This window comes from Bradyrhizobium sp. 62, assembly GCF_023073035.1.
Classification (GTDB): domain Bacteria; phylum Pseudomonadota; class Alphaproteobacteria; order Rhizobiales; family Xanthobacteraceae; genus Bradyrhizobium.
The window spans coordinates 923,297-973,709 of record NZ_JADPIT010000032.1 but is presented as its reverse complement, the minus strand read 5'-3'; the positions used below and the strand labels follow the sequence as shown (position 1 = coordinate 973,709).

Genomic DNA, 50,413 nt, shown 5'->3' with positions numbered 1-50,413 from the left:
CGGAACCAGCCGCCCATCTGGGTGCCGGTGTTGCCGCAGGGGAAGCCCATCACGTTCGACTTCTTGAAGAACTCGTTGGCGAGCTCGTTGCCGCCGCCCTGGTAGAGCCAGGAATTCTGCTGGCGTGCGTTCAGGCCGAAAGGCACCGACGCGAAGATCGCGAAGGTCGGGTCTTTGCCGACGTAGTAATACGACACCGTGTGGCACATCTCGACGGTGCCTTTCTGGGTCGCATCCAGCGCCTGCAGGCCGGGGACGATTTCACCCGCCTGGAAGACCTGGATCTGAAACTTGTTGTCGGTCATCTCGGCGACATACTTCGCCATCTGCTCGGCACCGCCGTAGATGGTGTCGAGCGACTTCGGGAAGCTCGACGTCAGGCGCCACTTGATCTCGGGCGAGGACTGCGCGATCGCCGGCGAGGCCACCGCTGCGGTCGCCGCCGCACCGGCTGCCGACACTTTCAGGAAATCACGACGCTTCATCTTCAGTCTCTCCTTGTTGGGGCGTTTCCCCTAACTTCCTCTTTGCTGCCGCTCATTCCGGCGACGCGTTCTTTGGCCGCGTCGAACCGAAGGGGCTTGACTGCCGTGGGCCTTTAACACGGAAGCCTCGCTTTCGAAACGCGACATTGGCATGACAGGGCTCTACGAAAGTCGCATGTCCCCGGGGTATTGGTTTGAAGGGATTGCTTGGATCCGCTCAGGCCGCGGCGATGACGCCCTTGAGCTGGTCCCGCACCTGTCCCGCGATGGCGCGGTAGATCGCCGCATGGGGCCCGTCCGGCTCGCTGTCGACCACGGGCGTGCCGGCGTCCGAGGTGGCGCGAATCGCCATGTGCAGGGGGACCTCGCCCAGGAACGGTACCCCGAGCTTCTCGGCCTCGTGGCGCGCGCCGCCATGGCCGAAAATGTCGGATTTCGTGCCGCATTGCGGGCACTGGAAATAGCTCATGTTCTCGACGATGCCGAGCACGGGCACGTTGACCTTCTTGAACATCGCAAGCCCCCGTCTTGCGTCGATCAGGGACAGGTCCTGCGGGGTCGAGACGATCACGGCGCCCTTCAAGGGGACGTTCTGCGCCAGCGTGAGCTGGGCATCGCCAGTCCCCGGCGGCATGTCAACGACGAGGACGTCGAGCTGGCCCCATGCGACGTCGCGCAGCATCTGCGTCACCGCCGACATCACCATCGGCCCGCGCCAGATCATCGCGGTCTCTTCCTCAACCAGGAAGCCGATCGACATGATGGCCAGGCCAAAGCGCCTGAGCGGAATCATCTTGCGCTCGCCATCCAGCTCCGGCTTCTCATGCAGGCCCGTCAGGCGCGGCACCGAGGGGCCGTAAATGTCGGCATCGAGCAGCCCGACCTTGAGGCCGAGATCGCGCAGGCCCAGCGCAAGATTGAGCGCGGTGGTGGACTTGCCGACGCCGCCCTTGCCCGAGGCGACCGCGATCACGGCCGCGACGCCCGGAATCTCGGACTGCCGCGCCATCGGCGATTGGGCGCCGCCCTGCGGCGGCGGCTTGTGGGCGTGGACCGGCTGCACGCCCGGCGTGCCGCGACTGGGCGTTGGCGGCGGCGGTGGTGCCGCGCCCGCCTTCCGCTCGGCCGTGAGCGCCACCATGACGGTGGTGACGCCGGGAATGGCGCGCACCGCGGCCTCGGCCTCGGCCCGGACGGATTCCCAGGCGCGCGCCTCGGCGGCATCGACATTGATCGAGAAGAACACCTTGCCATCGGCCGCGCTGATCGCGCTCAGCACATTGGCATTGGTGAGCGCGACCCCGCGGGGCGACTTGATCCTGGCGAGGCTGTCGAGAACCTGTTGCTGCGTCACGCTCAAAGCGCATCTCCTAGAATTCAAGATGCCCCATTAGAGCGGAAACGCCCAAAAGGCTACTGCCTGCCGATGTCGTCGGCCATCTCGGCGGGCGCCGCGCCCTGCTCCAGGGCAGCCTCGTAATTCAGCTCGATCATGACCCCGTTGGGGTCATGGACGAAGATCTGCCAGAGTTCGCCGCCGGGCACCTGGCGGGAGTCGAACTTCATCCCCTTCGAGGCCAGCCGTTGTCTCATGCCGTCAAACCCGCGGCTGGCGAAGGCGACGTGGTGGACAACGCCGGAATCCGGCTTTTGTGGCTCGGCAGTCGGAGAAATATCGACGAGGTGCACCACCGGCTTACCCTCGCTGTACATCCAGGCGCCGGGGAAGGCGAAATTCGGCCGGGCGCCCTTTTCCAGGCCCAGCACGTCCTCGTAGAAGCGGACGGTCTCGGCCAGATTCCGGGTCCGGATGTTGAAATGATCGAGCACGCCCACGCTTACGCCGCCCATGCCTTCGCTCCCTTTTTTTGAAGTCCTTAGGTCCGCCATCCTAGCACAAGCGGGGGCCAAACGAACCCGTTGCCCTCCGGCCTCAAGGGTTTATGGTGCGGCCGATCTGCCGCAATGGCGGAACCGGGCGGCCCTCGCCCGGCAAGAACCGTAAAACCCAAACTACGGACAAGGTACCACAGATGGCTAAAGTCGCTTTCCTCGGTCTCGGCGTGATGGGCTTCCCCATGGCCGGACACCTCGTGAAAAAAGGGGGCCATGAGGTCACCGTCTATAACCGCACCGCGGCCAAAGCGAAGGAGTGGGCGGACAAGTTCGGCGGCAAGACCGCGGCGACCCCGAAGGCTGCAGCCGAGGGCCAGGACTTCGTGATGTGCTGCGTCGGCAACGACAACGATCTGCGCGCGGTCACGATCGGTGCCGACGGCGCGTTTGCCGGCATGAAGAAGGGTGCGACCTTCGTCGACCACACCACCGCGTCCGCCGAGGTCGCGCGTGAGCTCGATGCTGCCGCCACCAAGGCCGGCTTCAAATTCATCGACGCACCCGTGTCCGGCGGGCAGGCCGGCGCAGAGAACGGCGTGCTGACGGTGATGTGCGGCGGCGCACAGGACGCCTATGCGGGTGCCGAGCCGATCATCACAGGCGCCTATGCGCGGATGTGCAAATTGCTGGGGCCGGCCGGCTCCGGCCAGCTGACCAAAATGGTCAACCAGATCTGCATCGCCGGCCTCGTCCAGGGCCTCTCCGAGGGTGTTCACTTCGCCAAGAAGAGTGGCCTCGATGTCGCCGCCGTGATCGAAACCATCTCAAAGGGCGCCGCGCAGTCCTGGCAGATGGAAAACCGCTACAAGACCATGAACGAGGACAAATACGATTTCGGCTTCGCGGTCGAATGGATGCGCAAGGATCTCTCGATCTCGCTGGCCGAAGCCCGCCGCAATGGCGCCAATTTGCCGGTGACCGCGCTGGTCGACCAGTTCTACGCGGAGGTCGAGAAGATGGGCGGCAAGCGCTGGGATACGTCGAGCCTGCTCGCGCGCCTTAATCGCTGACCTCTGACGAAGTGATTCTGCCTTGCTGATCGCACTCGCCGCAATCTTCGTCCTCGCCTATGCGGCGATCGCGCTTGAGCATCCGATCGGGGTGAACAAGAGCGCGTCTGCGCTACTCGGCGCCGGCGTGCTCTGGACAATCTATGCGCTCGCGACCGGTGACCACACGGTGGTCGGCCGTCAGCTAGATGAGTCCGTCGCCTCCACCGCGCAGATCGTGTTCTTCCTGATTGGCGCGATGACGATCGTCGAGGTCATCGACGCCCATGATGGTTTCGAAGTCATCACCTCCCGCATCAGCACGACCAGCCAGGTCCGTCTGATATGGCTGATCGGTTTCGTGACCTTCTTCCTCAGCGCGATTCTCGACAATCTGACCACCACCATCGTCATGATCTCGCTGATCCAGCGGCTGATCGCCAAGCGCGACGACCGGCTGCTGTTCGCCTCTCTCATCGTCATCGCCGCAAATGCCGGTGGTGCATGGACCGTGATCGGCGACGTCACCACGACCATGCTGTGGATCGGCGGACAGATTTCGCCCCTGAAAATCATGGGCGCGGTGTTCCTGCCCTCCCTGCTGAACCTGCTGGTGCCGCTCGCATTCATCAGCTTTTCGCTCAAGGGCAAGACCATCGCACCGCCGCCGAAAGAGGACGGATTGCAGAGCGTCGATCCGTTCGAGCGGAACGTGATGTTCTATCTCGGACTCGGCGTACTGATCGCGGTGCCCGCCTTCAAGACGGTCACGCACCTGCCGCCCTTCATGGGTGTCCTGCTCGGGCTTGGCGTCGTGTGGCTGGTGGGCGAGATCGTTCATCGCGACAAGGATGAGCATGTCCGTGGTCCGCTCACGCTGGCGAATGCGCTGACGCGGATCGACATGGGCTCGATCGTGTTCTTCCTCGGAATCTTGCTCGCGGTCGCCTGCCTCGAACATGCCGGCTTGCTCTCCATGCTGGCCAAATGGCTGGACACCGCGATCGGCCGACAGGACATCATCGTGATCGTGCTCGGGCTGCTTAGCGCCGTCATCGACAACGTGCCGCTGGTCGCCGCGACCATGGGCATGTACGACCTGGCGCATTATCCACCCGACAGCTTCCTCTGGGAGTTCATCGCCTATTGCGCCGGCACCGGCGGTTCGATCCTGATCATCGGCTCGGCCGCGGGCGTCGCCGCCATGGGGCTCGAGCGCATCGAGTTCCTCTGGTACGCCCGTCGCATCGCCCTCCCGGCGCTCGCCGGCTATCTGGCGGGAGCCGTGGTGTACATCGCGCAGCACGCGGCGCTGCATTGAGCGGCTCACGTCGGATCCAAAATTAACGCCGGGTTAACGTAATTCTTTAGCTCCTTAAGTCACCTCTTAAGGATTTCTTGCCAGAGATAGACAATGCAGAAGGCCCGTCCCGCGCGGGCAGGAATTGTTGTTGTGCGATGAGTAAACCCGCTGAAAAGCCCGAGGTTGTGCAGCTTCCGGCCGAGCCGGTGAGCGTGCCGTCGGCGAGCCATCGCCGGGCTGCGGCACAGCGGGTGCGCGAGGCGCGCGACAAGTTAACGTCGACCAGTGGAACCCGGCCGGCTTTCGACGCCGAGATGCTGCGCCATTACGCCCAGACCCGGCTGTCGGCCTCCTATGTCGTGATGCTGCTTGTGGTCGCGACGGGCGTGTTATTTGGGCTGTGGATGCAGCCGATCCCGGCGGCGGCCTGGACCGCCGGTATGCTGTGCATCCATGCCGCGATGATCCGCAGCTGCCACCGCTTCCTGGCCGAGCCCGCCTCGCCCGCAGCAACGCGCGCATGGCAGACGCGTTTCGTCGTGCTCGACCTGCTCTATGGCCTTTGCTGGATGGCGATCCTGATCCATCCCGTGCTCGACATGATCACGGAATCGCTGATGATGTTCCTGATGCTGCTGGTGATCGCAGTATCGAGCATGCTCGCCGCCAATTTGCCGATCGCCGCCCTCGCCGCCACTGCACCGGTCGCGGTCGCGATGGCGCTGAGCTTCGTGATGACGGGCTCGCTGGACAATTACATCCTGGCCGCGCTCGCCCTCGCCGCCGAAGGCTATTTCGTGCTGCTGGCCCACCGCCTGCACTCTTCGACCTTCGCCACGCTCGAGGCGCGCGCCGAGAAGGACGCGCTGATCGGCGAGCTCGAACAGGCCAAGGCGATCTCGGACGAAGCGCGCCACCGCGCCGAATCCGCCAATGTCGCCAAGTCGCGCTTTCTGGCGCAGATGAGCCACGAACTGCGGACGCCGCTCAATGCGATCCTCGGCTTTTCCGAGGTGATGAAGAGCGAGATTTTCGGCGCGCATGCCGTGCCGGTCTACAAGGAGTACTCGGCGGACATCCACAATTCCGGCGTCCACCTGCTCAACCTCATCAACGAGATCCTCGATCTGTCGCGGATCGAGGCCGGCCGCTACGAGCTCAATGAGGAAGCGGTCTCGCTGGTCGGCATCGTCGCCGACTGCCATCATCTGATGAAGCTGCGCGCCTCGAGCCGCGGTATCACCATCCACGAGGTGTTCGAGCAGGCAATGCCGCGGCTCTGGGCCGACGAGCGCGCGATCCGCCAGGTCGTGCTCAATCTGCTCTCCAACTCGATCAAGTTCACTCCGCAGGGCGGCGAGATCTGGCTCAAGGCCGGCTGGACGGCCTCAGGCGGACAATATCTCTCGGTGAAGGATACCGGCTCCGGAATCCCCGAGGACGAGATCCCGGTCGTGCTGGCCTCGTTCGGCCAAGGCTCCAACTCGATCAAGTCGGCCGAACAGGGCGCCGGTCTCGGCCTGCCGATCGCCAAGAATCTGGTCGACCTGCATGGCGGTACGTTCACGCTGAAATCGAAGCTGCGCATCGGCACCGAAGTGATCGTCACCTTCCCGCCCGAGCGCGTGATGAGCGCGCTGGCGCCGATGTCGGATGATTCTCCGCCGCTCCAGCCCGAGAGTTCCGCGGTAGCGGACGAGAAGCGCCGGCCCCGTCGCAAGCCGATCATGAGCGCAGGTACGGGCTCGTAACGAGATGCTTGCAGACATGCCAGACCATCCCTCACTATGTCCGAATGAGCAAAGAAACGCCCTGCGTGGCCGTCTGCATGATCGATCCCAAGACCAGGCTGTGCTTCGGCTGCGGACGCACGTTGCCGGAGATCGCGCGCTGGCACGCCATGGAGAGCGCGGAACGGCTCGCGGTCATGGCGCTGTTGCCGGTGCGAATGAATCAGGCTGGACTTGCGCGCATCGCGCCGGAACGCACCTGACCGGTCGGCGCGCATCTGGAGATGCGCAATGACCCGCTTTCTGCTCGTTCTCGTCATGCTCGCCTGCACGGCCGGTGCCGTCGTCGCCTATGGCGATTCCGACCAGATCGCGCGCGCGAGCAGCAAGGTCTCGCATATCTTTCGCACGCAGACCGCAGTGCCCGCCCCCGCCGTGCAGATTCCGCGCGGCCAGGGCGGCGAATTCGCGCTGCGCGCGAAGATCAACGGCGTGGCCGCACCGATGGTCATCGACACGGGCGCGACTTCGGTGGTGCTGACTTGGGAAACCGCGAAAGCGATCGGGCTGCCGCTCGAGATGCTCGAATACGACGTCGATCTCGAAACCGCGGGCGGTCACACCAAGGCAGCCCGCCTCACGATCGACCGCCTCTCCGTCGGTCACCTCGTCGAGAAATCGGTGCCGGCCCTCGTCGTGCAGCGCGGTCAGATGAAGACCAACCTGCTCGGCATGAGCTTCCTGGACCGCCTGGAGAGCTGGGGCGTGCGCGCCGACAAGCTGATGCTCACCGGTTATCCGGAGCTCCAGACCAGTCAACGCCGCTCGCGCCTGGCAGTCGACTAGACTTTTGCAATCCGGCTCGCCATGTGCCTCGGCTAGGCTGCCGCCTCCGCCGGCGCGCGGGCACCGACACGCGCAATCGCATCGCGCAGCACCTCGAGGCCGGCGCCCGGCTTCACCCCCTGCTCGGCAAGATGGCGGCGGAAGGCGCGCGCGCCGGGCACGGCATGGAATGCGCCGACGAAATGCCTCGTCATGGAGTGCAGCCGCGTGCCGCGCGCGAGCTGTCGTTCGATGTAGGGCATCATCGCTTCGAGCGCATCCTGCATCGAGGCATGCGGCGCCGCCTCGCCGAAAATGTCGGTATCGACCGAGAGCAGCCGCCACGGCTCCTGATAGGCGGCTCGTCCAAGCATCGCGCCGTCAACGTGATCGAGATGTGCTCTTGCCTCGTCGATGCCGGGGATGCCGCCGTTGATGATGACAGGCATATCGGCCATTGCTCGCTTGAGGCGATAGACGCGATCATAGTCGAGCGGCGGGATGTCGCGATTTTCCTTCGGTGACAAACCACTGAGCCATGCTTTCCGGGCATGCACGATCAGCGCATCGCAGCCGGAGGCGACGACCGCGCGCGCAAGGTTGTCGAGCGCGACCTCCGGATCCTGGTCGTCGATGCCGATGCGGCACTTCACGGTGACGGGCACGGTAGCCGCACCCTTCATCGCCTCGACGCACCTCGCCACGAGATCAGGCTCCGCCATGAGGCAAGCGCCGAAACGGCCGTCCTTCACGCGGTCGGAGGGGCAGCCGACGTTGAGGTTGATCTCGTCATAACCGAACTCCTCGCCGATCCGCGCCGCCAGCACCAGCTCGCGCGGATCCGACCCGCCGAGCTGAAGCGCGACCGGGTGCTCCACCAGGTCGAACCCAAGCAACCGCTCCCGGTCACCATGAATGATGGCACCAGTGGTCAGCATCTCCGTATAGAGCAGCGCCCGCCGCGTCAGGTGACGGTGGAACACCCGGCAATGCCGGTCGGTCCAGTCCATCATGGGCGCCACAGAAAAGCGATAGTCTTGATGTTCCAAGTAGTTATCCTATCCTTACAATGGACTAGAGCAGGAACAAGTGCACACGTGTGCACTCCAAGTTAGCCCAAATTGCACACGTTTGTACGGCGTTTGATCTCCCGGTGCACACGTAGCGCATACGAAATCGGGGTGGAGTGCACACGCAATGCCGACCTTTACGAAGGTCAAGTCGGGCAGCTGGCGCGTTCAAGTCAGGAGGAAGAACGAGTACGTCGCAAACACCTTCGTCCGGCGGCGTGATGCGGAAGAGTGGGCACTGGATGTTCGAGCGTTCAATCGACCGCGGCACCCCAATTCGACGCTCCCAGCCTTTTGAGCAGCCTCGAATATTTTCCGATTTGATCGCGCTGCACCTCGACGATCTTGCGCAGGCCATGCGCCAAGCCGAGATCTGCCGGATCGAATGGTCCGATGTCGGTATGACGAAGCGAACTGTCACCATTCGCGACCGCAAAGATCCGAGGTGCAAGGACGGAAACCATCAAATCGTCCCTCTCCTAAATTCGACAGACTATGCTGCGTGGCAGATCATGCTGGAGCAACGCATTCTGACGCGCGGTCTGGGGCGCGTATTTCCTTACCACTCGAAGTCCGTCGGGGCCGGCTTCCGCAGGTCTTGCAACGCGATCGATATCGATGATCTCTGCTTTCACGATGTGCGCCACGAAGGGACAAGCAGACTCTTCGAAGCGGGTTTCTCAATACAGCAGGTCGCTATGGTGACGGGCCATAAGGATTGGCGAATGTTGCAACACTATACAAACCTCAAGCCCGAGGATCTGCACAAGATGCAGACAGCCGCTCAGCCGTCGCTGGAGCAGTTCCTGGCAACGCTGGCAGCAAACTAGGGTGACTACCCCCTGCTCGCTCGCGGGCCCGACTATCTGTCTTCGCCGCTCCGCCGACGGAAGGGATCGGCGACATCGTCGTGGCCGCTGCGGCTGCTGAAGAACATCAGGGCCATCAGCCCGCAGCCGATAACCAGCGAGAAGAAAGCTCCGAGCCCAAGCGCGATCCAGCCATGCTTGCCCATTTCGACCCCACTGCTGGCTCCCCAGATCGAGACAGCCCAAACGCCGGTCAGGATCAACATGGCTCCCAGAGCAACCAACAGCGCGATCTGGCCGGCACTGATGTTCTTCATGGCTGTTTCCACTGTGTGTCTAACGAGGGTCAACGGCGAAGAGCGAGGAGGCGTTCCTGAACAACGCCAAACCCTGAGTGGCTCGTCTGAGTTCGGTGCCGGAACGTGCCGGGCGCTGATTCGCGAAGCTTACGGCGAGTGACTTGCTGCACGGCAGCAACCTCCGTCGCAGGCAATCCGGTCCATCGAATCCAATCAAAAAACACGCCCACATCCGGGCGCGACGCCTCGGGACGGCGCGCCCACATCGCAGAGGCGGCGATGTTCGATCTTACTAAACGCGAGGGCTTATTCGGACACAGCGAGAACGGTCAGGCCCCTGGTGCGCCTGTGGGGCGTCTCGAAGTCGATCCGCTGCCCCGGCGATAGGCCGATCAAGGCCGCTCCAACAGGCGTCAGGACCGAGATCTGATTGAGCTCGATGTTTGCCTCATGCGGATAGACCAGCACGACCTCTCGGCTCGCACCCGTCTCGTCGTCGCGATAAGTCACTTTCGACCCCATCCTGATCACGCCTCGCAAGTTGTTCTCGTCCGTCACCGTGGCACGTTCCATCTCTCGAGCCAGAAAATGGGCCACTCGCGGAAACAGATCCATGCTCGAATTGGCCAAGGAACTGAGGCGCCGTGATTCGTCCTCAGTGATCTTGATCGGTGGCAACGCCGGCTGTTCTCGCCGGCTCTCAGCTTCGAAATTGCGCATTGGTCGCTCCTATGCTGCAGTTGGTCCGGGGTCGTCGTCGAAAGGGTTGCCTGACCGCCTCGTCCCTTTCCGGAAGAGTGGGACGACCTTTGAATCCGATGGGGTCAGGCTTTGGACCCTGACGACATTCAGGCATCCGGCGACGAAGTACGGCATCTGGTCGCCGACCTGCAGTCCGATCAAAGCTGTACCCAGTGGGGTCAACACCGAAATGCAGGCGGGATCCGACCAGCACTCCTCGGGCCAGACCAGTTGCACGGTGCGACGCGGAACGCCCCAATTCGTGCAATGGGTGACCCATGATCCGATCGTCACGAAAGGACGGACGTTGTCCGCTTCGTCGGGACGATATCGGCGCGGTTGATTTCGCCCATGAGGAACATTCCGTCCAAATCTCCTTTTTGGACGGCGAGGCGGGCGAGCTGTTCGAGCCGCGGATAGTCTGATGAGGTCAGTGCGATTTTTGGAAGAGGCAGCACGGCGCACTCCTTCTGCTTCAAGACGACCTCTCGAGTGGAGGTCACGAAAGCTGGAAAAGAGCCCGGACGGCGCGAACACCGTCCGGCTAACCGCCTGCTTGGAGGCGGCCGGCGTGAAGAGCAAAACGCGCGGTGCGCGCATCAATGTCGATGACATAAGCCATGATGCTCTAACTATAGTGGTTCATTTCCCTGGAAACATTGCGACGAAACCGCACAGCACCTGTGCACACGAAATATCGAGAGGGGACAAAGGAGCGTCATTGAAGTGAGAGGGGCGGACAATCACGCGGGTCTACCCAGCTGCGCAAGAACGTGTGTCGAAGTTTGCACCGCGTGGGATGGCCAAGCTGTCGTTGCTGCAGGCGATCGCTCTTGTCGCACCGGTAGGCCTGGGCGGCGGTTTGACATGAATGTGAGCCGTACTTCTGCCGAACCATTATCATAGTCGGCATCGATCGCTTGCACCTGGCGATGGAACACTGAACGGGCGCCATGACATGCGATACCGCTCCGAGGTCAGCCCAGCTGAGGACACCGCGCCGGTCGAGATGAGTGGCTGGCGGGTATCGGGGTCTGCGGATTCTACGCGTTGCTCGGCGCTCTCGCGGCCCTCGTTGCCGCCGCGACTGGCACCCTTCCACACTGGATCTGAACAGCTCGATTGCGGAGCCAGTGTCCGCCAGAATGGCGGTTTCCGGGCCACACCATCACAACGGCGCTAAATCTAGCAGTGGAGATATCGATCCGCCTCGGCTAAGCAATTGAGGATCAGCGAAAGCATCTCTCCACCTCGCAGCCTGGGGCAATGAACGCAAATGTTCCTGCTTGCCGTTCTCGTCCTTCCTTTCGCAGGAAGCTTTATTGCGGCACTCTTGCGGGTCAATGCACGCAACGCTGAGGCATGGCTCGCTGGAGCGGTCGCACTTACAGCTTTTTGCCTCATCGGCGCGGCTTATCCGAACGTGACGAATGGCGGCGTTGTCGGATGGCGAACGGACTGGGTCGCTGAACTTGGACTCGCGTTTGTGCTGAGGCTTGACGGGTTCGCATGGGCCTTCGCCATGCTGATCACCGGCATCGGCTTTCTGGTGGTGCTGTATGCCCGGTACTACATGTCACCCAGTGATCCCGTTCCGCGGTTCTTCTCCCTGCTGCTCGCCTTCATGGGAGCAATGCTGGGAATCGTGCTCTCCGGCAACCTGCTCCAACTGGTTTTTTTCTGGGAGCTGACCAGTCTCTTTTCATTCCTGCTGATCAGTTACTGGCACCACAACGCGGCGGCGAGAGACGGCGCGCGGATGGCGCTGGTGATCACGTCGACGGGTGGGCTTTGCCTCTTCGCCGGCGTGCTGCTGATCGGACACATCGTCGGCAGCTATGACCTGGAGCAGGTGCTGGCTTCCGGAAACGCGATCCGTTCGCACGCGCTTTATGTCCCCGCACTCGTTCTGATCCTTCTCGGCGCTCTCACAAAAAGCGCCCAATTCCCGTTTCATTTCTGGCTGCCGCACGCGATGGCCGCTCCAACTCCCGTTTCCGCTTATCTCCATTCGGCAACAATGGTGAAGGCCGGAGTGTTCCTTCTGGTGCGGCTCTGGCCGGCAATGGGTGGAACGAATGAATGGCTGTGGCTGGTGGGCTCGATCGGCCTGATCACGTTTTTTCTGGGCGCGTTTCTCGCCGTGTTCCAGCAGGATCTGAAAGGGCTACTGGCCTACTCGACGATCAGCCATCTCGGACTGATCACGCTTTTGACCGGACTTGACACCCCATTCGGGCAGATCGCGGCGATTTTCCATATCATGAACCACGCGACCTTTAAGGCATCGCTGTTCATGGCGGCCGGCATCATCGATCACGAAACCGGCACGCGCGACATCCGCCGCCTTAGCGGGCTATGGGCCTTCATGCCGATTACGGCGACGCTGGCCATGGTGGCTGCCGCGGCAATGGCGGGAGTGCCGTTGCTGAACGGTTTTCTGTCGAAGGAAATGTTTTTTGCCGAGACGATCGAGGTCCATGACAATTCCCTCGTCGATCAGGCGCTGCCGTACATCGTCACTCTCGCCAGCACGTTCACGGTTGCCTATTCGCTGCGCTTCATTCGCGACGTGTTCTTCGGCCCGGCTCCAACCGGCTTGCCACGCGTTCCACATGAGCCGCCACTGTTGATGCGACTTCCGGCCGAACTGCTCGTGCTGGCATGCCTCATCGTCGGCGTCGCGCCGGCTCTCACTGTGGCGCCGATCCTCGATACGGCTGCCCGGGCGGTTCTCGGCTCCGCGATGCCGGAGTACAGCCTTCGTCTCTGGCACGGAATTACGCCTGAACTTTTGATGAGCATCGTAGCGATGGCTGGCGGTTTGGGCGTCTACGTCATGCTGCGGTCCTACCTGCTCTCGCATGAGGGACCGCCCTTGCTCGGTCGCATCAATGGCAAGCGGGTATTTGACTGGGTGTTGGTGACATTGTCCTGGCGGCTTGCACGATGGCTCGCCACAAATCTCGGCACGAGGCGTCTCCAACCACAATTGAGACTGTTGGCTGGCGTGGCGTTCGTCGCTGCCCTGCTGCCCCTCTACGCCCGCGGCCTCTCGCTGACGGGACCGTCAGAGAGGGAATTCGACCTCGTCTTTGGATTACTCTGGGTGGTCGGCGTTGGTTGCGCGGTGGGAACCGCGGTCCAGGCCAAATTTCATCGGGTGGTGGCGCTGATACTGCTCGGGACCGCGGGTCTCGTCACCTGCGTCAGCTTCGTCTGGTTGTCCGCTCCCGACGTCGCGCTGACGCAGATCGTCGTTGAGACGGTTACGACGGTTCTCCTGTTGCTCGGCTTGCGGTGGCTGCCGAAACGCATTGCGCGACCACGCCCGGCCGAGGCGCCCGACAGCATTCGGTGGCACCGCGTTCGCGACGTCTCCATCGCGCTCCTCGCCGGGCTCGGTTTGGCCACCCTTGCGCTGGCAGCCATGCAGCTCCCGGACAATCACAGCATTTCGCGATACTTCGTGGAAAACGCATACACGAAGGGGGGCGGAACCAACGTGGTCAACGTCATCCTGGTGGATTTTCGCGGGTTCGATACGCTCGGCGAGATCACGGTGCTTGCGGTCGTCGCGCTGACCGTCTTTGCGCTTTTGCGCCGTTTCCGCCCGGCCCCCGAAAGCATTCCCGTTCCCGAACAGCAGCATGTCCAGGATGCCCACGACGAGGCTCATCCCAATCGACAGAAGGGCGACACTGCCAAGGACACGCTGGCTACTGCGGCATTGATGATGGGCTTGCTGTTTCCCGTGATCGGCGTCGTGGCCATCTTCCTTCTCTTGCGCGGGCACGACCTTCCAGGCGGCGGCTTCGTCGCCGGCATCGCAATGGCAACGGCGTTCATCCTGCAGTATATGGCTCGCGGCACGGTGTGGGTGGAAGCTCGTCTTCACGTCATGCCGGTGCGTTGGATGGGCTTCGGCCTCTTGCTGGCAGGATTTGCGGGAGCTGCCGCCTGCGTTTTCGGACACCCCTTCCTGACCTCGTACTTTGCATATGCCGAACTGCCTCTGCTCGGTCGCGTCCCGACGGCCAGCGCTCTTCTTTTCGATATCGGTGTGTTCTCGCTCGTCGTCGGCGCCACGGTCTTGATGCTCATCGCAATCGCGCATCAATCGCTGCGTCGCTATGGCGTGCCGCTACAGGCGGGGCAACGCGCGCCCGATGAGCGAGCGAAAGAGGAGTTGGTGTAATGGAGCTTAGCCTGGCCATCGGCATAGGTGCGCTTACGGCGTCCGGAGTGTGGCTGATCCTCAGGCCGCGCACGTTTCAAGTCATCATCGGGCTTTCGTTGCTCTCTTACGCCGTCAATCTCTTCATCGTGGCCATGGGACGGGTGCGGACGGGAGCGCCGGTGCTGATCGCAAAGGAGATCGGGGATGCAACGAAATATGCTGACCCGCTACCACAGGCGCTCGTACTGACTGCAATCGTCATCAGTTTTGCGACGACCGCGTTGTTCCTTGTCGTTCTCCTCGCGTCGCGCGGCCTGGCTCGCACCGATCACGTCGACGGTCAGGAGCCCGAGGCGTGAGCGGAATTGCAAATCTGGTCGTTGCGCCCATCGTCCTGCCCCTGCTTGCCGGCGCAGGCATGCTGCTCTTAAATGGAGAGCGGCACCGCAACATCGTGGCTGCGGTCAACGTCGCCACAACGGTTGCACTCGTTTGTGTCGCGGTGATCTTGCTCGGAATGTCTAATTCGGGTCACCCCGAAATCAGGGAAGTCTATCGCCTGGGCGATTGGCCTGCTCCGTTCGGAATTGTCCTCGTTCTCGATCGGCTCTCCGCGCTCATGCTGCTCCTGACCAGCATCCTGGCGCTGGCGTCGCTCGTGTTCTCTCTTGCCCGTTGGCACCGGACAGGCGCGCATTTTCATCCGCTCTTTCAATTTCTGTTGATGGGCCTCAATGGTGCCTTCCTGACCGGCGATCTCTTCAACCTGTTTGTCTTCTTCGAGTTGTTGCTGGCCGCTTCGTACGGACTTCTGCTGCATGGCTCCGGTCTCGCACGGGTGAAGGCTGGATTGCACTACATCGTCGTGAATCTGGTCGCGTCGCTCTTGTTCCTGATCGGGGTTAGCCTGATCTATGGCGTCACCGGGACGCTCAATATGGCGGACCTCTCGGCGCGGATACCTGCAATCGCCGCGGAGAGCCGCGGTTTGCTCGAAGCAGGCGCCGGCATGTTGGCGGTGGCCTTCCTGCTCAAGGCCGGCATGTGGCCCCTGTGTTTCTGGCTGCCGACGGCCTACGCAGCCGCGAGTCCACCGGTGGCGTCGATCTTTGCGATCATGACCAAGGTCGGCGTGTATATCATCCTGCGTCTATCGCTGTTGCTTTTTGGTGAGGGCAGTGGCGCGTCAGCGGGCTTCGGCAGTGACTGGCTGTTATGGGGTGGGTTGGCGACGATCGCCTTCGGAGCAATCGGCACATTGGCATCCCAGGACACCGCCCGTCTCGGCGGCTATTCGGTGCTCGTATCCTCCGGAACCGTGTTGGCGGCCACGGGGACCGGGCAAGTCAGTGTCACCGGTGGAGCGCTGTTTTACCTGGTCAGCTCGACCCTCGGCATCAGCGCGTTCTTCCTTCTGGCCGAACTCATCGAGCGCGGCCGCGAACCCGGAGCTGACGTGATCGCCGTCACGCGAGAAGCTTACGGAGAAGACGACGATGCGGACCATACCGAAGAGGAAGTCGGCACGGCCATTGTGGCCACGATGGGATTGCTTGGCGTCGCCTTTATCGGGTGCGCACTGGTCATCGCCGGGCTGCCGCCGCTGTCGGGTTTCATAGCCAAATTCGCGCTGCTGACGGCGGCGCTTCATCCTTCAGGCATGCATCGGGGCGCTGCCGTTCCTGGCAGTGGGTGGGCGCTCTTGTTGGCGCTCCTCGTGTCCAGTTTCGCGGCGTTGGTCGCGCTGACCCGAGCAGGTATACGCTCCTTGTGGGCGTCGCCAGATCGCACCGTGCCGCGTGTGCGCCTGATCGAGATGGCGCCCATCATGTTCCTGTTGATCATTTGCGCGGCCCAGACAGTGCTCGCCGGTCCGGTGATGCGCTTCATGCAGGCAACGGCGCAATCGCTGCACGCGCCGGCGGGCTACATCAGCGACGTCCTGGAGATCAGCGCCCAAGGCAGCCGAAAGGCGGGCGGCAAATGACGCGATTCCTGCCCTTTCCGCGGATGAGCTTCTGTCTGCTCGCATTGTGGCTACTGCTCAATCAGGCAGTCACGATCGGACACGTCCTCCTCGGTTGTGTGATCGCGCTCGTCGGCGGGCGGCTTCTCACCGTGCTGGAGTTACCAAGCACGCGCGTCAGGCGACCCGGCGTCCTTCTACGCCTGTTGGGATTGGTGGCGATCGATATCATCCGCTCCAACTTGGCGGTTGGCCGGATCATTCTCGGTTTTGGGCGCCGACAGCGAAAATCCGGGTTCGTGAACATTCCGCTCGATATGCGCAATCCCTACGGACTGGCGTTGCTGGCTTGCATCATTACCTCGAGCCCCGGAACGCTGTGGGTGAATTTCGATGCACAGAAGGGCTTGTTGATGATCCATGTTCTCGACCTGGTCGATGAAGCCGAGTGGATCCGCACGATCAAGCAGCGCTATGAACGCCATCTGCTGGAGATATTCGAATGAGCCAGCTCTTGCTGATCTACGCGCTGGTTGCCGCGCAGGTACTTCTGGTGCTGGCTATCGGCTGTGGCGCGGTTCGCATCTTTCGGGGGCCGCGAGCACAGGATCGCGTTCTGGGTTTCGACACGCTGTCCGTGAACGCGATGTTGTTGCTTCTGACGTTCGGGATGCGATCCGGCGAAACGCTCTATTTCGAGGCGGCTCTGGCCATGGCCCTCTTCGGTTTTGTCGGTACGGTTGCGCTGGCGAAGTTTCTGCTGCGCGGCGAGGTGATGGAATGAACGGCATCGAACACCTGCCGCCCTGGGCTGCGGCTCTCACGGCACTTCTCCTTCTTGTTGGCGCCGCCGTCACACTGGTCGGTTCGCTGGGCCTTTTGCGGTTCGGCACATTCTACGAGCGGGTCCACGCGCCGACGCTCGGGACGACGCTGGGCACCGTATTCATTGCAGCTGCTTCAATCGTTTGCTTTTCGGTACTTCAGAGCGGGCCCGTGCTGCACGAAATCCTGATCATCGGGCTTGGCTTGGTAACCACGCCTATTGCTCTGACCGTATTGGTGGGCGCAGCGCGATTTCGCGATACCGCCGAAAAGAGTGCGCAGGTTCGCGGACCAGAGGGCAATTAGCGCGAGACGCGCGAATTCTTGCGGCAGGTTCCTTGACCGGCGAGTCGGTCAATCCAGGCCAAATGTCGCATTGGATTCCTGCATCGCATGCCCACTTCTAAGTACATGATGCGTGATGCTGAGTACTAGGCGAGTTCGCCGAAGTCTTTGCATGTTGGCCGCCTGATCATAGGCAATCAGCCCCGAACTCAGTCCATGCCGCGTTCGCACCACCCGTGCGAGGGAGACGTCACCGTGAGGCTAGAAGGACAGTATCGAAAGATCAAATCGGAGCTTCCTCGCGGATACGACGTCCTGGCGCAGACAGAAATCACTCGCGCGCGGCCCGTATTGCCCTTGACCAGCGATGTCGACGCAGTCTCGGCTCCAAACCCAAACAGATCGAGCGCAAATTCCGCCATGCTCCCTTTCGAGAGCCCTTTGCGCGATTCAGATCGAGGTCGCTCAAATGGCGACTTCGGACTTTCCAGGATTTTCCCAGTGCACGCATCGTGCACACGTCGCTCTCTAACCAATTGGAAAATCTAAACTCTCGCTCCAATCCATGCTGGTCCCTACAGCAACCGAGGCCCAACCAGATCCAATCAGAGACGGTGTCTCCAACTAAGGACAGCAACTGCATTTGAGGCTCACGTCAAGGACGTCGCCTTATGGCGGGCGGCCGGCCAACCTTGTCCGAATTGAGCGGTTAGTTTTGCCGCATGCGAAGGCTGGATATGAACATGTGACCGGTATGATCTTCGGACTTGAGACGGCCATCGCCCCCGCGCACGAGCGGCACAGTTGAGCAGCAACGTGTTGAGCCCGATCAGATCAGGCTCGACCTGCCGCGGCTGAGAATGTCGCCTGCGCCTTTGTCGCCGACGATCCTGCCGTGCTCGTACACCACCCGGCCACGGGCGATCGTCGTTACCGGCCATCCCGTGACGTCGAACCCTTCCCATGGCGTGTAGTCCGAGCCGTGATGCAGATCGGCCTGCCGAATAGGTTTCTTCAATTTGGGGTCCCACAACACGATATCCGCATCGAAGCCGACGCCGATCGAGCCCTTGCGCGGATAGAGGCCGTAGATGCGTGCATGGTTGGTCGCGGTCAGCTCGACGAATTTTTGCAGGCTGATCCGTCCCTTCGACACGCCTTCCGAGAACAGGATCGGCAGCCGCGTCTCGACTCCGGGAATGCCGTTCGGTACCCAACGGAACGAGGTGCGGCCGTTCGGCGTCAGCTTTCCCTTGGGATCGTCGTAGCGGAACGGGCAGTGATCGGACGAGAAGGTCTGGAACACGCCTGACGTGATGCCCTCCCAGATCGCCTGCTGGCTTTCGGCATCGCGCGGCGGCGGCGAGCAGACATATTTCGCGCCCGTGATGTCCATGTTGAGGCCCTTCATGTCGTCGGCCGTCAGCGTGATGTATTGCGGGCAGGTCTCGGCATGCACGGGCAATCCGCGCTGCTGGGCCCAGCGCACCTGCTCCATCGCCTCGCGCCCGGAGACGTGCACGATCATGATGGGAACGCCGATCACCTCGGCGTGACTGATGGCGCGATGCGTGGCTTCGCGCTCGACCGCCTGTGGCCGCGACACGCCGTGATAATACGGCGCGATATGGCCCTCGCGTTCCAGCCTGTTGGTCAGGAAGCGGATGGCGTCGTAACCTTCGCAATGAACCATCACCAGCGCTTCCTCGCGGCGCGCGACCTCAAAGACCTCAAGCAGCTGCTTGTCGCTGAGCACGAGGTCGTCATAGGTCATGAACACCTTGAACGAGGTGTAGCCGTCCTTGACCAGCGCCGGTAGTTCCTGCCCGAGCACGACCGCGGTCGGATCGGAGATGATGAGATGGAACGCCGTGTCGATATAGCACTCGCCTTCGGCAAGCTTGCGGTAGTTCTCGACGCAGGTCCGCAGCGACGTGCCTTTCTCCTGAAGCGCAAACGGGAGGACCATGGTGTTGCCGCCGGCGGCTGCCGAACGGGTCGCTGAGGCGAAGTCGTCGGCCATCACCACGTCGGGGCCGGAGGCCTGAGAGATGTGGACGTGGCTGTCGATCCCGCCGGGCAGCGCCAGCAGACCTGTTGCGTCGATCTCGCGGGCAGCACCCTCGAGATGATCAGCAATACTGACGATGCGGCCGTCGCGAATGCCGATATCGGCGCGAAACTCGTCGCTAGCCGTCACGATGGTGCCGCCGCGAATGGCGAGATCGAACTGCGTCACGGGAGTCTCCATCACTTGATAACCGCCGATGTCTGGAAGATCCGGCCCCAATCGACAAGAGCCCCGATGTCGCCACCCGCGAGCTCCAGGGTTCGCCATAGCGTAACCGCTACCGAATCGAGCACCGCGACTTTCAATTCCCGTTCGAGCGAGTCCGCCAGCGCGGCGCCGTCGAGGTTGGTGCAGAGGATGACGACAGCATCGGCGCCGTCAGCCGCCACAGCGCGGATCATGCCAGCAATCGTCGCAGGCGCGACCTCGCCGAACGAGAAATTGTCGCGCAGGCCGAGGTGCCGCTCCGTGTGCGGGCCGATCCCCTCCTCGGCCCAGACGTCACCGATCCGCCGCTGCACGTCATCGGTATAGGGCGATACGAGACCGACGCGCTTGGCGCCGAGCGCACGGGCGGCATCGATGCAGGCAAGCGTCGACGTCGTCGCGGGCACGCCGGTGCGCGCCGTGATTGCCTCGCAAAGGCTCCGGTCTCGGCCGATGCCGAGCCAGCTTGCGGACGTTCCGTTCCAGGCGATGGCATCGACCTTGGCATCGGCCAGCAGGTCCGCCGCCGGAAGCATCACCGAGGCGTCGAACTGGCTCAGCGCCGCAGCATCGAGCGCGATCTCGGTGACCCGGAAGCGTGAAAAATGGGCGGTGACGCCATCAACATCGGCGAGCATCGCCGCGGTAACGGGCTCGAGCACCGAGTTGGAGGACGGCGTGATCATGCCGAGGCGCTTGCGCAGAACTAACATCGATCGCGTCCGCTCCATTTTCGGCGAAGCGCGGTTGCGCTCCTCGGCAGGATCATCCGCATCCCGCGTACCCGCGCAACCCGCAATCTGCATACTGCATGCAATTTGTTCGAAATGCTTTTATTTTGAGCTACATACGTCTTCTATTTGAGCACGGAGTTTGACAGCGATTGACTAGGATTGCGCGCAAGCAGCGAGGCTTGCGTGCAGCAGAAATCCGAACCGATTCCGGGCCGAAAGTCGCCCAAACTCAAGCGGATGGGCCTGCACGAGCGCGCCGCCGCACGGATGCGAACGATGATCATTCGCGGCGAGCTGCCGCCGGGATCGCAGACCCAGGAGACCAGGTTGTCGAAGGAGCTGGGCGTATCGCGCACGCCCTTGCGCGAGGCGATGAAGGTGCTGGCGGCCGAGGGATTGATCGAACTGCGCCCCAACCGCAGCCCGCGCATCGCCGACATCGCCGTCGACGGCATCTCGGAATTGTTCGAGGCGCTGGCCGGCATCGAGCGGCTGGCCGCGGAGCTCGCCGCGGAGCGCGCCACGGAGCGCGATCTCGCCCGCCTGCGCACGCTCCAGACCCGCATGGAAGGTCATCATCGCAACGGCAAGCTCGACGAGTACTTCGCCATCAACGGCGAGATCCACAACACCATCGTCCGCATGGCGCGCAACACGCCGCTGCGCGAGGCGCACGAGACGCTGATCTCCCGCGCCGAACGCGCGCGTTATCTCGCGCTCGGCGCCGACCGCCGCTGGAGCAATTCGGTCGACGAGCACGCCGATATCCTGGCAGCCCTCGAGTCCCGCGACAGCGAAGCGGCCGGCCGCCTGCTCGGCGCCCATGTCCACCGCACCGGCACGGCGCTGCTCGAAGTCATCGCGGCCTCTCAAGCCAAGCAGACGGCGGCGTAATCATGAAGCTGCTGCTGCTCAACCCGAACACCAGCACCGCTGTCACCCAGTTGATGACGGATGTCGGGCAGCGCGCGGCTTCGGCCGGGACCGAGTTGATCCCCTGCACCGCGACCCGCGGCGTCCCCTACATCTCGACGCGCACCGAGGCACAGATCGGCGGCGCTATCGCACTGGAAATGCTGGCAGAGCAGCACCGCAAGGTCGACGCAGCGATCATCGCCGCCTTCGGCGACCCCGGCCTGTTCGCCGCGCGCGAAACCTTCGACATTCCCGTGGTCGGCATGGCGGAAGCGGCGATGCTGACCGCCTGCATGGCCGGACGGCGTTTCGCCATCGTCACCTTCGCCCAGGCGCTCGGCCCCTGGTACGAGGAATGCGTCCGCGCCCACGGGCTGTGGGAGCGCTGTGCCGGCATCCGCATGCTCGATACGCCATTCCAGGCGATCTCGGAGGTCGGCACCGAGAAAGAGGATGTGCTGGTCGATCTCGCCCGGCGCGCGATCGTGGAAGACGACGCGGACGTGTTGATTTTTGCGGGTGCGCCGCTCTCGGGCCTCGCCGAGCGCGTCGCCGACCGGATCTCCGTCCCCGTGGTCGATCAAGTCATAGCCTCGGTGAAGCAGGCCGAGGCGCTGGTAGCGCTGCGCCTGCGCAAGGCAACGGCAGGCACGTACCGCCGCCCCGCCGCCAAACCCACCCTTGGCCTTGCCGATGCGCTCGCCGCCCGGCTCGAGCATCGCGACAGCTAGGGGAGCTTCGGCCGGCGATGGGAAAAACCGAGTTCGTTCTCGATGGCACGGCCGAAGGCAAACAGGCGGGATTCGCATCCCGGTGGGGCAATGATCTGGATGCCGAACGGCAGCTCGTTCTCCCCTCGCGGCGCCGGCAGGGTCAGGACCGGGAAACCGACCAGCGACACGATGAAGGTGATGGCGAGATAGTCGATCGGCGTCTCCAGCGCCGCGCCATCGATCGCGGTGACATCGCTGATTTCGTTCAGCCAGGGCAAGACGGACGCCGCCGGCGCCACCAGGAAATCGGCGCGGGTGAACAGCTCGCGAAAGCTGCGGTAGATCGCGGTGCGGCGACGCTCGGCCTTGAGATAATCCTCCGCGGAGAGCTTTGCGCCCGCCTCGATGTTCCAGATCACGGTGGGCGTGAGCTCGACGCGGCGCGTTTTCAGCAGCTCGCCATAGCTGTTGGCGATGTGCGCGGCGCGCAGCGTCCGGAATGTCTCGATCGCACCGCCGCAATCGGGCGCGGCCGGCACCACATCGGCAGCGGCCGCGAGCGTCTCGCGGGCCGCGGCGAACCGCGCACGGACTTCGCGCGCCACGGGCGCGACACCGAAATCGGGCGTCACTGCGATGCGGGGACGTGCTGCAACCGGCCGGTCGTCATTGACGACGCCCATCGAGAGCGGGTCGTGCACATCGCCTCCCGCACAGATCGACAGCGCCAGTTCGAGATCGTCGACGCCGCGGGCCAGAAAACCGTGGGAGGCCAGCATGTCCCAGCCGAGCGGGCGGCGCGGCGATGGAATGCGGCCGGGCGTCGGCCGGATCGAGGCGACATCGCAGAAGCTCGCAGGTGTGCGCACCGAGCCCCCGAAATCGGTGCCATGGGCCAGCGGCACCATGCCGGCCGCGACCGCGACGGCGGAGCCGCCGGACGATCCACCCGAGGTCAGCGCGGGATCGAAGGGATTGCGGGTCGGTCCGCACAATTTGTTGGTGCAGACCGCACCGAAGCCAAATTCCGGCGTGTTGGTCTTTCCCAGAATGATCGCGCCGGCGCGCCGCAGCCGCGTGACCACGAGATCGTCCTCGGCCGGAACGTGATCACGAAACAGAACCGACCCATAGGTGGTCGCAAGCCCCGCCGTGTCCGTGAGATCCTTGATCCCTACGGGCACGCCGTGCAGTGGGCCGATCGGCGCGGGCGCGGCATCGCAGATTTGCGCGGCACGGCGGGCGTCCTCCGCATCGACAGTCACAAATGCCGCCAATTGCACGTCTCGGTGCGCGATCCGTTCGAGATGCGCCTCGACAACCTCGCACGACGACAGCTCGCCCTTCGCAATGGCGCGCGCAATGGTTGTGGCAGTGAGGTCGCAAACCGATCGATCCGATGTCATCGCCCCACCATGCCAAACCTCGCATCGAAAGGCGAGCGCGGCGGGCACGAGACTTGCTTTCTGCTTTGGGGCAACGGGAGGCAACATCATGGCTGAAGTGCAAGGCGGCCGATCGCTCGTCGTCGACGCCGTCACTCACCGCTATCCGAGCGGCGCGCTCGCGGTCGAGAACATCAATCTCGACATCAAGGGCGGCGAGATCATCGCGCTGCTTGGGCCCTCCGGTTGCGGCAAGACCACCCTGCTGCGCATCATCGCCGGCTTCATCGCGCAGACCCAGGGACGGATCATCATCGGCGACGACATCGTCGACGCGCTGCCGCCGAACCGCCGCGCGGTCGGCATTGTGTTCCAGAACTACGCACTATTCCCCCACCTCAGCATCGGCGAGAACGTCGCTTACGGACTTGCCGCGCGCGGCGTCGACAAGGCGACCCGCCAGCGCGAAGCCCAACGCCTGCTGGATCTGGTGCAGCTGCCGACAATGTCAGAACGGTTGCCACGTCAGCTCTCCGGCGGCCAGCAGCAGCGCGTCGCGCTGGCCCGCGCGCTCGCGATCAAGCCGTCGATCCTGCTGCTCGACGAGCCCTTTGCCGCGCTCGACAAGAATTTGCGGCTCGACATGCAGATCGAAGTCAAGCGGCTCCAGCGCGTCTCCGGCATCACCACGGTGATCGTGACCCATGACCAGGAAGAAGCGCTGTCGATGGCCGACCGCGTCGCGGTGCTGAGCCACGGCAAGCTCGAGCAGTTCGGATCGCCGTCCGATGTCTACGACCGGCCGCAGACGCTGTTCGTCAACACGTTCGTCGGCGCCAGCAACCGCATGCACGGCGTGGTCGTCTCGGCGGACCGGACGGCCGCCAAAGTCCGCCTCGATGCTGGCGCTGAGATCATCGCGCGGCCGGCGGGTGGCGCGTTTGCCGAAGGCGGCCGCGTCACCGTCTGTATCCGCCCCGAGCATCTGCAATTCGTCGGCGACGAGACCGGCTTTGCCGGAGTGGTCGGCATGTCGCTGCCGCTCGGGGCCACGGTCGTGCACGAGATCACCACCGCCGACGGCTCCAGCGTCAAGATCTCACAGGCGCGCATCGGCGAGACGCGCACGCTGGAGAGCGGCGCCGCGGTGCGCCTCGCGCCACTCGCCCCGTCGCTCGCCAACGCTTTTCCTGCAACGCTTTAGATCCAGTTTTTGTCCAGAGGGAGTTCGACCATGATCATGAACCGCCGAAGCCTGATAACGACCGCACTCACGCTCGGTGCCATGAAGGCGTTTCCCGGATTGAGCTATGCCCAGGCACGGCCGCTGGTGTTTGCGACCTTCACCGGAAGCTGGGAGGAGGCGCACAAGGCCGTGCTGGTGCCGGCGTTCCGCAAGGCCAACGCGGACGCCGCAATGGTGCTCGACCCCATGCTCTCGGTCGACCAGATCGCCAAGGTGAACGCCGCCAAGGCCAATCCGCCGATCGACGTCATGCTGCACGATCCCGGCCCCGCCCTGGTCGCGATCGGCCAGGACCTGGTCGAGCCTTACCCCGTCGAGAAGAGCGCCTATTACAAGGACCTCATCGCCGAGGCGCAGGAGCCGATGGGCCCTGCCCCGTTCTTCCAGGTCGTCGGCCTCACCTACAATCCGGAGGCGGTCAAGACGCCGCCGACCTCATGGGCCGATCTGTGGAAGTCCGAGTTCAAGGGCCGCGTCGGCATCACCAATCTTAACTCGACGCTCGGGACCGGCTGGCTGGTCGAGATCGCCAAGATGCGCGGCGGCTCGGAAGCCAATGTCGATCCCGGCTTCAAGGCGATCGAGGAGCTGAAGCCCAACCTCGCCGCGGTCGCCGCCAATCCCGGCGCGCTCGCCACCCTGTTCCAGCAGGGCCAGATCGATATCTCGCCCGGCAATTTCAACGCCATCCAGATCCTGAAAGCGCGCGGCGTGCCGGTCGAGTTCGTGGCCCCGAAGGAAGGTGCCATCGCCTTCAAGACCACGATCCACATCGTCAAGAACTCGCCCAACCGCGAACTCGCCTTCAAGCTGATCGAGGCGTCGTTGACGCCCGAGGTGCAGACCACGCTGATGAACCCGCCCTATCTGATCGTGCCGACCAATTCCAAGGTGACGATGGGCGGCGAGATTGCGCGCGTGCTCGCCAAGGACACCGCCGAGCTGAAGCAGAAATTCGTGTTCCAGGACTGGAAGAAGATCAACGAGCAGCGCTCGGCCTGGATCGAGCGTTTCAACCGCGAGATCAAGATCTAAGAGCTTTAGGGACCCGACGATGGGCGCAGCACCGGCACCACGGGACGTGACCTCCCACGGGATGGGATTGGCAGTGCCGCTGGCGCTGTTCTTCCTGGTCTTCTTCGTGGCGCCGCTGCTGCAACTGCTTTGGCTCTCGCTCCACAACGACACGGCCGCGCTCCATTGGGGGCTCGGCCAATATTTGCACTTCCTCACCGACCCCTTCAGCCTCAGCGTGCTCGGCTCGACGCTGCTGCTTGGGGCGGAGGTGACAGCCGTCTGCCTCGTGCTCGGCTTTCCCATCGCCTGGCTCTACCAGCGGGTCGGGCCGCGGCTTCAGACCATCATTATCCTGATCGTGCTGCTACCGCTCCTGACCAGCGTCGTGGTGCGCACCTTCGCCTGGATCGTCATTCTGGGCCGCCAAGGCATTATCAACGCGACGCTGCAATCGCTCGGCATCATCGATACGCCCTTAAAACTGCTCTACACCCAGTTCGGCGTGGTGATCGCGCTGGCGCAAGTGCAGATGCCGCTGATGACGTTGCCGCTGATCACCGCGCTCGGCCGGATCGATTCCAATCTCGACGATGCCTCCTGCTCGCTCGGCGCCGGAAGCTGGCGCACCTTCTTCAAGATCGTGCTGCCGCTGTCGCTGCCCGGCGTGATCGCTGGTTGCACACTGACCTACGCCGCGGCAATCACGGCCTTTATATCCCAGTCGCTGATCGGCGGCGGCCAGATGCTGTTCATGCCGATGTATCTCTATCAGCAGGCCTCGACGCTGCAGAACTGGCCGTTTGCCTCCGCAATCTCGATCATCTTTTTGCTGGCCGTGCTCGCGGTCGTTTCCGTCTTCACCACACTCGGCCGCCTGTCGCGCGGCTATGGAGGTGCGTGATGAGCGGGCGCAAGCGTACTCTGGAGGCGTTCAGCTTCGAGCTGGTCATGACCGTGGTCGCGATCATCGCGCTGGTCATCATCATCGCGCCGTCGCTGGTGGTGCTGATCGTCTCCTTTACCAGCGGCTTCTCGCTGCGTTTCCCGCCGCCGGGCTATTCGCTGCGCTGGTACGCCGAATTGTGGAACGCCTGGCAGCTGCACTTCGCAGCCAAGAACAGCTTCATCGTGGCGCTGTGGGCAACCGGCCTGTCCGTGGTGCTCGGCGTCGCCGCCGCGCTCGCGATTTCGCGCTCGCCGACGCTGTCGGCCCGGCTGCTCGATTCCCTCTTCATGTCGCCGCTGGTGCTGCCGGCGCTGGCCTTCGGCCTTGCCGCGTTGATGCTGTTCTCGCTGGTCGGATTGCCAGTGTCGCCGCTGACATTGGTGATTGGCCACACCGTCGTCTGCGTCCCCTATGTGGTGCGCAACACGATTGCGGCGCTTGCCCAGCTGGAGCCGACCCTGCTGGAGAGCTCGGCCGTGCTGGGCGCCAGCCGCATCTACACGTTCCGGCGCATCGTGCTGCCGCTGATCCGGCCGGGCATCATCGCGGGGGCCTTCATCGCTTTCATGTCGTCGTTCGACAACGTGCCGGTGTCGCTGTTCCTGCGCGATGCCGCCACTGACATGCTGCCGATCCGGATGTGGCAGGACCTCGAGGGCAAGCTCGACGTCACCATCGCCGCGCTGTCGGGCGTGCTGATCATCGCAACCGTAGCGCTGGTCGCGATCATGGAGCGTGTCACGGGACTGTCGCGGCGGCTAACCAACTGATCAAGCGCCGCGGAACAGCGAATAGCCCCAACGCGTGAATTTCAGCGGTAGATGGAAATGCTCGTCGACATCCTTGATGCGAAAGCGGAACGGCGTCACCGTAAGGAACTCCTCGCGCTCGCCAAAGAACTCGCCGAGATGAAACAGGACCTCGTACTCGCCTGCCGTCACGCCCGCGCCCTGCGCAACGGGATGATCGAGCACGCCGTTGGCACCAAGCCGACCGTCGGCGACGCGCAACGAGTCCGGATCGATCCGCCAGATCTCGACACGCAGACCCTGCGCCGGACGTCCGCCCGCCACATCGACCGCGTGAATGGAAATACCGCCTGCCACAATGTTCCTCCCGTGAGCGCAGCACCATGGTAGACGCAAACACGGCCGTTCGACCAGCGCCGGCATTGCTGCCGGCGCTTGGCGCCATGACCTCACTGCAGGCGCTGGTGGCGCTGGCTCTGTTCGCGCCGGGCGTGGTGGCACCGCGCGCCCAGATCGAAGTCTGGCAGCTCTCGATGTTCTCCTGCGCCGTGTTCGCGGTCGGCATTCCCGCCTCGTTCTTGGGCGGCGGGTTCATCGCCCGCTTGGGCTCGCTGCGGATCGCGAGCCTCTGCGCGGCGGCGATCATCGCCAGCATGGCGCTGGCTTCGCTCGGCTCGACGGCGGCCCTGCTCGCAGCCGGCCTCTGTCTTGGCCTCGCCTTCGGACCGGAGACGCCCGCAAGCGCGGCGCTGCTGGCGCGGCTCGTGACGACCGAGCGGCGCGCGTTCGTGTTCTCGGTTCGCCAGACCGGAAACCAGATCGGCGCCGTCTGCGGCTCGCTGGTTCTGCCCGCGATCGCAATCTCGCTCGAGCCCGCCTGGTGCTATGCCGCCGTGGGCGCCTGTGCGCTGCTGGCGATAGCGTGGTTCGAGCGCTTGCGGCCGGCTTACGCCGCCAAGGTCATTCCACAGCCACAGCTTGGCCTTCGCATGCGGCTGGCATTGGTGACCGCGGATCGACGCATCGGAATGCTGGCGCTGGCCTCGATGCCGTTCAGCGCAATGCAGGTGTCGCTCAATACGGTCTTCGTCACGCTCGGCACCCGCGAACTCGGCCTCAGCCATGTCGAGGCCGGTATGGCGCTCGCCTGCGCCCAGGCCGGCGGGCTGGTCGGCCGGCTCGGCTGGGGCCTCGTCGCAATGCGCCTCAACGCCTCACGCGGAGTTCTCGTCGTCATCGGCCTCGGCATGACTTTCTGCGCCGCGCTGCTGGGTCTCGATGGCGCATCGCTCGGACGGACGGGCCAGTTTGCGATTGCAACTCTGTTCGGCCTGACGGCCTCGGGCTGGAACGGTGTCTTCGTGGCCGAGATCGCCCGCCTCGCGCCGCAGGACAGGATCGGCGAAACCACCGGCGCGGTGCTGACAGCATCCTACGCCGGCCTCTTGGCAGCACCGGCACTGGTGTCGCTCCTCGACGGCGCAGCCAGTCTTGGTGCCGCCTTCTTCGCCTTGGCGTGCCTCGCCCTCTGCGGCACATTGGCACTGATCTGGGGAGGCCATGACAACACGAAGAAGTAGCGCGTGCGAGATTGCGGCCGACGTCTCCGCCGGACGGACGAGTGCGGTCGAGACCGCCAAGGCCGCGCTTGCGCGCATCGAGGCCGCCAAGGCGCTGAACGCGGTGGTGACGACCGCTCCCGCGCGTACGCTTGCCGACGCCACAGCGGTCGATGATCGCTTGCGTGCCGGCGAGGCGATGCCGCTCGCCGGTGTCCCCGTCATCGTCAAGGACAACATCTGGGTCGGCGGCTGGCGTGTGACACAGGGCTCGCGCCTGTTCGCTGAATTCGTCGCGCCGCAGGATGCGATTGCGATCGAGCGGCTGCGCAAGGCCGGCGCCGTCGTCGTCGGCATCGGCGCAACGTCGGAATTCGCCTGCAAGGGCGTGACAACCTCGCCGCTGTATGGGCCGACGCGGCATCCACTCGATCCCACGTTGACCCCCGGTGGCTCGTCGGGCGGCCCTGCTGCCGCGGTTGCGGCCGGCCTCGTGCCGCTGGCGATCGGTACCGATGCGGGCGGATCGAGCCGCAGGCCGCCGGCTCATGTCGGCATCGCCGGGTTCAAGCCGTCGTATGGCGCGATCCCCTATGGGCCCGGCTTCGCCGAACCGTTCTTCGGCCTCTCCGTCATCGCGCCGATCGCCACCGATATCGCCGATATCGCGTTGGCGTTCGAGGCCATGGCCGGTATCGATCCGCGCGACCCGGATTCAGCCCCCATCGCTCAAGGGGCTAAAAACATCGCCGGTCTGCGCATCGCGTTCTCGCCACGCCTTGGGCTCGACGTCGCCGTCGATGATGTTGTCGCTAACGGGCTCGTTTTCGCCATCGCGCGTCTCTCCGCCGCAGGCCTCGGCATCGCGCAGCGCGATCCCGTCTGGCCGGCGGGCGCGACGGAAGAGGCCATCATGCCGCTTCAGCACGCCGGGCTCGCCGCACTCTATCGAGACGCGTTCCGCGAGAATCCGGCGGTCTTCGATCCTGACATCGCCAGGCAGATCGAGCGAGGGATGTCGTGGTCGGGCGCCGACGTTGCCGGTGCGTTGCTGGCAAGTGCCGGGATCGCCAATGCTTTCGCGGCATTCTTCGCCGAGGTCGATCTGCTGCTGGCGCCCACCGTCCCCTGTGTCGCGTGGCCATTCACCCAGTCCGGACCCGACAGGATCGGTGGCCGCGCGGCGAGCCCGCGCGCGCATGCGGCGTTAACGCCCTTCGTCAATCATGCCCGGCTGCCTGCGATTTCGATACCGTGCGGAACGGACCGGTCCGGACTTCCATTCGGCCTCCAGGTCATCGCCGCGCGCGGACAAGACCGCACGCTGCTTGAAGCAGCGCAAGATATCGAGGCGATGCTGCGAACATAAGTCCGGCCGTCAGATGTCTCTTCCGAAGACGCCGATCCCCCTTATGGGCTTTCAACGGGCGCGGGGACGAGTAAGATGCTGTCTCGTGGTCCCGGAGGCGGAATGAGCCAGCGCAAGTTCATGGGACTTGGCGGCGGTGCGACAGCATCGGGGCCGGGCATTGCGCGAGCGAGCCAACGATCGGCCAACGCAGCCGCCGAGCCCGCCTACGATGATGAGCAAGAATTCCCATTGATCATCGCGAACATGCCCGCAACCCCTCGCCAAAAGGCCTGGGCGGTGGGTGTCGCCGTCTTGCTCATCGTCCTTGCAGCGGCCATCGCGCCGTTCGCCCGGATCCAATTGGGCCAGATCAATGGTTTCGTTCCAGTATTGCAGACCGCGTTGGCCCTGGCCGAATTCATCACGGCAGCCCTGCTGTTTGCTCAATTTTCGATCCAGCCTCAGCGGGCACTTCTCGCACTCGCGAGCGGGTACGTTTTCAGCGGATCGTTCGCATTCCTGCAAACGCTCGCCTTTCCGAACGGATACGCCACCGCAGGTGTCATTGGAAATGGACTGGATAGCCCCGCTTGGCTTTACGTGCTTTGGCACACCGCTTTTCCCGCGGCTATCCTGGTGTACGGATTCACAAAGGATCACTCCGCCGCCGGCCGACCAGGCAGACCTGCAATAGCCGCGATCGCACTAGCTTTCGGCTGCATCGCTGCCACCGTGGCAGCACTGACGTGAATGGTGACCGCGAAAGCCGAATTTCTCCCTAGCTTCTACGTGAACGACGTCAGGCATCAGACCCCTCTCGGTAATCAGGTCAACCTGATACTTTTGCTTTGGAATGTGACCGCTCTCACCGTCCTGTTTGCGCGCATGCGCACCATTCTTGACCTTTGGCTAATGGTGACTTTACTCGCCTACCTGCCCAATTTCCTGGTGGCGATCATCGGCAGTTCGGTTCGGTTCACCATCGGTTGGTACGCAGCACGCGGTTTCGTTCTGGTCGGCAGTTGCATGTTGCTGACCGTATTGCTCATCGAAACGATGTTTATCTATTCGCGCCTTGCCAGCGTCATTGCCCTGCAGCGACGCGAACGAGCGAACCGGCTTCTCAGCATCGACGCGGTCACTGGCGCGATCGCCCATGAGCTGAGGTCGCCATTAGGGGCCATCTCGCTCAATGCTGCGACCGGGTTGAGTCACTTGCGAGCTGCCTCCCCTGAACTCGAGGAACTCGAGAACATCCTCTGTGACATCGAAGCCGACGGCGGTCGGGCGGCTGACATCATATCGAGCATTCGCGAGATTACAATCAAAACGGCGCGCGGCGGCGCTTCGGCAAACGTCGAGGACATCGCGGAGCTTACGCTGAGACTGTTGAAGCACGATCTCCTGGCCAATGGCGTATCAGTGACGACGGAGCTTCAGGGCAACATACCTCCAGTCGCACTGGACGGCACTGAGCTTCAGCAGATTGTCCTGAACCTCTGCAAAAACGCGATTGACGCAATGAGCTCTGTCCCCGCCGACCAACGAGAGCTCCGTCTGAAAACCGCCCTCGATGGTGGCGCAACGGTCCATTTGTCCGTCGAGGACTCGGGCACCGGCATCACACCGCGTCATCAAGAGCGCATCTTCGACCCTTTCTTCACGACGAAGCAAGGCGGTATGGGGTTGGGACTGGCCATCTCCTCCAACCTGGTCGCAAGGTGCGGAGGAAGGTTGAGGCTGGTCAAATCGGACGTCAGGGGCTCCGTTTTCGAGTTGGAGATGCCAATCTCCGCTCCCACTTCGTCGCAATGACACCACGAGACCCTCACGATCGTTCCGCCTTTCGCTCACTTCATAGAGATCATGATCGCGCTAAGGTTGGCGACCGATACGAGGGTGCCAGACGCACTATCTGCGTACGTCGCTCAGGGTTTTGCACCATCGACCTTCTTCCAGGTCTGGTCCGGATCGAATGCAGTCATGCGGGACACGAGAACCTTGGTCCGATAACCGAGATCCTTCTGGTAGATAACGCCCGCACGGTTGACCAGGAAGGTCATGACGCCGGAATTGCCGTACTCGGCAGGCCAGGCGACCAGTGCAAAACCTCCGATCATCTTGCCATTGACCACATAGTTGAGCGCGCCGCCTGGCGCGTTCGACCCCTGCCCCTTCAGGATCCGGAAATAATAGCCGTGGTAGGGCGCCGCACCCTCCTCGGCCTTGTAGCCTTCAGCCGAAGCCTGCGCTGCTAACGCGCCGAGCGGGCTCTGGTCATTGTCGTCACGCCAGAACAACCCGTCCTTCTTGCCCGCGCTGCTGACGATGCGTTGTGCGTACACGCCGGCCCCCTCGCCGCGATCCTTGTCGGCGTAGTCGTTCTCGGCATCGACAAAGGCGAGACTGGTCTGGATGGCGTCGAGCTCATTGCGGCCGATGCGGCGATAGAGCACCTCGATGCGACCTTCGGCGATATCGAATTCCCAGCCGGTCCTGGTGTTGACGAGCGGGATCGGGAACGGGAATTCGTCCGGACCCAACATCAGCATTGCCTTCTTGTTACCCTCCGCTTTGATCGAATGCTTGGCGTCGTACATCGAGGTGAAACGTTTCCGGATGTCGACGTCGGCGACCTCACCACCGGACGAGACGATGTCCTCGGCAGCGCTGCCGAGCACTTTCAGGATAGCCCGTTCCGGTCCGTTCTTGACCGCCGACGCGAGCGCCGCCGCTGCATCCTCCGGTGTCGGATACGATTGCTGCGCCCGGGATGGCGAACTCGTGAGCGCCAGCGCCATGATGGCCGGCAGGGCGACGCGATGAAGCGACTTGAAGCTTATCATGGCATCACCTGCGCAGGAATCGTCGCGCCGCCGGCGAGCCAATCCCGATACGTACGGAATTTTAGACCGAGCTTCTCGTAATAGACCCGGAGATAACCATCGGCTCCGCGGGTAACGGCTTCTGGCTTCACCTCTTCGACTTCCTGCGCAATGACCCCGACATAGGCCTTGTCGCTGCCGATATAGCTGAAGCGGTAGTAACCAAGGCCGCTTGCGAGATGGCCGAGCAGAACGACATCATGCTTCAGCCCGATATCGGAACGCCGTCCGCCACCGCCACCGCGGCCACCGCCACCGCCACCTTGGAAGCCTCCGCCGCCGCCTCGGCCGGCGAAGCTCGCACCTCCGCCGCCGCCACCGCGCGGTCCCATGCTCGCCATGCTCGCCTGGCCACGGGCCGATGCTGCAGCCGCCGAGCGGCCCGACGACACGTTCAGGGCGCCGCCACCCCCGCGGTTCGCTGCCTTGGCGCCACCGCCGCCCTTGGCACCGCCCGCTTTAGAGCTGGCACTTTTTGCGCCGGCATTCTTGGCACCACCACCCTTGGCCGCGCGATCGCCACCACCTTTAGCACGATCGCCCCCGGCCTTGGCACGATCCCCCGGGCCTTGTCGGTCACCGCTTCGATCACCTGCGCGGTCGCCGGCACGATCTCCTGCGCGATCTCCCGCACCAGGCCGATCCTGTCCCGGCTTCTGCTGTCCGTCGCGGCCGCGGAAATCCATCCGGTCGGCGGCGCCGGCCTTCAGATTGCTATTGCCGAAGCGCTGCTGAACATTTGAATTGTTGTAGCGAACGCCCTGGCGATGCGACGGATTGTGTTGCCAGGCGTTTCCGATGTTGGTAGTTCGGTGATTGATATAGACGTTGCGGTTGCCCCAGTTGCAGCCGCCGCCCCAATAATTGCCCCAGCGGCCAATGGCCCAAGCCGTGCCGAATGCAAGACCAGCCGCGACCACACCCGCGCCGATATAGGAGGGATAGCCAAAGTAATACGGTGGATACTCGGTGTAGGGCCACGCGCCGTAGACTGTCGCAGGCTCGTAGTACGGCACGTATATCGTATCGGGAACTGCCGGCTCGATCACGACCACCTGCCTGCTTTCCTCGGTCTTGACGCTGACCTTCTGCTGCGTGGTGGTCACCAGCTTCTTGTTGTCATAGGCCTTGGTGCGCAGCCGCTGCACCGCATCCATCACATCCGGTTGCTGCGCGAGCACGGCGTCGCCCAGCGCCTTGGTCCAGTCGAGCTTGTCGCTCATCATGGTCAACACTTCGGCGGTTGAGGCCAGCGCCTTGACGCTGTCATCCCACGGCTGCTTCTCGACTTCAGTCTTCAGGGCATCACCCTTTAGAGTCTTGCGCTCTTTCAGCCACCGATCGGCCTGAACGACCTCCAGAGGATAGGTAGATGCCGCCAGCACATTGGCGAGCAGTTCGTCGGGATAGAGCGCGATCGGCGCGACCAGAGCTTCGAGCTGCTCGGGTTTGAGCAATTCGGCAACCGCTGGCGGCTGGCTCGCCGTTTGGGCTTGGCTACCTGAGGCCGCCGAAGTGTCCGCGGTTTGGGCTGCCGCGGCCACGGGCATCACCAAGAGCAGCGCCATCGCGATCAGAGTCCTACCGCAACGAAGCATCGCGTCCTCCCTTGAACCCTCGTTGGGCCAAGCATCTTGGACGATCAGTGACCTTTATTGATCAAGATCAAGGAACATGGACCTCTCTCGAAGTCCGCGCTATTCATTCCACGGCCGGCCGGACGTTCGATCCGGTCGAGATCCGATGGCGCCGCTCAGGCGCTGGAGCCCGGGAGCGCGGACAGCAAAACCCGGCGATCATGAATCAGGCTCTGAAGGCGATGCGCAGCGACATTCAGGGTCGTGACATCGAGCGCATTCTCGTCCCCTGCCGCAGCTTTGGCGCGCTGAGCGTGGAGCACCCGGTCGATCTCGACCTCGATATCGGACAGTTCGGCCTCCGCATCGGTCCTGCGTATCCGCGCGCCCAGCGCATACAGCGAGTCCAGGCCTCGTTCGTCTTTAGAGGGATCACGCACCTGAAGGAATTTCCAGGCCGCTGCCAATACGGAGATGAGGCCGCCGAAGATCATGGGAGCGAGGAAGATGATGTTCCCCCATTCGTCCAGAAAGCTCTGCTGCGTTCCGTTGTAGAATGCTGCGGCGCCGGGATGGACCGGGAGGAAGGCGTCCGAATCCGTGCTCGGCGCGGTCATTTGCGAGAGGATCGGCAATTCGCCGAGCAGGTCCCTGCGTGCCTTCATCAGCGCGTCGGCTAGGCTGCCCGCCACCTCTGCGCTGAGCTGCTTTTGCGCGACCACATAGAACGAAACCCGCAGCGTGGTGAGATCCTCGCTCGGGACAGGCGGCGAACCGCGCAGCGTGCCCTTCGGGACATCGAAGCTTTCATAGGCGCGCTGCTTCTCCGCGATGGCACCAGCTGCCTCGACGGGAAGGAGGACCGGCGCGGTCTTCGGCGTCTGCAGAAAGAGGCCGCGCAAGAGGGCCAGATACTTTTCGGCAAGAGGAACGACGATCAAAATCGCTCGTACCTCCTTGGCATCGAGCGCCCGCCGCGCGTCTGCCGGCTGGAGATTGCGGAATGTCACGTTGGCGCGTCCAAGGCCGTATTCGTCGCTGAGGACGTCGACGACCTTGCGATTCATCTCGCCGCCGATCACGCCGACGCTGGTGCGCTTCAGACCAGCGATTTCGGTAATCGAGGAGCCCGGCGGCGCAACCAACAGGACAACGGCATGGGCGAGGACCACGATAGCCTGCGCCTGCGATAGGTCGCCGACGTCACCGCGGACGACAGCAAGCTCGACTTTTTCCGCCGCAAACTGCTCGGCGGCATCAAGCGCGTTGGTGGTTTCCACCAGCTTGAGCCGGACCGGCGCGTTCGCGACGGCAAGCCGGCTTGCCAACGCCGATACCAGACGCGTGGCTTCGCCATCCAGCGATCCGACCGCGATGGTCAGCGTCGTCGGGCGAGAGTACCAGCGGTAGCCGAACAGGCCAGCTCCAAGCACAAGCACAACAGCGCTGGCGACAATGATAGAACGAAGCCAAACCGGCATTCTCGCAGGGACCATGTGGCGCTCACAGTTGATATGCGCTCGGTGGTCGGACTGGCTCATGAGGCCAGACCGGCTCAACTGAGGCGCATCGCTGAACCGAAGTGCGATTCAAACCAAAGCGAAGCCTGTCAGTGCCCGCTCAGCACCAGCGTTTTGATCGGCAGCAAGAGCGCCTGAATTCTCAAGAGCATGGCGTGCACGAGGCCAACACCATCGACGACGTGCAAGGCAATTGCCCGCCCCGTGCCCGTCTCCTTCGCGGAGATCTCCTCATGATTGCTGGTATAGGCATTGACGATGCAGCTGCTGCCCGGCGTCACGCCTTCTAGCCCGCCCTTGTAGAGCGGCTCCAGGAAAGCCAGAATCGTTCCAGGTCGCCCGACATTCTGCGCCTCGATCAGTTGCTCGCCGGTTCGGAACTGCCCGGCCGCGATGAAATCCTGGACGCTGGTGACGACCATGGGAATGATCACCCACGGCTTCGAGATGCAGGTTGCTTCCGCCACCATGCCGACCTTCATCACCTGCGCCTCGATCTGACCAAAGCCGGCCTGCAAGGCGCGCCTGCCGGCACCGTCCGGAACCAGCACACCGGCCGGGCGCATCAGCTGATTGACGACATCGCCGGTGCGGACCAGGAATTGCTCCACGCGGCCGTCGACCCCGGCGCGAACAAAGGTCTTGTCCAAATCGACCTGCGCTTCCGCCAACGCCGCCTGGGCGCTCGCCTTTTCAGCCGGCAACAGCGTTGAAAGTCGCAACGTCGCTGACGTCTTGGACGCGGTGGCAGAGTCCACACCAGCCTGCCGCTGGTTGACCACGACCTGTAATTTCTCGATATCGCGCTGCGGGACGATACCGGGGTTGCGGCGCTGCAACTCCGTCTTGACATCCAGTTCGTCCTTTGCTTGCTGAAGGCTGGCCTTGGCTTCCTGGATTTGCGCTTCGGCTTTGACGACGTCGTTTTCGGCGCTTGTCATCGCAGCGTCGACCTCGGCGATCTTGCGGGTGGCTGTTTCCAAAGCAGCCTTCTGCTTCGAACCGTCCAGCCTGAACAGCACGTCACCCTTCTTCACGGCCTCGCTGTAGCCGACATTGACTTCCGCCACCCGGCCGGAGCCCTCGGGCAGGATCGGCACCGTGCGAAAATAGAGCGTGGCCGAGGTGGTTGACGGGTGAAAGTAGAAGATCATGGTGATCAGAGAAATCGTCAGCATCAGGCAGCCGGTGATGCCCCATCGCAATTCATACCAGATGGAAAAGAAGGTGATCTCCTTGCCGAAACGTTTGCCCTGGGCATAGCGGCGGTAGAGGTAGTCCGGCAGGATGGTCAGGAGGGAGCAGAACATGAGCTCAAACATGGCTATGCTCCTTCTTGGCGATCGGCTTCTCGACCGGCGGCAAGCCTGGTAGTTCGGGCTCCCGACCCTCACCTGGCGCGGCGTCAGCGATCCTCTCGACCGAGCCTGCGATACTCCGCAGCGGCGTGCCGAAATCTGGCAAGTCGATCATCGCGAGCAGAAGGCCGGCCACCCAGAAAATGTGCATGTGCGTAAAGAGCGAGATGATGCCCAGCACGGCCACGATCTCGAACTGCAGCTTCTGCGACTTGTGCGCCATTCGTTCGGGCAGGCTGTGCAGCTTCCAATAGAGCGTACCGACCCAGAGCACGGTGCCGACCAGGAAGATTCCCATCACGACCATCAACACGTCCGTGCCGCTTCCCGGCGCGAGATAGAACGGCAGATGATGCGGGGCCATCGGATGAAGTTGCTCGCTCAATGGTCGCCTCCACAGAAGGGATCAGGGCGGTCTGCGCGCCGGCTCGTTACCGTGGCCGCGCAGGTGAGAAAATTGCTTGATATGAATCAAAGGTCCGAACGGCGCGAAACCTAGCTTAGCCCTGACTCCGCTCCCACAGCAAGCCAGGAACGTACCAATCATGCCCGGCATCGATGAGCTCATTCCCAACGCACTGCAAATTCGCAAGGAAGCTGCACTCGAGGAAGCCAGAAAGGCCGAGGAATATGTTCGCCTCGCCGCCGCGGCCGAAGCCGAGAAGCGCGACTTGATCGAACGGCTGAGCAAACCGTCCGGCAAATCCGAGGAGGAGAAAATCAAGCTCGCCTCGACCATCATCCAGCGCGCGGTTCGCAACGGCCTGACCGAAGTGCAGGTCTATCGCTTCCCGAACACTCTGTGCACCGACAAGGGCCGCGCGATCAACCAAATGGAGGCGGGCTGGGAGAAAACGCTGACGGGAATTCCAAAAGAGATCTTCGAGCTCTGGTCCGAATACCTCAAGCCTCGCGGCTATCGCATCGGCTATCAGGTCATCGAATTTCCTGACGGCGTGCCCGGCGACATCGGCGTCATCATTTCCTGGGGCGACTGATCACGTTTCGGCCGAGTTAAGAGAAGGCGGAGCGGCATGGCAAAGGACGAAGCCTCAGAGCGGATGAAACGCAAGGACTACGAGAAGGAGCTCGAAAAGCTCCAGATCGAGCTTTGCCATCTCCAGGATTACGTAAAGGAAAACAAGCTTCGAGTCATCGTCCTGTTCGAAGGCCGCGACGCGGCCGGCAAGGGCGGCACGATCAAGGCGATCACCGAAAAGGTCAGCCCGCGCGTATTCCGGGTGGTGGCGCTGCCGGCGCCATCGGATCGCGAAAAGACGCAGCTTTTCTTCCAGCGCTACATGAAGCAGTTTCCGGCCGGCGGCGAGATCGTGATCTTCGACCGGAGCTGGTACAATCGCGCCGGCGTCGAATATGTCATGGGGTTCTGCTCGCCCGCCGAGCACGATCGTTTCCTCGCGCTCTGCCCGCAGATGGAAAAGTACGCCATCGACGGCGGCATCATCCTGATCAAGATCTGGCTCGAGGTCGGGATGGACGAGCAGGAGCGCCGCTTCAACGCCCGCATCGACGATCCGGTGCGGCAATGGAAGCTGAGTCCGATGGACCTCGAATCTTTCAAACGCTGGTATGATTATTCGCGCGCGCGCGACCTGATGCTCAAGAAGACGAGCACGAAGGACGCGCCTTGGTACATCATTCGCTCCGACGACAAGCGGCGGGCGCGGCTGAACTGTATCGCGCACATCCTGGAGGCTATCCCGCACAAGCGGATCAAGAAGGACAAGGTGAAGCTGCCGAAGCGTTCAGACAAGGGGCGCTACAATGACCAGGCGGTCCTGCGCGCGATGAACTTCGTCACCGAACGCTATTGACGAGGTGATCGGGCCGCACGGCGGGCGCGGTCCGATCGATGCTGCCGACGGACTTCGCTGGGCCCGTCAGCAATGCATTCTTTCAATACGGGTACTGATTGGGACAGACCCAGTTGCCATACGTGTCCTGATAACAACCGTTGTTGTAGTTGTTGTTGTAGTATCCATAGGCGCCGGCGGCGGCCGCACCGACGGCAGCAGCACCGTAAGCCGCGCCTCGATAGCCATATCGCGGATAGCCTCCAGGATAACCGGCGATCGGACGGCCGGGACGGCCCGCAACAGGGTAACCGGGGCGACCCGGACGACCGGCGATCGGATGGCTTGGCCGCGGACCTCCTGCGTAATGGCGTCCGCCTCCGCCATGGATCCGACCGGCGTGAACGGCGCCGCCATGGAAACCTCCGGCGCGCATGCCCCCTCCACCTCCGCGATAGCCGCCACCGCCTCCGCGGCGGGCATAGGCGTCATCAGGAATGAGCGTGGCCGTGAGAAGAACGAAGGTTGCAGCAAGAGCTAGGAGATAACGAAGCATGGCATGTCCTCCTCGGTATGGGTGCCGTGATCCGCTTTTCGACGATGCCTCGCGAAACGCGGTTGGCACCCGAACCTGGCGCTGATCTGCGGCCGCTTCCCTGACTTACGTGCCTGAGAGAAGCAGCCGCCATTCTGGCTTGAACGCCGCGACTGCCAAAGCGGCCCGACTGCCGCTCTAGCGCTTCAAACTTATCGTCACGCCCCCCACCGCAGCTGACAGCTCGGCTCCGACCTTCGGTCCGCTGAGCTGCAGAATCACGCCGTTGCCGTTTTGCAGCTGAACGGCACCTGCGCCGGCGGCGATGGCACCGCCCGCCCCGCCCACAGCATAGGAGCCTTCGATCGACTCCGGCCCCCTCAGGTTGAGGGCGCGGCCGACCAGCTTGGTGGTCGAGGCGCCGATCGTGAAGCCGACGCTCATGCCCGAGACGGTGAAGGGATATTTGTGGCCCCGGAGCAGCAGAACGCCCTCGCCGCCACCGACACCAACGATGAAACCGCCCTTGGTGAAGACAACGGCCACCTGACCGGTCTCTGCCCGCGAGGGCGTGCTGAAGCCGGCGACGCCTGCCAGCGAGGCGACCAGGGCGGCATAGATAGCGACTTTTCTCATGAGTTTTATTTCCTCTGGTTGTGACGCCGAGCTATTGAGCCAGGATCATCGCGAAGTAGCCGAACACGGTGAGCAGAATGCCGGACACCGCGTAGCCGACCGGGAATCCGATCCAGGGCACGGAGCTCTGGATTTCCACCGCGGCTTCACGGCACGGACCGGAGTGCGACCGCGCACCGGCAACGCCGCCCATCAACACGGCCGGATTAATTTTGAACACGTGATAGCCGATTGCCCAGACGATGAACGGCGGGATCGTGCAGGCAATGAAGCCGGCGACGAAGATCTTCAAGGCAACCGCGCCCGTGAGTTGCGCCAACAGTCCGGCGCCGGCATTGATACCGACGATGGCGACGAAGACCACGAGGCCGAGATCCTCCAGCACGTTGCGCGCCGCGTTCGGCGTATTGCCGAAGAAGCGGAGCCGCGAGACCAGCGACGAGACGATCACGCCGGACAGCAACAATCCACCGGCATTGCCGAGGCCGATCTTGGCGCCGAAGGCTGGAAATTCGATCATCCCGATCAGGAAGCCGATGATCATGCCTGAGGCAAGCGTCAACAGGTCGGTCGAGGTGTTGGTCCGCGCAATACGTCCCCACATCTCGCCGAGCTCGCTGACTGCCGACTTGATGCCGACCACCGAGACGATGTCCATCCGCTGCAACTCAGTCTTGAGACCCGCAGGGATCTGTACGCCGCCACGTTCCACCTTGGTGACCTGCAGCTGGCCCGCGATGGCCGTATCGCGGAAGGATTCAAAGGTCCGTCCGGCCATCTCCTTGTTGGTGACGAGGATGTCCGCCTGATCCATGGGAATGCCGAGCGTCTTGGCGTCGGCAACCTCGGGACCGATCAGGCCCATCTTGTCGGTCAGATGTTCGGTCGAGCCGCCGAGCGCGACGACGTCGCCCTTTTGCAGGACGAATTCGGGATCGGCGCCCTGCGGCTCTCCGCCGCGCGCCACGTTGACGATGCGGTATTCGGGATTCATCACACGGAATTTGGCGATGCTCATGCCGACCTGGGCCGGGTTTTCGAGCCGGTAGGCGCGCAGGCCGAACTGCCGGTAACCCGTCAGGCCGCCGCCTTCGAGATCCTTGACGCCGAACTCCTGCTCGTACTGCCTGGCAGCCGCCTTGGCGTCGACGCCCCACCAGCGCGGCAGGTACTTGCAGATCAAGATGATGCCGACCGTGCCCCAGATGTAGGTGATGCCGTAGGACAGCGCGATCATGCCCGACGCGTCCTCGGCCTTCATGCCGTCAGGAAGCTTCACGACACCGGAGGTGATGGCTTGCTCGGCCGAACCGATCGCGGCCGACATGGTCTGCGACCCCGCCAGCATGCCGCCGGCGGCCCCGATCGGCAGCGCGAAGAGTTTTGAGCAGATGACGACAAGCGCCAGACCAAGGACGCTCGACACCAGGGCAAGGATACAGAATTTCAGCCCATCGCCCTTCAGGCTGTTGATGAAGGACGGCCCCACGCGCAGGCCGACGCCATACATGAACAGATAGTAGAAGAGGCTCTTGGCAAAGGTGTTGAGCTCAAGCTTCACGCCGTAGGTCGAGGCCCAGACCGAAAGGGCTGCGCCCACTACGATGGCGCCGGCAACCATGCCGAGGCCGTACCCCTTGATGCTGGCCCGGCCGATCCAGACGGCGAGCCCGACGACGAAGAACAGCAACAGAAACGGGTTCTGCTGCAAGAACGTGAAAAACCCTTGCATGTCCGTCCCCTTTATTATGATGCGGCCTTCAGCTTCGGCGCGGCGCCGGGCTTGGGCCGACCGATCTTTGCCAGGGCTTCGGCGCGTACGAGCTTCAGCCCTTCCTTGGCGTCGTAGCCGTGGATTTCCTTCACATCGAGCTTGCGCATGAAGTCGATGGTTTCCTGGGTGATGACCTGCCCCGGCACCATGATCGGGAAGCCAGGCGGATACGGGATCACGAAACTCGCGGAGACGAGGTCCGGCCCGGCCTTGAGGCGACGGTCGATCTCGGAATCGCCGAGCCGGATATATTCGCATCCCGCTGCGTCATAGGCCGAGTAGAAGCCGCTGCGGATGTCGCCCTCGTTGGTCTTGGTGCCGGCATCGCCACGGAAACTGTCGTGAAACTGCGAGAAGTTCGGCAGGTCGGGCACATCGGTCATCAGACTCTTGACCCGCGCATCGAAGGTCTTCTTCGCATTGGCACCGCCCTGAACCAGCCCGCGGTCGACCTCGCCCGCGATCTCGGCCAGCACCCTCACCAGATGCGCAACATCGCTACGGGTGTTGTTGATGTTGGACTGGAATAGCACCGAATTGCGCGACGTCTTGTTGATCTGGATATTGTAATCATTGGCAAGGATGCCCTTGAACTGCGTGCCGTCGTAGCCGGCGGTGCCGCACACCAAGGTCATGCGGGTCGGATCGAGGCAGAACTCGTCGTCGTCCAGGCTCTTCAGGATGCTCGCCCAATTCATGCCTGTTGCGAGATAGTCGGTGAAGCCGCTCTGGCGATATTGCGCCGGCACCATCGCGTCCGCGCCGAGAATCCGGAAGTATTTCGAGATCAGCGGATTGCCGTTGACCGCCCTGCGGATCGCGAACGCGATTTCGATCGCGTTGGCCACCAGGCCGTAGCCCTCGAGCTCCATCTGGCGACGCGAGACGTCGAGGCTGGCGATGAGCTGCTGGTTCGGGCTGGTCGACGCGTGCGTGAACACCGCCTCCTTGAATTGCTGCTCGACAGTGTGGAATTCGACGTCCTTGACCGACAGCATCGAGCCCTGACGGATCGCCGACATCGACTTATGGGTCGAGTTGGTCTGGTAGACGCGCAAGCGGATCTGCCGCGGATCGGGAACCAGTCGGGTCTTGAGCAGTACCTCATCCGACGGAGTCTTGCCGAGCTCGGCCTGCTGCTTCTCGTAAGCCGCGACCGATTTCGGGTCGTGCATCCAGGCCTCGATCTCGTTGGCGGCGCCCATCGCGGTCCGTCGCCGCAGGAACGGCGAGAAGCGCGCGAAGCCGAACCAGGCTTCGTCCCACAGGAAGATCAAATCCGGCTTGATCGCGAGACATTCCTCCATCACCCGGCGGGTGTTGTAGATGTGGCCGTCGAAGGTGCAGTTGGTCAGGTCGAGCATCTTGACGCGGTCCAGCCGGCCATCGGCCCTCGCGTTCAACAGCGCCTGCTTGATGGTCTTCAGCGGCACCGCGCCGTACATCGAATACTCCGTCATCGGGAACGCTTCGACATAGATCGGCTGGGCGCCGGCCAGCACCATGCCGTAGTGGTGCGACTTGTGACAGTTGCGATCGACGATCGCGATGTCGCCCGGCCCAAGCAGCGCCTGCACTGCCATCTTGTTTGAAGTCGAGGTGCCGTTGGTCACGAAGAACACGCGATCGGCGCCGAGCGCTCGCGCCGCCTTGTCCTGTGCTTTCTTGATGGTGCCGGTCGGCTCCAGCAGGCTGTCGAGGCCGCCGGTGGTCGCGCTGCTTTCGGCCAGGAACAGGTTCAAGCCGTAGAACTCGCCCATATCGCGGATCCAGTCCGACCTGAAGACAGACTTGCCGCGAGCGATCGGCAGCGCGTGGAACGTGCCGATCGGGCGTTGCGCGTATTTCTTGAGATTGTCGAAGAATGGCGTATCGAAGCGGTCCTGGATCCCTTCGAGGATAGAGAGATGGAGCTCGAGGAGCTCCTCGATGGAGTAGAATATCCGCCGGACCACATTGGCTTCGGGGTTCCCCGCCATTGCCTCCACGTCGCGATTCGACATCAGATAGATGTCGAGCTCGGGACGGACCCGCTTGATGACGTGCGCGAGCCGGAGCGCGGACGCGTCCGCCTCGTCATTGATGCCGGCGGCGGCGGTCATGGTGCGGAGTATCGGCGCGTCGTGACGCGAGCGTAGGCCGAAACCTTCGTTGATGACGACGGCGGCGATATTGGGGTTGAGCATTGTCGCGCAAAAGGCGTCTTCGAGGCTGCCGACGATCACCGGCTCATAGACGAAAGAATCGACCGGACGGCGCAACTTGCGCCATTCGGCAGCGAGAGCCGGCCACTTCTCGGAGGAGATGCCGGTGACGACCAGCGTTTCGAAATAGGGTCGCCGGGCTGCATGTGAGCCGAAAGTCGAGGACACGAGTTCGGGTGCGTCGCCACTGCCGTCGTCCTTGGGATCCCAATCGCCGGCATGTTGGCGGAAGGATCTTGTCATCAGGGCCTGCGTAATCCGCGTCGCAAGACCAACTGAACCCGCCGCATCCCCGGCCGAGGCCGCTTCGCGCAAAGCGGCCATCAGTTGTAGCCCGGGATACCCGTGAAACTCTTCAATGACGGAGAGATCGGCCAGTGCCGCATCGTACCTGGCGCGATCGCCGGCGCGCGCCCATGCTTTGGCTGCTTCGACCAGATCGCGCCAGTCGTCCGCCCGGCCGCCGGGCCCGGAAATGAACTGATCGATGCGCTTTTCTGCAGCCTTGGCGTCCTTGGACATGTCTCTCTCCGGATCTTTGCGATGTCACGGCTAGGATCGTGGTGCCCGCTCACCTCGGTCTATTGATCCAAGTCAAGGGTCGAGCATCTTGAAGAGGCCTGGAGTAATTTCCGGTGCGACATCGTCCAAAGCGCTGCCGCATGACGGATCGAGGACGATGGTGAGATCGCATCAGAGCCGACCGGCCAATAAGTCGGGCGGATCCTACGGATTGGGATCAGATGATTGTCCGGTCATGCTTTCCCCGAGCACGCTGTCGACCGAACGAAGCCACGCCCCGCTGTCGGTCTTTTCCGCCAGCCCCTCAGCCCGCAGCAGATCGCGCAATTGCGCGTGCGCGCCGACGATGCGGAAGGTGATATTTCGGGAGGCGAGTTCGTCATAGAGATCATGCAACATGCGCGCGCCGGCCAGATCGATGTAGGGTGACGCCGACAGATCGCAGACAACCAGCCTGACGCCGACCGATAGCGGCAAGGTGCCTAACACTGTTTCCAGGATCGTTTCAGCATTGATGTAAAGCAGCGAGGCTTCGGGTCGAAACGCGATGATGCCGACCAATGGCTCGACGCCATCGTGCCTCGCATTGTCGGAGTAACGGCCGGTACCGGGGAGCCGGCCGAGGAACGCGACATTCGGACGCGAGGCCCGCGCCAGCAGCAGAACGATCGACGCAATGGCCGCCAGCAGGACGCCTTGCAATATCCCCAGGAGCAACACGGCCAGCAGCGCAATCGCCGCGGCATGAAAGTCGATGCGGCTGACTTGCCACATCCGCAACAGCGCGCGGATGTCCACCAGCCTGTAGACGGCGGCAAAGACGATCGCCGCAAGCACTGCCTTGGGCAGGTTCGTCAACAACCCCGTGAAGAACAGCAGGCATAGCGCAAGCGTCACCGAGCAGATCACCAGAGCCAGCGGCGTGCGCGCTCCGGCATTGTCGTTGACCGCGGATTGCGACAGCCCGCCGGCCACGGGATAGCCGTGGCCGAAGGCGGTAACGAGGTTCGCCGCGCCCAGCCCCAAAAACTCCTGCCGGACATCGAGCGCATAGCCGTGTTTGGCAGCAAAGCTGCGGGCGGCGGAGACGCCTTCGATATAGGCCAGCAGCACGCATCCCGCAGCCAGCGGGAAGAGCTCGTCGGGCTCCAACAGGCCAAAACTCGGCAACCCGATAGCCGGCAATCCCTCTGGGATTTTCCCGGTGACCGGAACGCCAAGGGACGGAAGGCCAAGCAATGTCGCCACGACAATCGACAACGCCATGATCGTGAGCCCGACCGGCCTTCCGGGCAGCCGCCGTTCTCCCACCAGCAGGAACAAGAGCGCGAGGGCTCCGATCGCCAGAACCAGCCAATTGATGCCGCCGAGCTGACCGGCGAGCTTGATGGCGCGATCAAAAAAATTGTGACCGCCTCCGGCGACGCCGAACAGGCTCGGCAACTGGCTCATCATGATGGTAAGTCCCGCGCCGGCCTTGAAGCCGACCAGGATACTGTCGCTCACCAGGCGGACGAGAACGCTGAGCTTGAACAACCATGCGATCAGGCACAGCAGCGCTACCGCGCATGCGGCCAGGCTTGCGATCTCGGCGTATTTCGCCGCGTCTCCGCCGGACAATGTCCCAACCGTCGCCGCAATCATCAGCGAGATCGCCGAGGTCGGACCGACCGCAAGCTGGCGCGACGACCCGAGCAGCGCATAGCCGATGCCACCGAGCATGTAGCCGTAGATTCCGATCTGGGGCGGCAGGCCCGCCAGCGTGGCATAGGCCAGTGACACGGGGATCGCATAAGCCGCGAGGGTGATTCCGGCGATCGCGTCCGAACGCAGCCAGGCACTGTGATACCCCGCCAGCCAAGCCGCGGGCGGAAACAGGAAGGGCCGGCGCGATCTACGGTCCGATGAGGTCATGGGCTGGCCTCGTCGTCCGGACTTTCGCAACGCAACAGCACAACCAGGAGCGCGATCACGGGGACACCGAGCGCCAGATCCGGGATCTGCTTGGTCGCGAAGGCGCCAAGAGCGGCGCCAAGGCCGAACGTGATGCACAAGACAGCAAAAATGCCCGGCGGCCGTAGCGAGCCATTCCGGGAGGCCACAGCGAACATGCCTTCAATCGCTTGCCGCATGTTGCCCGTGATCATGACGGAGCTGTAGAGCACGCCCTCAACCCTCGTGAAAACGGCGCTCTGTACGGCGGCGACGACGAAATCCCAAGCGTTCCCGCGAGATCCGGCAAGCGATTGTGCAGGACTGCGATGATGACGAGCAGGAGAATCTCGAGCAGCGTGCTGATGGCACTGGCGCGCTCGCGCGCCGCCCGACGCAGCCATGACGCGGCGACAATACCGACCGCGAACGCAAGGATCGGTGGGACGAAGTGGAGCGCCTTCGTCCAGTCGCCGACCGAGCCATGGACCCACAGCAGGACGAGATTGGCCGTCTGGGCGTTAGCCATGACGCCGTGGATGATCCACGTATAGGCGTCGAGGTAGCCACCGGTGAAGGCCAGCAACAGCGCGACTGGCAGCGTTTCGTCGCGGCGTATCGACGAAGCAGCGGTGGCATCCATCGTGCTCATGTCCCAACGTCGGGTTCTGAAATCCTGCGTTTGAATAGGGAGCGTCTGGCCGATCGCGAGGGTTGATCTGGATCAAGCATCGCCGGGTATCACCAACCAGATTGGCGCAAATGGCTGGAGGGCCTGCACCATGAGCACGGTCAGATGGATCATCTCCGCCGCCCCGGAAATCTTCCTGCTGCTGTCAGTCGCGCTCGGGACCATTCTTGGCCGCGTCCGGATCCGCGGCTTTTCGATCGGCACCACGGCGTGCACGCTCATCGTTGCCGTCCTGATCGGGCAGCTCGGCACCTTCACGTTTCCTTCCCTGCTCAGGGTCATTCTCTTCAGCCTGTTCGTGTTCACGATCGGCTACCGGTCCGGACCCGAGTTCTTTGCCTCGCTGAGCATCCGGACCCTGGCTCAGGTCGCGCTCGCGCTCGTGCTTGGTGGTACCGGCCTCATCATCGTTCTCGTATTTGCCCATGTGTTCGCGCTCGGTCCCGGCACCGCCTCCGGTCTTGCAGCGGGAGCTCTGACACAGTCGTCGGTCATCGGCACCGCATCTGGCGCGCTAGCCCAGCTTGGACTGGCCAAAGAGGTGCTGCACCAGCAGGACGCCAATATCGCCGCCGGCTACGCCGTCACCTACGTGCTCGGCTATATCCTCACGCTCCTGTACGTGCCGTTTGTCGCGCCGAAATTGATGGGGATCGATCTGAAAGCGGAAGCTGCAAAGCTCGAGGCGGAGCTTTCGGGTGGCAACCCGCAACAAAATGAGAATCTGCATTATCGAAAATTCCAGGCGCGCGCGTACCGGGTGTCGGCAGCGGCGGGACGGACCGTCGGCGCCGTCGAAGACGAGATCGGCAGCCGCAGCGTGATCGAGCGGATCGTGCGCCAGGGCGCCGATGTCGAGCCGCATCGCGACACCGTCCTTCAAGTGAGCGACGACATCGTCATTGCGGGACGCACCGCCGCCATTGTCGCCGCGAAACCGATTGTTGGCACAGAAATCGACGCCGATGAGATCCTGAAGGCGCTTCCGGGCAACGTGATCGACGTCCTTGTCGACAATCGCAAGCTCCACGGCCGCTCCGTCAAGGACGTGGCCGATCGTGTCGGCGATGCCGCACGAGGCGTGTTCCTCCGAACGTTGACGCGAATGGGACGTGAAGTCCCCTTGAGCGCGGACACCCGCGTCTATGTCGGTGACGTCATGACGCTGGTCGGCAGCACCCGCAACATCGAGCGCGCCGCCTCGCATGTAGGACAGATTCTGCGCTCCGAAGATCGCACCGACATTGCATTCCTTGCCGCAGGCATCGCCGTGGGTCTGCTCGCCGGTCTCGCAAGCGTAAAGATCGGGTCGGTGCCCCTGACGTTGGGAGGTGGCGGCGGCGCCCTGATTGCGGGGCTCTTCTGCGGCTGGCTGCGCTCGCGGCGGCCGACAATGGGCGCAATGCCGCCCGCAGCGCAGCAGACGCTGAGCGATCTCGGCCTTGGCGGCTTCATCGCGGCGATCGGGCTCGGCAACGGCCACGCAGCCTGGGTCGCGATCCAGTCGCAAGGCATGCTGCTGGTCGGCATGGGCCTGGTGGTCACGCTGGTGCCGCTGATCGTGACGACCCTGTTTGCCCATCGCGTGCTCCGCATGAACCCGGTCATCATCTGCGGCGCGCTGGCCGGCGCCATGACCGTCGACGCCGCCGTTACCGGCGCCTGCGAAGTTGCAGAAAGCCAGACGCCCGTGCTCGGGGTCGCCGTGCCTTACGCTGTCGGCAATGTTGTGCTGACCGTGCTTGGACCGATCATCGTGGCCAGCACTTTCGCCGGTTGAAGGAGGCGCGCGTGAATTTGCGGTCAACAGTGACCTACCTGGCGGCATTGAGCATTTCGGCCTGCTTTCTTGCCCCTGTACGCGCCGACGACAATGTCCGGATCCAGGAAGAGACGTGGGCCCTGCCGCTACCGCTGCCGATGTTCGCCTATGTCGTGCGGCCCGTCGGCGACGGCCCCTTCCCGCTGGCGATCATGAACCACGGCGTGTCGCTCAAGGCCGTCGATCGCAGCTTCTTCCCGCTGGTGGAGTTCCGCGACGCCGCTAAGTGGTTTGCCAAGCGCGGCTACCTCGTGGTGGCACCAGTCGGCACCGGCTACGGCGCAGCCGCGATCGATATTCCCGAGCACGGTCTCTATGGACCGTTCTTCTCCAAGGTCGGAAACTGCACCAATCCGAACTTCCACGACGCCGGGCGTGCGGTGGCGCAGGTCGATCTCTGGATCATCGACTACATGGTGGCCGAGAAACGCGTTCTGCCGATGGACGTGGTCGTCGTCGGACAGTCCGCGGGCGGCTGGGCGTCCATTGCGCTCTCGAGCGCAAACCCACCGCAGGTGAAGGCAATCATCACGTTCGCCGCAGGACGCGGCGGGCGCGTCGACGGCAAACCCAACAACAATTGCGCACCGGACAAGCTGGTCGAAGCAACTGCCGATTTCGGCCGAACCTCGCGGGTGCCAATGCTGTGGTTCTATATCGAGAACGACACGTTTTTCGGTCCGGCCTTGTCGAAGCGCATGCATGACGCCTTTACCGCTGCCGGCGGCAGGGCCGAATATCATCTGATGCCGCCCTTTGGCAACGAAGGGCATTTCTTCATCGGCTCGCCCGACACGATCGCGACGTGGTCACCACTGGTCGAAAAATTCCTCAATGCGCAAAAGTA

The 50,413-nt window shown here is 63.2% G+C and carries 47 protein-coding genes and 2 pseudogenes (1 of these 49 only partly in view); 26 read left to right on the top strand and 23 right to left on the bottom strand.

Annotated features, from left to right (window positions below; all coding sequences use genetic code 11):
- The 3 genes from IVB47_RS33885 to IVB47_RS33875 all read right to left on the bottom strand — a co-directional run.
- Positions 1-485: twin-arginine translocation signal domain-containing protein (locus tag IVB47_RS33885; protein WP_247468192.1), on the bottom strand; the 485-nt coding region annotated here is incomplete at its 3' end.
- A gap of 217 nt (positions 486-702) precedes the next feature.
- A complete protein-coding gene (locus IVB47_RS33880; RefSeq protein ID WP_247360352.1) occupies positions 703-1,845 on the bottom strand; it encodes an Mrp/NBP35 family ATP-binding protein in 1,143 nt (380 codons plus the stop codon).
- 53 nt (positions 1,846-1,898) lie between these two features.
- On the bottom strand, positions 1,899-2,336 hold the full coding sequence (locus tag IVB47_RS33875; protein ID WP_247468069.1) for a VOC family protein: 438 nt from the start codon (positions 2,334-2,336) through the stop codon (positions 1,899-1,901).
- 182 nt (positions 2,337-2,518) lie between these two features.
- On the opposite strand from IVB47_RS33875, the gene IVB47_RS33870 reads away from it, so the two are divergent.
- The 5 genes from IVB47_RS33870 to IVB47_RS33850 all read left to right on the top strand — a co-directional run bounded on the left by IVB47_RS33870 (position 2,519) and on the right by IVB47_RS33850 (position 7,249).
- Complete coding sequence (locus IVB47_RS33870) at positions 2,519-3,391, top strand: NAD(P)-dependent oxidoreductase (RefSeq protein ID WP_027569399.1); 873 nt, start codon at positions 2,519-2,521, stop codon at positions 3,389-3,391.
- A gap of 22 nt (positions 3,392-3,413) precedes the next feature.
- Positions 3,414-4,691: a sodium:proton antiporter NhaD gene (gene nhaD, locus IVB47_RS33865; protein ID WP_247286725.1), complete on the top strand. Its 1,278-nt coding sequence runs from the start codon at positions 3,414-3,416 to the stop codon at positions 4,689-4,691.
- 137 nt (positions 4,692-4,828) lie between these two features.
- Positions 4,829-6,424: a HAMP domain-containing sensor histidine kinase gene (locus tag IVB47_RS33860; protein ID WP_027569397.1), complete on the top strand. Its 1,596-nt coding sequence runs from the start codon at positions 4,829-4,831 to the stop codon at positions 6,422-6,424.
- 44 nt (positions 6,425-6,468) lie between these two features.
- Positions 6,469-6,666, top strand: coding sequence for a DUF1289 domain-containing protein (locus IVB47_RS33855; protein WP_247468067.1), 198 nt, complete (start codon positions 6,469-6,471; stop codon positions 6,664-6,666).
- Positions 6,667-6,694: 28 nt separating this feature from the next.
- Positions 6,695-7,249, top strand: a complete 555-nt coding sequence (locus IVB47_RS33850) for a TIGR02281 family clan AA aspartic protease (RefSeq protein WP_247468066.1) — start codon at positions 6,695-6,697, stop codon at positions 7,247-7,249.
- A 32-nt stretch (positions 7,250-7,281) separates the two neighbouring features.
- Here the strand turns inward: IVB47_RS33850 and dusA are convergent, their stop codons facing one another.
- Complete coding sequence (gene dusA, locus IVB47_RS33845) at positions 7,282-8,277, bottom strand: tRNA dihydrouridine(20/20a) synthase DusA (protein ID WP_256467944.1); 996 nt, start codon at positions 8,275-8,277, stop codon at positions 7,282-7,284.
- Between the two features lie 263 nt (positions 8,278-8,540).
- On the opposite strand from dusA, the gene IVB47_RS33840 reads away from it, so the two are divergent.
- Positions 8,541-9,128, top strand: coding sequence for a site-specific integrase (locus IVB47_RS33840; RefSeq protein WP_247468064.1), 588 nt, complete (start codon positions 8,541-8,543; stop codon positions 9,126-9,128).
- Positions 9,129-9,160: 32 nt separating this feature from the next.
- Here the strand turns inward: IVB47_RS33840 and IVB47_RS33835 are convergent, their stop codons facing one another.
- The 4 genes from IVB47_RS33835 to IVB47_RS33820 all read right to left on the bottom strand — a co-directional run bounded on the left by IVB47_RS33835 (position 9,161) and on the right by IVB47_RS33820 (position 10,626).
- Entirely contained in the window at positions 9,161-9,424 is a 264-nt protein-coding gene (locus IVB47_RS33835; protein WP_027569393.1) for a hypothetical protein, read from the bottom strand.
- A 288-nt stretch (positions 9,425-9,712) separates the two neighbouring features.
- Positions 9,713-10,126 (bottom strand): nucleoside diphosphate kinase regulator, encoded by a 414-nt coding sequence (gene rnk / locus IVB47_RS33830; RefSeq protein WP_035962398.1) that lies wholly within the window; start codon positions 10,124-10,126, stop codon positions 9,713-9,715.
- A gap of 9 nt (positions 10,127-10,135) precedes the next feature.
- A complete protein-coding gene (locus IVB47_RS33825) occupies positions 10,136-10,384 on the bottom strand; it encodes a hypothetical protein (RefSeq protein WP_247468062.1) in 249 nt (82 codons plus the stop codon).
- Positions 10,385-10,437: 53 nt separating this feature from the next.
- Positions 10,438-10,626: a hypothetical protein gene (locus tag IVB47_RS33820; protein ID WP_247468060.1), complete on the bottom strand. Its 189-nt coding sequence runs from the start codon at positions 10,624-10,626 to the stop codon at positions 10,438-10,440.
- Between the two features lie 797 nt (positions 10,627-11,423).
- Between IVB47_RS33820 and IVB47_RS33815 the strand changes: the two genes are divergently transcribed.
- From IVB47_RS33815 to mnhG, 6 genes are read left to right on the top strand one after another with little or no spacing between them, the layout of a single operon-like run.
- Complete coding sequence (locus IVB47_RS33815; RefSeq protein ID WP_247468058.1) at positions 11,424-14,345, top strand: monovalent cation/H+ antiporter subunit A; 2,922 nt, start codon at positions 11,424-11,426, stop codon at positions 14,343-14,345.
- Positions 14,345-14,686, top strand: a complete 342-nt coding sequence (locus tag IVB47_RS33810; RefSeq protein WP_247468055.1) for a Na+/H+ antiporter subunit C — start codon at positions 14,345-14,347, stop codon at positions 14,684-14,686. Before IVB47_RS33815 ends, IVB47_RS33810 begins: the two co-directional genes overlap by 1 nt.
- Positions 14,683-16,314 carry a monovalent cation/H+ antiporter subunit D gene (locus tag IVB47_RS33805; protein WP_247468052.1) on the top strand — a complete coding sequence of 544 codons (1,632 nt, stop codon included), beginning with the start codon at positions 14,683-14,685 and terminating at the stop codon, positions 16,312-16,314. The genes IVB47_RS33810 and IVB47_RS33805 overlap by 4 nt, the downstream gene beginning before the upstream one ends.
- Positions 16,311-16,799, top strand: a complete 489-nt coding sequence (locus IVB47_RS33800) for a Na+/H+ antiporter subunit E (RefSeq protein WP_247468050.1) — start codon at positions 16,311-16,313, stop codon at positions 16,797-16,799. Before IVB47_RS33805 ends, IVB47_RS33800 begins: the two co-directional genes overlap by 4 nt.
- Positions 16,796-17,077 (top strand): K+/H+ antiporter subunit F, encoded by a 282-nt coding sequence (locus tag IVB47_RS33795; RefSeq protein ID WP_247468046.1) that lies wholly within the window; start codon positions 16,796-16,798, stop codon positions 17,075-17,077. Before IVB47_RS33800 ends, IVB47_RS33795 begins: the two co-directional genes overlap by 4 nt.
- On the top strand, positions 17,074-17,424 hold the full coding sequence (gene mnhG / locus IVB47_RS33790) for a monovalent cation/H(+) antiporter subunit G (RefSeq protein ID WP_247468042.1): 351 nt from the start codon (positions 17,074-17,076) through the stop codon (positions 17,422-17,424). The genes IVB47_RS33795 and mnhG overlap by 4 nt, the downstream gene beginning before the upstream one ends.
- Positions 17,425-18,232: 808 nt before the next feature.
- On the opposite strand, the gene hydA is transcribed toward mnhG, so the two are convergent.
- Both hydA and IVB47_RS33780 read right to left on the bottom strand, forming a co-directional pair.
- Positions 18,233-19,654 carry a dihydropyrimidinase gene (hydA, locus tag IVB47_RS33785; RefSeq protein WP_247468186.1) on the bottom strand — a complete coding sequence of 474 codons (1,422 nt, stop codon included), beginning with the start codon at positions 19,652-19,654 and terminating at the stop codon, positions 18,233-18,235.
- Positions 19,654-20,394 (bottom strand): aspartate/glutamate racemase family protein, encoded by a 741-nt coding sequence (locus IVB47_RS33780; RefSeq protein WP_247468039.1) that lies wholly within the window; start codon positions 20,392-20,394, stop codon positions 19,654-19,656. Before IVB47_RS33780 ends, hydA begins: the two co-directional genes overlap by 1 nt.
- Positions 20,395-20,598: 204 nt before the next feature.
- Here IVB47_RS33780 and IVB47_RS33775 point away from each other — a divergent pair, with 204 nt between their 5' ends.
- Both IVB47_RS33775 and IVB47_RS33770 read left to right on the top strand, forming a co-directional pair.
- Complete coding sequence (locus IVB47_RS33775; protein ID WP_247468036.1) at positions 20,599-21,309, top strand: GntR family transcriptional regulator; 711 nt, start codon at positions 20,599-20,601, stop codon at positions 21,307-21,309.
- Positions 21,310-21,311: 2 nt separating this feature from the next.
- A complete protein-coding gene (locus IVB47_RS33770) occupies positions 21,312-22,061 on the top strand; it encodes an aspartate/glutamate racemase family protein (RefSeq protein ID WP_027569364.1) in 750 nt (249 codons plus the stop codon).
- On the opposite strand, the gene IVB47_RS33765 is transcribed toward IVB47_RS33770, so the two are convergent.
- The gene (locus IVB47_RS33765; protein ID WP_247468033.1) at positions 22,058-23,449 is read right to left on the bottom strand and encodes an amidase family protein; all 1,392 of its coding nucleotides are present in this window, start codon (positions 23,447-23,449) and stop codon (positions 22,058-22,060) included. The two genes, IVB47_RS33770 and IVB47_RS33765, sit on opposite strands and share 4 nt — an antisense overlap.
- Positions 23,450-23,537: 88 nt before the next feature.
- Here IVB47_RS33765 and IVB47_RS33760 point away from each other — a divergent pair, with 88 nt between their 5' ends.
- From IVB47_RS33760 to IVB47_RS33745, 4 genes are read left to right on the top strand one after another with little or no spacing between them, the layout of a single operon-like run.
- Complete coding sequence (locus IVB47_RS33760; protein WP_247468030.1) at positions 23,538-24,632, top strand: ABC transporter ATP-binding protein; 1,095 nt, start codon at positions 23,538-23,540, stop codon at positions 24,630-24,632.
- A gap of 30 nt (positions 24,633-24,662) precedes the next feature.
- Positions 24,663-25,709 (top strand): ABC transporter substrate-binding protein, encoded by a 1,047-nt coding sequence (locus IVB47_RS33755; RefSeq protein WP_247282375.1) that lies wholly within the window; start codon positions 24,663-24,665, stop codon positions 25,707-25,709.
- Between the two features lie 19 nt (positions 25,710-25,728).
- Positions 25,729-26,592 (top strand): ABC transporter permease, encoded by an 864-nt coding sequence (locus tag IVB47_RS33750; protein WP_247468027.1) that lies wholly within the window; start codon positions 25,729-25,731, stop codon positions 26,590-26,592.
- Positions 26,592-27,407 carry an ABC transporter permease gene (locus IVB47_RS33745; protein WP_247468024.1) on the top strand — a complete coding sequence of 272 codons (816 nt, stop codon included), beginning with the start codon at positions 26,592-26,594 and terminating at the stop codon, positions 27,405-27,407. The genes IVB47_RS33750 and IVB47_RS33745 overlap by 1 nt, the downstream gene beginning before the upstream one ends.
- On the opposite strand, the gene IVB47_RS33740 is transcribed toward IVB47_RS33745, so the two are convergent.
- On the bottom strand, positions 27,408-27,743 hold the full coding sequence (locus IVB47_RS33740) for a hydroxyisourate hydrolase (RefSeq protein WP_247468021.1): 336 nt from the start codon (positions 27,741-27,743) through the stop codon (positions 27,408-27,410).
- Between the two features lie 26 nt (positions 27,744-27,769).
- On the opposite strand from IVB47_RS33740, the gene IVB47_RS33735 reads away from it, so the two are divergent.
- The 4 genes and pseudogenes from IVB47_RS33735 to IVB47_RS35465 all read left to right on the top strand — a co-directional run bounded on the left by IVB47_RS33735 (position 27,770) and on the right by IVB47_RS35465 (position 32,111).
- Positions 27,770-28,966 (top strand): MFS transporter, encoded by a 1,197-nt coding sequence (locus IVB47_RS33735; protein WP_247468017.1) that lies wholly within the window; start codon positions 27,770-27,772, stop codon positions 28,964-28,966.
- Positions 28,947-30,314 carry an amidase gene (locus tag IVB47_RS33730; RefSeq protein ID WP_247468014.1) on the top strand — a complete coding sequence of 456 codons (1,368 nt, stop codon included), beginning with the start codon at positions 28,947-28,949 and terminating at the stop codon, positions 30,312-30,314. The genes IVB47_RS33735 and IVB47_RS33730 overlap by 20 nt, the downstream gene beginning before the upstream one ends.
- A gap of 75 nt (positions 30,315-30,389) precedes the next feature.
- Positions 30,390-31,346, top strand: a pseudogene (locus tag IVB47_RS33725) (MASE4 domain-containing protein); the annotation flags it as partial.
- On the top strand, positions 31,323-32,111 hold the full coding sequence (locus IVB47_RS35465; RefSeq protein WP_346730829.1) for a HAMP domain-containing sensor histidine kinase: 789 nt from the start codon (positions 31,323-31,325) through the stop codon (positions 32,109-32,111). The pseudogene IVB47_RS33725 and the gene IVB47_RS35465, both read left to right, overlap by 24 nt.
- Before the next feature lie 113 nt (positions 32,112-32,224).
- Here the strand turns inward: IVB47_RS35465 and IVB47_RS33715 are convergent, their stop codons facing one another.
- The 5 genes from IVB47_RS33715 to IVB47_RS33695 form a co-directional block, all read right to left on the bottom strand.
- Positions 32,225-33,142: a DUF2950 domain-containing protein gene (locus IVB47_RS33715; protein WP_247468012.1), complete on the bottom strand. Its 918-nt coding sequence runs from the start codon at positions 33,140-33,142 to the stop codon at positions 32,225-32,227.
- Complete coding sequence (locus tag IVB47_RS33710) at positions 33,139-34,779, bottom strand: DUF3300 domain-containing protein (protein ID WP_247468009.1); 1,641 nt, start codon at positions 34,777-34,779, stop codon at positions 33,139-33,141. The genes IVB47_RS33715 and IVB47_RS33710 overlap by 4 nt, the downstream gene beginning before the upstream one ends.
- Positions 34,780-34,934: 155 nt before the next feature.
- On the bottom strand, positions 34,935-36,254 hold the full coding sequence (locus IVB47_RS33705; RefSeq protein ID WP_247468006.1) for a TAXI family TRAP transporter solute-binding subunit: 1,320 nt from the start codon (positions 36,252-36,254) through the stop codon (positions 34,935-34,937).
- Positions 36,255-36,367: 113 nt separating this feature from the next.
- Entirely contained in the window at positions 36,368-37,600 is a 1,233-nt protein-coding gene (locus IVB47_RS33700; protein ID WP_247360152.1) for a biotin/lipoyl-binding protein, read from the bottom strand.
- The gene (locus IVB47_RS33695) at positions 37,593-38,000 is read right to left on the bottom strand and encodes a hypothetical protein (protein ID WP_035962349.1); all 408 of its coding nucleotides are present in this window, start codon (positions 37,998-38,000) and stop codon (positions 37,593-37,595) included. The genes IVB47_RS33700 and IVB47_RS33695 overlap by 8 nt, the downstream gene beginning before the upstream one ends.
- A 181-nt stretch (positions 38,001-38,181) precedes the next feature.
- Between IVB47_RS33695 and IVB47_RS33690 the strand changes: the two genes are divergently transcribed.
- Positions 38,182-38,634, top strand: a complete 453-nt coding sequence (locus tag IVB47_RS33690; RefSeq protein ID WP_247468002.1) for a hypothetical protein — start codon at positions 38,182-38,184, stop codon at positions 38,632-38,634.
- A 36-nt stretch (positions 38,635-38,670) separates the two neighbouring features.
- On the top strand, positions 38,671-39,471 hold the full coding sequence (gene ppk2 / locus IVB47_RS33685; RefSeq protein ID WP_247467999.1) for a polyphosphate kinase 2: 801 nt from the start codon (positions 38,671-38,673) through the stop codon (positions 39,469-39,471).
- 82 nt (positions 39,472-39,553) lie between these two features.
- Here ppk2 and IVB47_RS33680 read toward each other — a convergent pair whose 3' ends face one another.
- From IVB47_RS33680 to IVB47_RS33655, 6 genes and pseudogenes are all read right to left on the bottom strand, one after another.
- On the bottom strand, positions 39,554-40,006 hold the full coding sequence (locus IVB47_RS33680; RefSeq protein WP_247467997.1) for a hypothetical protein: 453 nt from the start codon (positions 40,004-40,006) through the stop codon (positions 39,554-39,556).
- Between the two features lie 177 nt (positions 40,007-40,183).
- Positions 40,184-40,621: a hypothetical protein gene (locus IVB47_RS33675; RefSeq protein ID WP_027569347.1), complete on the bottom strand. Its 438-nt coding sequence runs from the start codon at positions 40,619-40,621 to the stop codon at positions 40,184-40,186.
- Positions 40,622-40,652: 31 nt separating this feature from the next.
- Positions 40,653-42,353, bottom strand: a complete 1,701-nt coding sequence (locus IVB47_RS33670; RefSeq protein WP_247467994.1) for a transporter — start codon at positions 42,351-42,353, stop codon at positions 40,653-40,655.
- Positions 42,354-42,367: 14 nt separating this feature from the next.
- The gene (locus IVB47_RS33665) at positions 42,368-45,121 is read right to left on the bottom strand and encodes a decarboxylase (RefSeq protein WP_247467990.1); all 2,754 of its coding nucleotides are present in this window, start codon (positions 45,119-45,121) and stop codon (positions 42,368-42,370) included.
- Positions 45,122-45,325: 204 nt separating this feature from the next.
- Positions 45,326-47,035 carry a SulP family inorganic anion transporter gene (locus IVB47_RS33660; protein ID WP_027569344.1) on the bottom strand — a complete coding sequence of 570 codons (1,710 nt, stop codon included), beginning with the start codon at positions 47,033-47,035 and terminating at the stop codon, positions 45,326-45,328.
- Positions 47,032-47,705, bottom strand: a pseudogene (locus IVB47_RS33655) (YoaK family protein). The gene IVB47_RS33660 and the pseudogene IVB47_RS33655 overlap by 4 nt, the downstream one beginning before the upstream one ends.
- A gap of 130 nt (positions 47,706-47,835) precedes the next feature.
- Here IVB47_RS33655 and IVB47_RS33650 point away from each other — a divergent pair.
- Both IVB47_RS33650 and IVB47_RS33645 read left to right on the top strand, forming a co-directional pair.
- Positions 47,836-49,524, top strand: coding sequence for a transporter (locus IVB47_RS33650; RefSeq protein ID WP_247467988.1), 1,689 nt, complete (start codon positions 47,836-47,838; stop codon positions 49,522-49,524).
- Positions 49,525-49,535: 11 nt separating this feature from the next.
- Positions 49,536-50,413 carry the 5' portion of a dienelactone hydrolase family protein gene (locus IVB47_RS33645; RefSeq protein ID WP_247467985.1) on the top strand. 1 nt of this gene lie beyond the right edge of the window, so the window shows 878 of its 879 coding nt (coding positions 1-878); its start codon is at positions 49,536-49,538; the stop codon is cut by the window's right edge — 2 of its three bases fall inside, at positions 50,412-50,413.

Coding starts and splice junctions, on each gene's coding strand:
- IVB47_RS33690 (WP_247468002.1), top strand. CDS start 38,182: ATGCCCGGCATCGATGAGCTCATTCCCAACGCACTGCAAATTCGCAAG.
- IVB47_RS33695 (WP_035962349.1), bottom strand. CDS start 38,000: ATGGCCCCGCATCATCTGCCGTTCTATCTCGCGCCGGGAAGCGGCACG.
- IVB47_RS33815 (WP_247468058.1), top strand. CDS start 11,424: ATGTTCCTGCTTGCCGTTCTCGTCCTTCCTTTCGCAGGAAGCTTTATT.
- IVB47_RS33835 (WP_027569393.1), bottom strand. CDS start 9,424: ATGAAGAACATCAGTGCCGGCCAGATCGCGCTGTTGGTTGCTCTGGGA.
- mnhG (WP_247468042.1), top strand. CDS start 17,074: ATGAACGGCATCGAACACCTGCCGCCCTGGGCTGCGGCTCTCACGGCA.
- IVB47_RS33660 (WP_027569344.1), bottom strand. CDS start 47,035: ATGACCTCATCGGACCGTAGATCGCGCCGGCCCTTCCTGTTTCCGCCC.
- IVB47_RS33800 (WP_247468050.1), top strand. CDS start 16,311: ATGACGCGATTCCTGCCCTTTCCGCGGATGAGCTTCTGTCTGCTCGCA.
- IVB47_RS33870 (WP_027569399.1), top strand. CDS start 2,519: ATGGCTAAAGTCGCTTTCCTCGGTCTCGGCGTGATGGGCTTCCCCATG.
- IVB47_RS33715 (WP_247468012.1), bottom strand. CDS start 33,142: ATGATAAGCTTCAAGTCGCTTCATCGCGTCGCCCTGCCGGCCATCATG.
- IVB47_RS33810 (WP_247468055.1), top strand. CDS start 14,345: ATGGAGCTTAGCCTGGCCATCGGCATAGGTGCGCTTACGGCGTCCGGA.
- IVB47_RS33670 (WP_247467994.1), bottom strand. CDS start 42,353: ATGCAAGGGTTTTTCACGTTCTTGCAGCAGAACCCGTTTCTGTTGCTG.
- IVB47_RS33700 (WP_247360152.1), bottom strand. CDS start 37,600: ATGTTTGAGCTCATGTTCTGCTCCCTCCTGACCATCCTGCCGGACTAC.
- IVB47_RS33875 (WP_247468069.1), bottom strand. CDS start 2,336: ATGGGCGGCGTAAGCGTGGGCGTGCTCGATCATTTCAACATCCGGACC.
- IVB47_RS33760 (WP_247468030.1), top strand. CDS start 23,538: ATGGCTGAAGTGCAAGGCGGCCGATCGCTCGTCGTCGACGCCGTCACT.
- IVB47_RS33710 (WP_247468009.1), bottom strand. CDS start 34,779: ATGCTTCGTTGCGGTAGGACTCTGATCGCGATGGCGCTGCTCTTGGTG.
- IVB47_RS33650 (WP_247467988.1), top strand. CDS start 47,836: ATGAGCACGGTCAGATGGATCATCTCCGCCGCCCCGGAAATCTTCCTG.
- IVB47_RS35465 (WP_346730829.1), top strand. CDS start 31,323: ATGTTGCTGACCGTATTGCTCATCGAAACGATGTTTATCTATTCGCGC.
- IVB47_RS33705 (WP_247468006.1), bottom strand. CDS start 36,254: ATGGTCCCTGCGAGAATGCCGGTTTGGCTTCGTTCTATCATTGTCGCC.
- IVB47_RS33745 (WP_247468024.1), top strand. CDS start 26,592: ATGAGCGGGCGCAAGCGTACTCTGGAGGCGTTCAGCTTCGAGCTGGTC.
- IVB47_RS33755 (WP_247282375.1), top strand. CDS start 24,663: ATGATCATGAACCGCCGAAGCCTGATAACGACCGCACTCACGCTCGGT.
- IVB47_RS33735 (WP_247468017.1), top strand. CDS start 27,770: ATGGTAGACGCAAACACGGCCGTTCGACCAGCGCCGGCATTGCTGCCG.
- IVB47_RS33840 (WP_247468064.1), top strand. CDS start 8,541: ATGTTCGAGCGTTCAATCGACCGCGGCACCCCAATTCGACGCTCCCAG.
- IVB47_RS33850 (WP_247468066.1), top strand. CDS start 6,695: ATGACCCGCTTTCTGCTCGTTCTCGTCATGCTCGCCTGCACGGCCGGT.
- IVB47_RS33750 (WP_247468027.1), top strand. CDS start 25,729: ATGGGCGCAGCACCGGCACCACGGGACGTGACCTCCCACGGGATGGGA.
- IVB47_RS33795 (WP_247468046.1), top strand. CDS start 16,796: ATGAGCCAGCTCTTGCTGATCTACGCGCTGGTTGCCGCGCAGGTACTT.
- IVB47_RS33770 (WP_027569364.1), top strand. CDS start 21,312: ATGAAGCTGCTGCTGCTCAACCCGAACACCAGCACCGCTGTCACCCAG.
- IVB47_RS33730 (WP_247468014.1), top strand. CDS start 28,947: ATGACAACACGAAGAAGTAGCGCGTGCGAGATTGCGGCCGACGTCTCC.
- IVB47_RS33675 (WP_027569347.1), bottom strand. CDS start 40,621: ATGAGAAAAGTCGCTATCTATGCCGCCCTGGTCGCCTCGCTGGCAGGC.
- rnk (WP_035962398.1), bottom strand. CDS start 10,126: ATGCGCAATTTCGAAGCTGAGAGCCGGCGAGAACAGCCGGCGTTGCCA.
- IVB47_RS33855 (WP_247468067.1), top strand. CDS start 6,469: ATGAGCAAAGAAACGCCCTGCGTGGCCGTCTGCATGATCGATCCCAAG.
- IVB47_RS33780 (WP_247468039.1), bottom strand. CDS start 20,394: ATGTTAGTTCTGCGCAAGCGCCTCGGCATGATCACGCCGTCCTCCAAC.
- IVB47_RS33765 (WP_247468033.1), bottom strand. CDS start 23,449: ATGACATCGGATCGATCGGTTTGCGACCTCACTGCCACAACCATTGCG.
- IVB47_RS33665 (WP_247467990.1), bottom strand. CDS start 45,121: ATGTCCAAGGACGCCAAGGCTGCAGAAAAGCGCATCGATCAGTTCATT.
- IVB47_RS33680 (WP_247467997.1), bottom strand. CDS start 40,006: ATGCTTCGTTATCTCCTAGCTCTTGCTGCAACCTTCGTTCTTCTCACG.
- ppk2 (WP_247467999.1), top strand. CDS start 38,671: ATGGCAAAGGACGAAGCCTCAGAGCGGATGAAACGCAAGGACTACGAG.
- hydA (WP_247468186.1), bottom strand. CDS start 19,654: ATGGAGACTCCCGTGACGCAGTTCGATCTCGCCATTCGCGGCGGCACC.
- IVB47_RS33860 (WP_027569397.1), top strand. CDS start 4,829: ATGAGTAAACCCGCTGAAAAGCCCGAGGTTGTGCAGCTTCCGGCCGAG.